We start from the raw sequence: 57,671 nt of genomic DNA, 5'->3' as shown, positions 1-57,671 counted from the left end.
CCAGGTTCGCCGGGTCCACTTCATTGGCCGACACATAAGGAAGTATCCATCTGTACAATCCCGGCAGAGCCGTGCTGCCGATATCCGCCCGAACGACTCTGTAGACGATGGTCCCGATGGGACTTCCATAGAGAAGCGGCGCCGCGGTACGAAAGAGCACCGCATCGTCGGGAACGCCGCCGAGACGCTCCCGGGAGGCAATCCGGAACAACACGTCCCCCGTGGCGGGAAGCATCTCCCGCAGATCCCCCGCGATGGCCGCCGCCGCCATCCGCAAAGCCCGCTTCTGGCCGTACTCTTCCTCCAGTTCGCCCAGGTTGCGCAGCACGTGAAAGAGAGGCGCCCCGGCAAGGGTGAACACGACCGCCACGAGGGCAACCACGGTGAGTACCTCAAAGAGTGTGAACCCCCGCCGCCGGCCCATCTTTCCGTTCACTCCGCTTTGGGAGGCACGAAACGCACGCGGAGTTCCACCACAAGGCTGCGCTGATCGAGTTCGTGCACCTTCCACGTCACGGCGACACCTTTTTTCTTCTGATACTCCACGATTTCGCCCAACTGGCGTAACACCTCTCCTCCGGGACCGGCCGAGGCCGGCTCTCCGGGAAGAGACACCTGCTCCGCCGTCGCGGGCGAGCACGCCGCTTCGCTCTCTCCATCCTCGACATGCCCCGAGAACGAAAGGGGCTCCGGAGAAGCGAAGGATGTCGTCCCCAGAGTTCTTCTGCGCCGTTCCATCTCCCGGGCGGTCACGCTTTCGTTCACCGCCTCTCCGGCAAGGCGGAGTTGGTCCTCCTCGTCAAGCCCCACAAGGGCTCTGGCCTGGCGTTCACCGAGCTTTCCCTCTTCGATCAGTTTCTGCACGGGGAGAGCGAGCTTCAGAAGGCGGAGTTTGTTCGCCACCGCCGCCTGGGAGCGCCCGATGCGCCGGGCAAGCTCCACCTGGGTCATGCCGCTCCGCTCCAGAAGCTCCGCAAGGGAACGGGCTTCCTCCACGGGGGAGAGATCCTGGCGCTGCAGGTTCTCGACCAGGGCGAGCACGTGCTGGTCCTGGGGCGTCACCTCCACCACGCGGGCGGGGATGGTGCTCCTTCCGGCCATTCTCGATGCGCGAAGCCGCCGTTCACCCGCGACAAGCTCGTAGCCTCCCGGTGTCTCCCGGACGAGCACGGGCTGCAGAACCCCCACCTCGCGGATGGAGGCGGCAAGCTCCTCCAATCCGTCGGGATCAAAATGACGACGGGGCTGCCTCGGGTTCGGCAGCACCGCATCGAGTTCGAGAAGAAGCAGACGTTCATCCTGGACGGCACTCCGTTCGGTCTGTTCCGCCTCGGGAGCTGCGGGATCGGGTTCGGAAGGAATTTCGGAGGCGGGAAGGTCAAGGGTCTGATCCACGGGGAGCAGAATGCTCCGGCCTTTGTCGTGACACATCTCCGAGGGAGCCTCGTCCGGTCCCTCGACAACGGTTCCGCCCTGTCTGTTCTTGAGAAAACGGACCACGTCCATGGAGAGCCTCCTTTCCCGCTTCGCAGGCATTCTCCCATTCTGCACGAGTCGGGGTCAACCGTAAAGTGGCCGACCCTCGAAAAGGGCGCCCCTTCCTCAGAAGAGACGCTCCGCGTTGACGAAACGGGCGTACTCCTTGAGGAAGACGAGGTGCACGCTCCCCGTGGGTCCGTTACGTTGTTTGGCCACGATGATCTCCGCCCGGTTGTCCTCGAGATCGGGGTTCGCGACAGCCTCGTAATAGCCGGGACGAAAAAGGAGTACCACGAGATCCGCGTCCTGCTCGATGGCACCGCTGTCCCGAAGGTCCGAAAGCTGGGGGCGCTTGTCCTGGCGCTGCTCCACCGCCCGGGAGAGCTGCGAGAGAGCCACTACGGGCACATCCAGCTCCCGGGCGATGCCCTTGAGCGCTCGGGAGATCTCGGACACTTCCTGCTGCTTGCTCTCCGCCGGACGAGGGGTGCGCATGAGCTGCAGGTAGTCCACGACGACAAGCCCGACCTCCTGGACCATGGCCTTGAAACGGCGGCACCGGGCGCGCAGTTCCAGCGTGGACAGGTCGGAACTGTCGTCGATGTAGATTGGGGCCTGGGCAAGGCGGCCTGCGGCCTCGGCAAGGCTGTCCCATGCGCTCTCGTGAAAGGTTCCCGTGCGAAGATCGTGAATGTTGATCCGCGCCTCGGCACCGAGCATTCGCTGCACGAGCTGCTCCGCTCCCATCTCCAGGCTGAAGAGGAGGACGGGGCGCTTTCCGTTCACGGCGGCTCCCTGGGCGACGTTGAGGGCGAAGGCGGTTTTCCCCATGGAGGGACGGGCCGCGACGATGTTGAGGCTCCCCGGCTGGAGACCGCCGGTAATGCGATCGAAGTCGACAAAGCTCGTGGCCGTCCCCGTGACGGGCTGCCCCCGGTGGAAGTTTTCCTCAATCTGCTGGAAGGTGGTGCTCAGCACATCCCCCACATGCTTGAAGGGTGTACCGCCGCCGCGCTGGGACAGTTCGAAGACGGACCGCTCCGCCTCGTCCAGGATGTCCCCCAGTTCGCGGTCCTCCGCATAAGCCAGGCGCACAATGGCTCCTCCCGCCTGGATGAGGCGACGGCGTACCGCTTTGTCCCGCACGATTTCCGCGTGCCAGGCCACGTTCGCCGTTGTGGGAACACCGTCCACGAGGGCCGCCATGAAAGACTGCCCGCCCAGCTTTTCCGCGAGGTTGCGCCGCCCCACCTCCTCCCAGAACGTGAGGAGATCCACGGGACGATCCTTCCGGGACATGGTTTCCATGATTTCGAAGCCCATGCGGTGATGCAGATCGTAGAAATCCTCGGGAGTGAGCATCTCCGTTGCGGTGAGGAGCGCATCCCTGTCGAGGAGGCACGCGCCGAGCACGGCCCGTTCCGCCTCCAGGCTATGGGGCGGAACACGATCGAAGAGGGAATCCGCCACTTATTCCGCCTCCACCAAGACCGTCATGGCCACGTCGATACCCGCGTGCAGATGGATCGAAAAGGGGAAGGTGCCGCAGGACCGAATGGGCTCGCCGAGACGCACGTCCTTCTTGTCCACCTCCTGGCCGAGCTGAGCGAAAACAGCCTGGGCGATCTGGGCGGAGGTGACACTTCCGAAAAGCTTGCCGCCCTCACCCGCGCTGACCCGCACCGAAACCCGCTTGCCCTGGAGATGGCGCTGACGTTCGAGAGCCTGTTGCTCCTGTTTCTTCGCCTTGTTTTTTCGGTTTTCCTGGCGCTGCTCCCACTCCCTGATCTTTCCCGCGTCGGCTTCCTCCGCGAGTCCCCTGGGAATGAGATAGTTCCTGCCGTAGCCGTCGGCCACGTCGGCCAGGTCTCCCGATTTCCCCACACCGGACACATCCTTGGTAAGTATGACTTTCATCGTTGCGTCACCTCCGAAACCGAGTTCGCACGTCCAGCCACATGTCGGCCATGCCGAGGAGCAAACAGAGCTGTGACAGGAAGGGGACGAAAAGAAGCAACGCGAGAAGCCCGTAACGGAGAATCCCCACTCCCTTGTGGCGCAGCCATGCCATGGCCACCGACGCGCCCTGGACGAAAAAAAGCATGCTCACCAACACCCGCAGGTTGAGCCCCATGCGGAACGCAACCTGCCGCACCCCCTCGGAGGCGAATCCGTTCTGTTCCGCGACCTTTGAAAGAAAGAGCAGCAGCACCGAGGCGAGAAGCGCCCAGAAAATGCTCCGGGGAAACCGCCACTCCGAAAAGGACGGAAGTTCGGGCATGCCGGGCATCCCCAGACGGCGCACCACCAGATTGCTCACCACGTAGCTGAGCCAGCAGTCCATGCCCGCCGCCACGACGAGAAGAGAGGGAAAGACAAGGGGCAGAATGCCCAGGGTCTGTTCCATCTGGGTACGAAACGCGGCGACCGCCTCGGAGGATGCCGCCCACCCCCCGGCGGAGGCGAGCATTCTGTCCAGCACCTGCTGCATCTCCACGGGGTCCACCGAAAAAGGGTTCAGCCCGGTGATCTTCGTGATGAGCAGCATGAGAAGCAACTTGCTGCCCAGGGAGACCAGGATGCCGTAGAGCATGATCTCCACGCCGTTCCGGTAGCGGCGAGCGAGCCATCCGATGCCCACGCCGAGGACACCGAACCCCAGCGCGAAGAAGAGGGCGCTCACCGGGCCCAGAAAGGCCGCGACGAGAAACGCCGCCACTCCCATGCCGGCGAGAGCTCTCCGAAGATTGTGTCGCAATCCGAGAATGACGAGCGGCGCGGGGCAGAGCAGCGTCACCATCACGCCCAGAAAGGGAAGGAGATGGCTCGCCAGAAAGAGCACCACCGCCAGCGCCACGAGAAGTGCCGATTCGACCAGGGCCCGGGTGGGATTCATGGATCACCTCCGGATAGAGAAATGGGGGAGGAGCACATGCCCCTCCCCCATGGGTTCGCGCACGCCGCCTAATCGGCGGTGAAGGGCACGAGAGCCATCATGCGGGCCCGCTTGATAGCCATGGTGAGCTGCCGCTGATGCTTCGCGCAGTTTCCCGTGACTCTCCGGGGAAGGATCTTCCCGCGCTCGGAAATGTATTTCCGCAGCCGTTCCACATCCTTGTAATCCGCGGAGTCAAGCTTGTCCACGCAGAAAAAGCATACCTTGGGACGACGCTTGTTGCGCTTTCTGTTGGCAAAGGCCATGTGCCTTCCCTCCTTCGTTTAAAAGGGGATATCCGCCTCTTCCCCGCCTCCGGTTCCGGACCCGTCGATCTCGGCGAAGTCCATGGGGAAATCCCCCTCCATCTCTCCGCCGAAACCGCTCTCGCGCAGGCTCGCCACCTGTCCGGAACGGAAGGAACCAGAGAGGGCGCCGTGGGACTCCTGCCCTTCCTCGCGGCGGGGGCTTCCGAGAAACTGCACGTTTCGGGCGACGACCTCCGTGAAGGTGCGTTTCTGACCGTCCTTCTCGTAGCTGCTGACGCGAATGCGCCCCTCCACGAGCACGGCACTGCCCTTCCGGAGATATTTCTCACAGTTTTCCGCCTGGGAGCCCCAGGCGCTCACGGGAATGAAATCCACCTCTTCGTGAATTTCCCCGTTCTGCCCCTTCCACTTTCGGTTCACCGCCACCGCGAACTTGGCGACGGCCTGTTTTGAGGCGGTGTAGCGAACTTCCGGATCCCTCGCCACATTGCCCACGATGACCGCCAGGTTGAATCCGCGAGCCATGGGGAACCTCCTATTTTTCCTGGAGTACCACGATGTGACGCATCACCTGGCTCTTGAGCCGGGTAAGGCGCTCCAGCTCCTTCACCTGAACCGGATCGAGAGTAAACGAATAGATCGCGTAGAGTCCCTCGGTCTTCTTTTGGACGGGATAGGCAAGACGCCTCTTTCCCCATCTGTCGATCTTGGAGATCGTTCCTCCAAGGCCACGCACCATTTCCGCAACTTCCTCCACCGACGCGTTGTAATCCTCCACGTCGGGGTGGAGCAGCACCATCATCTCGTAGGGCCGCACCACCACTCACCTCCTCCCTTTGGGCTGACGGCCTCTCCTTCGGGGGAGAGGCAGGGAAACACAGCAAGTCATTATACGTTACGGGGCGGTTCTGGGCAAGACCTTGGGGGGCTCGCCGGAAACCACGACAAATCTGTAGATCCGTTCGTCCGGATAGGCCAGGTTGAACTGTTCCCGGGCAAGTCGCGCCATGCCCTCCGTGGTCTTGTAATAGGCGATGTGATCCCGGAGGCGTCCAAGCTCTCTGTTCATGCGCACGAGCGTGTCCATGCGCTGATCCACCTGCTGGGAGAGCCGGGCGATGCGGGCCGCCTCGAAGGCATAGGCCGTGAGGAGCACCGCCGAGGCAAGTCCGAAGGCAGTGGCCAGGAGAACCCAGCGCAATCGCGGCATGTCACATTTTTTCCGGCGCACCCACGCCCAGGAGCTTCAGGGCGTTTGCCAAAACAAGGCGAACGGCCTGGCCGAGGAGAAGTCGCCCCTCCTGCAGCGGCGACTCCTCGCCGAGAATCCGGTGCGCGTTGTAGAAGGCGTGGAAGGCCGTGGCGAGATCGTGGATGTAGTAGACGATCCGGTGAGGGGCAAACTCACGGGCCGCCTTGTCCACCTCCTCGGGAAAGAGCGCGAGCTTGCGCAGAACCTGGTCCTCTTCGGGGGTCGCGAGGATGTTCACGTCGAACTCCTCCGGCCTCGGCAGAACCACTCCCCTGGACTCGGCTTCCCGAAAGATGCTGCAGATCCGTGCATGGGCGTACTGGGCATAGTAGACGGGATTCTCGGCACGGGCGCTCCGGGCGAGCTGGAGGTCGAAATCCAGGTGACTGTCACTCCGGCGCATGAGGAAGAAATAGCGCGTGGCATCCACGCCGACTTCCTCGAGAATCTCACTGAGCGTGACGAACTGTCCCGAACGCTTGGACATGGTGACCTGCTCGCCTCCGTTCAGGAGGTTCACCATCTGGATAAGCAGTACCTGCAGATCGTCGGGGTCGCGCCCGAGGGCCTCCACGGCGGCGCGCATGCGGGGAATGTATCCGTGATGGTCAGCGCCCCAGACATTGATGACGAGGTCGAATCCACGGTCGTACTTGTCCTTGTGATAGGCCACGTCCGAGGCGAAATACGTGGGTGCGCCGTTGCTCCGGATGAGGACGCGGTCCTTTTCGTCACCGAAGGCCGTGGCACGGAACCACACCGCGCCGTCCGCGTCGTAGGCGAATCCCCGCTCACGAAGACGTTCGATCATGCGGGGCACGGCATCGTTGGTGTAGAGGCTCTTCTCGGAGAACCAAACATCGAAGCGTACCCCGAACTCTTCGAGACAGGTCCGGATGGAGTCGAGAATCACCCGGCAGGCATATTCCCGAAAAAAGTCGAGGCTCTCGTCGAGAGGGACGGAAAGAAAACGCGCTCCCTCTTCCTCGACGATCTTCGCCGAAAGCTCCTTCACGTATTCGCCGTGGTAGCCGTCCTCGGGAAAAGGCGCGAGATCTGTTTTGCCAAGGAGTTCGAAGTATCTGGACTGGGCGGAACGTCCAAGATTGTCCACCTGGAGCCCCGCGTCGTTGATGTAGTATTCGCGCTCCACGGTCCAGCCGGAGAACTCCAGGATGGCCGCCATGGCATCCCCCACGGCGGCGCCGCGTCCGTGCCCCACGTGGAGTGGTCCCGTGGGGTTGGCGCTGACAAATTCCACCTGCACCCTTTTCCCCGCTCCACTTTGATTTCTTCCGTAGTCCTCGTTTTTCCCGAAGATCTCCACCAGGACATCCTTCTGCCACCGCCGATTGAGAAAAAAGTTCACGAAACCGGGACCGGCGACCTCGGCCCGCTCCACGTAGCTGTTCTCGTCCTCGGCCAGAGTGTCCACAAGGCGCTGCGCAAGATCACGAGGCTTTTCACCAAAGAGCTTCGCCGCCTGCATGGCCGCGTTGGTCGCCCAATCCCCCTGCCCTTCCCGTTTCGGACGTTCGAGGGCGACTCGGGGCAAGTCCTCGGGGGAGACCCCCTTTTCGCCGGCGAGCCGACACAGCGCCTCGGTGATCTGTTCCGCAAGTACCTGGGATAGTTCCTTCACGTGTTCGCCACCTCCACAACGCGACATGCGTGTCCGTTCTTTACGGTTTTCGACGTCATCTGGCCCGGACGGGAAGCGTCTTGCTCCCCCACGAGGCCCACGCCGCGATAAGCTGCCTCAATGCCTCGCCCATGGAGGCATCTATCTGCTGCGTCTTCACCACAAGCTTCGTCTCCCCCAGCACGGCATTACGCTTCTCGGAGAAACGGAGCGTTTCCCTCAACGCGATTCGTCCCTCCCCTTCCCGGCTCGGCGGAAGGGAAAGCACCCGGTATCCCTCCGGGAGGGAGAGATCCAGCTTCTGCTCCACCACGAAGGGAAAACGAAGACGCAGGGGAAGCTGCTCCTGCTCCAGGGCACGGAGCCAGGGCAGCTCCACCGCCGGTATGCGGACGAGCACCTGCCCGGGCGCTGGAATTCCCACGGCGGCCTGCACAGGAAAGGAGACGCGGTAGCCGTAGGGATAGGTCTGGAGCACCGGCGCACCGAACACAAAGGCACCCCCCGCAGGACGCGGCAACAGGGAAAGAATCTGTGCGCCGTCAGGAACTCCGCCGGGTGAAAAAAGGTCCACCCATCCTCCCCGGACCGTCACGTCGAAGGTTCCCTGGCCCATGCCGGTCTGATCCATGGAGAGAATCCATTCAAGAGAAAGGCGATGCTCCTCCAGGGCTCCGCCCGGAACAGCCCGGCTCTCCACGCCGAGACCCTCCGCACGGTAAAGGGTCTTTCCCCGGAGGGACGGCGGCACGTTCCCCGCGGCCACGTTCTGGCCCAGATCGCAATAGAAGCTGCCTCCGTTCGGAGGGGTGCATTCCAGAACGGGACGCAACCACGCCCGGGACGTGGCGGGGGCGTCCTCCGCAAGCGGAAGCGCGGGCACCCACCACACCACGGCCTTCCATCCCGCGTTCCGGAGCCAGGACTTGAGCACCAGCACGCGCTCCCAGGGGGTCCAGGGTCCTTCGCCCGGGATCTCCTCCGCGGAGCGGACCCAGTCCCAGGGAACGCCGGAAAGGAGCGTTTTTCCCGTGTTCATCGCGGTCAGAAGAGCTTCCCCCGCCCGCGTCCTGTTGTTCATCGTCGCGGCACGGGCGAAGCCTCCCTCAGGCGAAGGAATGGTGATCGTTTCCAGCTCCGCCAGAGGGCGGAGCGATTCGAAACGTCCCTTGCGGAGGCTGAAGGCCAGGGCGGGACGTTCCTTCGCGAGAAGACTGGTGCCCTTCCAGGCGGTTCTGTTCATGCTGAGCCAGGAATATCGATCCCCCGCCCCAGCTTCGCTTTTGCCCGGTTCGGGCACTCCCTCACCCCCCCAGAGGAACGCGGCGTTCCGGGGCACGTCCACCACGTAGCGCTGCTCCCATTGAGGGAGGTCGAGTTCGAGCCAGATCAGGTCGTCCACGTTGAGCCGTCTCGGGTACACCTGTGTGTAGGCGAGGGCGAGAGCCGTCTGTTCGCTCAGGGGAGGAATACGGACCTCGACGATGCGGACACCCTCCCGGTCCTGTTCCTGAGGCAGCAGCGGCGACACGAGGCGTCCCAGCGGAACGCTGTAGAGCGCGGCCTCGGATACCGACGCGTCGCCCCCCTCGGGAACGGGAATCTGCCAGGTGCGCCATTCCTCGGACACACCAGGTCCGAGGAGCACCACCCAGCGGGATTCGCGCACCATGTCACCGTTGGCCTCCAGGCGATACCGCATTTCCCGGAGCCAGACCATACCGGAGGCATCCCCGAAGGCGCTCGTCGCCGGCGCCTCCCGGGCGAGACGCATCACCTCCAGAGCACCGTTCCAGGCGAAGACCCGCTCTGGAAGAAGCAGCATCCCCAGGAGGAGCACCCCCAGCAAAAACGGTCGGACTCTTTCCAGCGAACGCACACCCGTCGCCGAAAAAGCGGTCGAGGAACTCCCCATGGCGCTGTCGCGCATCTCCCTCGTCATGGACTTCGCCTCCTCCTGTCTCTCTTTTGAAAAACCGCCCCCTCCGGAACGGATGCGTGCCCTCCGCATCACGAGACCCTACCGCAACAGTGCTTGTATTTCTTACCGCTGCCGCAGGGACAGGGATCGTTCCGCCCGACCCGTTCACCCTTCCGGAGCGGCACGCGGTCACCGCCTGGGGCCGAAGCCTCTTCCCGGGGCGCGCCGAGCAAAACCGGAACAGGAGCGACCGCACCGGGGCGGATAGAGCCGGAGCGTCCTGCGCCGGGAACAGCGCCTTCGGCAACGACGGAAACACGGAAGACGAGTTCCGCTACACTCTCCCGCACCCGCCCGAGCATTTCCTGGAACAGATTGTAGGACTCGAACTGGTACTCCAGCAGGGGATCCTTCTGTCCGATGGCGCGGAGGCCGATGCCGCGGCGGAGTTCGTCCATGCCGAGGAGGTGCTCCTTCCAGCGGGCATCCAGCACGTGGAGCACCACGAAACGGAAAAGGTCCGCCGCCATATTCCCGCCGAGCTGCTTCACTTTCTCGTCGAAGCGCTCCCGCAGATGCCGGGCGAGCTTGTCCCGGGCGTCAAGCGCCTCGTCACGGCTTGCGACTCCTTCAATAAAGGTCTCCGCTCCCGGGCCGAAGACGGCCTTGAGACGCACCGCCGCAGCGTTTACGTCGGGTTCCGCATCCCCCTCGGGGAACGTCGTGTCGATGATGTTCGCCAGCGTGTCCTCAACGATCTCCCAGGCGTGGTCGACGATGCCGTCCTCCGCGGCGAGAATGCTGCGACGCTCTCCGTAGACGGCTTCCCGCTGCTGGTTCATGACGTTGTCGTACATGAGGAGCTGGCGCCGGATGTCGAAATGATACTGCTCCACCTTGCGCTGGGCGTTCTCGATGGCCTTGGTGAGGAGAGAGTGTTCGATGGCCTCGCCTTCCTCCATGCCGAGTTTCTCCATGATCCCCTGGATGCGCTCGGAGCCGAAGAGACGAAGCAGATCGTCCTCAAGGGCGAGATAGAAACGGCTGGTGCCGGGATCGCCCTGGCGGCCGCCCCGTCCGCGGAGCTGGTTGTCGATGCGCCGTGATTCGTGCCGCTCCGTGCCCAGAATGTGCAGCCCCCCCGCGGCAAGGACCTTCTCACGCTCCGCTGCGCATTGGGCAACCATCTCCTCCCGGATAACCGCGAAGGACTCCGGGTCGGCGGCGGGATCCACCCCGCGAAGCCTCGCCTCGTCCCGCGCGAGAAAGTCCGGATTGCCTCCAAGTACGATGTCCGTGCCGCGACCCGCCATGTTCGTGGCCACCGTCACCGCACCAAACCGTCCCGCCTGGGCGACGATCTGGGCCTCCTTTTCGTGATATTTCGCGTTCAGCACTTCGTGAGGAACCTTACGAGCCTTGAGCAGCTTGCTCATGACCTCGGAATTCTCGATGGAGGTCGTTCCCACAAGCACCGGTTGCCCCTTGGCGTGACACTCGGCGATCTCCTCCGCCGCGGCGAGGAATTTCTCCCGCTTGGTCCGGAAGATGGCGTCGCTGAAATCCTCGCGCACCAGGGGTTTGTTCGTGGGAAGCACGATCACGGGGAGCCCGTAGATCTCCTTGAATTCCTCCGCTTCGGTCGCGGCGGTGCCAGTCATGCCCGCGAGCTTGCGATACATGCGGAAATAGTTCTGCAGCGTGACCGTGGCGAGAGTCTGGTTCTCGCGGCCGATCCGCACCCGCTCCTTGGCCTCTATGGCCTGGTGCAATCCGTCGGAATAGCGGCGCCCGAACATGAGTCGTCCCGTAAACTCGTCCACGATGACGATCTCCCCGTCTTTGACCACGTAGTGCACGTCCCGCTGAAAGAGATGGATCGCCTTGAGAGCCTGCACCAGCTTGTGAGCCATCTCGGAATGCTGCCAGTCCGAGAAGAGGCCCGCATGGCCGAGAATCTGCTCCGCCCGGGCGATCCCCTCTTCGGTAAGGGCGAGATTGCGCTCCTTCTCGTCGATTTCGAAATCTGCGCCCTTCTGGAGCTTTCGGGCCGCCCTGTCCGCCGCGACATACGGCTCCGTGGCATCCTCAGAAGGGCCGGAAATGATGAGGGGCGTCCTCGCCTCGTCAATGAGGATGGAATCCACCTCGTCCACGATGGCGAAGGCGTGCCCCCGCTGGACAAGCTGCGAAGGATGGACAGCCATGTTATCCCGAAGGTAGTCGAAGCCGAATTCGCTGTTCGTGCCGTAGGTCACGTCGGCCCGGTAAGCTTGAAGGCGCTCTTCCTGGGGCATGTAGGGATAGAGAACACCCACGGAAAGGCCGAGAAAACGATAGATCGGCTCCATCCATTCGGCATCGCGCCTGGCCAGGTAGTCGTTCACGGTGACCACGTGCACGCCTTTGCCGCTCGCCGCACCGAGAACCACCGCAAGGGTCGCCACCAGCGTCTTTCCCTCTCCGGTCTTCATTTCCGCGATCTTGCCCTCGGAAAGCGCCATGCCTCCCATGAGCTGCACGTCGAAGTGCCGCATACCGAGAGTTCGCACCGACACCTCCCGGACGACGGCGAAGACATCCTCCAGGATTTCGTCCTCCGGAGTTCCGTCCAGAACTCGTTTTCGAAGGGCATCATAGCGACCTGCAAGCTCCTCGTCGTTCAGAGAGTGCAGTTCCGCCTCCAGTTCGTTGATACGAACGGCCCTCTGGCGATAGCGCCGGAGAGCACGCTCGTTGGGGTCGAGCCCGAGGGCCCGCTTCAGAGAATCGAGCATTTCCTCACCTCTACTGTTGTAGGAAGCATTCCTCCGACCTTCGAAAATCCCGGCTCTCCTCCGCAGCGCACAGGAGACCCCGGGAAAGGACGGACGGAAAGCACTTCTCCAAGGTTATCCTTCCGGAAGATCCCTCCAGAGGACGAACCATTATATGCTTCTCCGTTCGGACGCGTCAAAAAAAGGAGACACCCGACAAGGGCATCTCCCTGGAAGCAAGCGCCACCGTACACAACGCGCCATCCGCGTTCCCTCTAGCCCCGCTCTTTCCCGGGGCATCTCTTTCCGACACTACAACGTGTAGGGTTTCAGGTGGGCCAGGAAATGATGGAGTCCTTTCACGGGAGGGGCATACTCCACTTTCAGGCCGTAACGAATCTTCTCCCGGCGTTTGTAGACATTGACGATGCTTTCCGCAACGTATTCCATATGGCTGTTCGTGTAAGTGCGACGGTTGATGGCGAGACGGTAGAGTTCGAGCTTGGGGAGAATGAGCTTTCCCGTCTTCTCGTCCTCGATGGCGAAGGCGAGGGCGCCGAGGCCGATGCCGCGAATGGCCCCTTCGCGGTAGATTTCGATGGCGAGAACATCCGCCGGATAGGCCGTCTGCGGCATGTGAGGCAGGAACGCCGCAGCGTCGATGAAGATAGCGTGCCCTCCCGCGGGCTTCACGAAGGGAACGCCTCCCTCTTCGAGCAGATCGCCGAGATAGTTCACCTGCGCCACCCGATGGGCCATGTACTGCTCGTCGGTCATCTCCCGCAACCCCTGAGCGAGCGCTTCGAGGTCCCGTCCGGCGAGGCCGCCGTAGGTGGCGAATCCTTCGAAGAGGATCACCCGGGGAAGCAGCGCCTGGTACAGCGCCTCCGTGCGGCAACAGATCATGCCGCCGATGTTCACGAGGGGGTCCTTCTTGGCGGAACAGGTGATGGCGTCCGCCGTGTCCATGCAGGCTCGCAGGATCGCCGCAAGAGACATGTCCCGGCACGCTTCCTCCCGCATCTTGATGAACCAGGCGTTCTCCGCCATGCGGGCCGCATCGAGAAAGAGAGGAATGCCGTGCTTTTTCGCCACCCCGGAGACAGCGCGGAGGTTTTCGAGACTCACGGGCTGACCGCCTCCGGAATTGTTCGTGACGGTGACCATGATAAGGGGAATACGCTCCCTGCCGTACTCGGCGATGGCGCGCTCAAGCTTCGCCACGTCCACGTTCCCCTTGAAGGGATGCCGCACCTCGGGTTTGAAGGCCTCGTCGATGATGCAATCCACGGGCTCGGCCCCGACGTTGAAGATGTGCGCCCGGGTCGTGTCGAAGGGCATATTGAAGGGAATAATGTCGCCCTTCTTCGCGAGGGTGCCGAAGACCACGTTCTCCGCCGCTCGTCCCTGATGGGTGGGAATCACGTGGTCGAAACCGAGCACGTCCTTCACCGCGTTCTTGAGGGCGAAGAAACTGTCCGCTCCGGCGTAGGCTTCGTCTCCCCGCATGAGTGCGGCCCATTGCTGCTTGCTCATCGCCCCCGTGCCGGAATCGGTGAGGAGATCAATGTAGATGTCCTCGGAGCGCAAACCGAACATGTTGTAATGTCCGATTTCCAGGGCCTTCTCCCGCTGCGCTCCGTCCGGAACGCGGACGGGCTCCACCATTTTGATGCGGAACGGTTCGGGCATAATACGATCTACCATACGACATCCCTCCACAGTGCTGTCTTTCGCTCGACTTTGGAGGCTCATCTATGGAGATGCTTCTCTGCTCGGTCTCGGAACAGCGTGTGTTCCCTCCGCCGATTGTAGGAGGAACCTTCCGTTTTGTCGATGGAGCAAATCCGCCTCCCGGGAAACGAGTTTCTCCCGAGTCACGCCTCCGCCATGAGAAGGGCGAAGACCAGGGCCTCGTCGAGCAAATGGGAGATCTCCGCGTATTCGTCAGGTTGGTGGGCGTTGTCGGCCTCCCGGGCCCAGACGACGGCGGGAATACCCCGAGTCCGAAAGTATGCGGCGCACGTCCCGCCTCCGATACCACCGACCCGAGGTTCCACGTTCAGCACCACCCGCAGGGCATCCTCCAGGCACCGGACGACAGGCGCCTCCCGGGATGTCGGCATCGCGGCCTGTTCTTTTTGAAGAAATTCCGTCCGCACGGACACGCCGTAGCGTTCCTCGATCCTGCGGCGCACCTCATCCACGACGGACAGAACCGACTCGAGTGGAACCGAAGGAAGCACGCGGCAGTCGAAGCAGAACACTTCCCGACCGGGAACGGTGTTCACGTTGGAAACGTTCGCACCCCTTTTCGTGGGTTCGAAGGTCGAGACAGGGGGATCGAAGAGAATGTCCTCCTCGGGAAACGCCGCATGAAGCGCCTCGTCAAGGGCGACGGAAAAGGCATTTGCGGCGCGGCAGGCGTTCCTGCCGAGTTGGGGCATGCCGGCGTGCACCTGGACGCCCTGAACGGTGAACTGCATCCAGAGGATGGACTTCTCGGCGATCTCGATGAAATCGCCCCGCTCGTTGCCTCCGTCGGGAACGACGAGCAGGTCCTCCGGGGAAAAGAGATTCCGGTCGAGAAGGTGTCGAATGCCGTGGACACTTCCCATTTCCTCGTCCGCCACGAAACAGAGGCAGATCTCCCTGCGGGGCGTCAGTCCCAGTCGTTTCAGTGCCACTGCAGCATAGAGGCTCGCCGCCACTTCCTGACCGTTGTCGTTGCTGCCCCTGCCGTAGATCCGCTCTTCCGTGACTCTCGGGACGAAGGGATCTCCGCTCCAGAGCCCCCGATCTCCCTCGGGGACGACGTCGAGATGGGTGACGAACCAGAGCCTCCCCGGCTCGCGTCCGGGAATGCGCACCACCAAATTGGGGCGTACCACCAATGGATTCGCCTCATCGGGAAGATCGTACCGCTCGCAGGGACCGAACCCGAGTTCGACGATTTTCTTCTCGAGCCACGCGGCCTTTTCCATCTCTCCCTTTCCACCATCCCCGGGCGAGACGGCAGGACGGGACACGAGAGCACAGAGGGTCTCCACCATCTCTGCCCGAAGCTTCTGCACTTCTCCACGCAACGGCGCGCACAGGCGCTGCATTTCCTCCACGCGGACACACCTCTCTTTTCCGGAACGGGTTTGTTGTTCAGGCTCGGATGAGAAATTCCTTTCCCTTCACCAGGTAGTCCATGCCGGACCAGACGGTGAGAATCATGGCGATCCACATGGCGGCGAGACCGCCGGGGAGGTTGAAGATCATGAGGCTGATGGCGATGATCTGGCTCACTGTCTTCGCCTTGCCGCCGCCGGAAGCGGCGATGACCACGCCCTCCGCGGCGGCGAGCATGCGCAGTCCGGTGACGATGAATTCCCTGGACACGATGACCACGACGATCCACGAGGGCAGGCGCTGTAGTTCCACGAGAGCCACAAGTGCCGCCGTGACGAGGATTTTGTCCGCCAGAGGGTCGATGAACTTCCCCAGGTTCGTGACAATCCCTTTTTTTCTCGCGATGTATCCGTCCGCCGTGTCGGTGAGCGCCGCGGCGATGAAGACGATGCCCGCGAGAAGATCGCCGTAGCTCACGTCCACGCCGAGGGCGTCGAGAGACGCGACCTGCACGTTGATCTTCATGGTAAGGAAGACCATCACCAGGGGTGCGAGAAACACCCTGGAGAGACTCAGCAGATTCGGCAGATTCAGTGCGTTGCCGGAAGGCGCCATCGTTTTTTCCTCCTCATCCTCCCAGGTAGGCCTCGCGCACCCTGGGATCGGCGATGAGCTGCTCCCCCGTTCCTTCGAGAACGACGCTCCCGACTTCGAGAACATAGGCGTAGTGGGCGATCTTGAGTGCCGCGTAGGCGTTCTGCTCCACCAGGAGCACCGTCTTCCCCTCGCCGTTGATGGCGGCGATGATCTCGAACACTTCGCGAACCAGAAGCGGTGCGAGCCCCAGAGAGGGTTCGTCCATCATGATGAGTTCGGGCCTGCTCATGAGCGCCCGCCCCAGGGCGAGCATCTGCTGTTCGCCTCCGGAGAGCGTCCCGCCCTTCTGCCAGGCGCGCTCACGGAGACGGGGAAACAGTTCGAAGACCCAATCCATGTCGGAGCGGATATTCGCCGCGTCCGTCCTCGCGTAGGCACCCAGTTTCAGGTTCTCCTCCACGCTGAGCTGCGGAAAGATGCGCCGCCCCTCGGGAACCATGGCGATTCCGGCGCGGACGATGTGCTCCGGCGAACGATGGAGAATGTCCTCCTCCTTGTAGAGGATTCTCCCCTTTTTTTGCCGCACGAGCCCCGCAACGGCCCGAAGCGTGCTGCTCTTTCCCGCGCCGTTGGCTCCGATGAGCGTAACGATCTTCCCCTGGGGGACATCGAGGGAAATACCCTTGATGGCGTGAATGCCCCCGTAATGGACGTGCAGCTCCTCTACGCTAAGCATGGACGGGGGCCTCCTCTCCGAGATAGGCTTCGATGACCTTCGGATTGGACCGAATGGCCGTGGGCTCCCCCTCGGCGATGCAGACGCCGTAGTCGAGAACCCAGATGTGCTCGCACACGCCCATGACAACTTTCATGTCATGCTCAATGAGAAGGATCGTGAGGGAAAAACGGTCCCGGATGTTCCGGATGAAAGCCATAAGCGCTTCGGATTCCTGAGGGTTCATGCCCGCCGCAGGTTCGTCGAGGAGAAGGAACCGGGGGTTCGTGGCAAGGGCCCGGGCGATCTCCAGGCGGCGCTGCGCCCCGTAAGGAAGGCTGTCCGCCTGCTCCATGGCGAGTTGGGAAAGCCCCACCGCGTCAAGCAGAGCAAGCGAACGTTCCCGGAGATCCTGCTCTTCCCGAATCGCCGAGGGAAGCCCCATGGCTTTTCCCCACCAGGGCGACGTCTGACGGACATGACCGGCGATCATCACGTTCTGCAGCACCGTCTCGTTCTTGAAAAGGCGGATGTTCTGAAACGTGCGGGCGATCCCCCTGCCGCAGACCTGGTGCGGCGGCAAGCCGGTGATGTCCACCCCCTGAAAGAGCACCTGTCCCTCCGAGGGAACGTAGAATCCCGTGATCATGTTGAAACAGGTAGTCTTGCCCGCACCGTTGGGCCCGATGAGCCCCACGATGCGCCCTTCCTCGACGCAAGCGGAGAACTTCTGGACGGCGGTGAGGCCGCCGAAACGCATGGTGAGATTTTTCGTCTCCAGCACGACGCTGTTGCTCACCGTGCTTCACCTCCCCTGGTTCTGCCGCGGAACAGCATGTCCCAGCTCCATTCCCGCATGCCCATGATGCCTTCTCTGCGGAAAAGAATGATGCAGAGAAGCGCAAGAGAGAAGACCACCATGCGCATTCCCGGCACGCCGGGTATCGTAAAGCCACCGATGGTGACGGAATTTTCCACGAAACGCAACCATTCCAAGAGCACCGTGATGACTGCGCCGGAAAGCACCGAACCGGTAATGGACCCGAGACCACCGGCCACGACGATCATGAGCACGTTGAAGGTGAGCATGAAGGTGAACATCTTCGGGTCGATGGTGGTGAGAAGGCTCGCAAGAAGGGCGCCGCCGATGCCGGCAAAGAATCCCCCCACGGTGAAGGAAATGACCTTGTACTTGAACACATTGATTCCCATCGCCTTGGCGGCTACCTCGTCGTCTCGAATGGCCTTGAGGACGTTCCCTGTATTACTCTGCACGAGACGGGCGATGAAAATCACCGCCAGAGCGCACCAACCGTAGGTCCACCAGAGATTCGCGTAGGAAGGGATACCCTTGAGCCCGAGGGCGCCGTTCGTGATGGGCACGATGTTGTTCGCCACGACTCGGATGATCTCCGCGAATCCGAGTGTGGCGATGCCGAGGTAATCGCCGCCGAGCCGCAGCACGGGAACGGAGATGAGAATGGCGAAGAGGGCCGCCGCAAGTCCTCCCAAGAGAACCGCCACGAAGAAGGGAGCCTGCAGAACCGAGAAGGGCCAGATCAGGGGTTTGAGAATGTAGATCGTCTGTTTCTGCGCCTGGGGAAGGATCAGAAGCGAGCTGACGTAGGCCCCCACGGCCATGAAACCCGCGTGCCCGAGAGAGAACATGCCCGTGAATCCGTAGATCAGGTTCAGGCTCAGCGCGAGAATGGTGTTGATGGCGATGAGATTGAGCACCTGCACCACGTAGCGATCGAACGTGCGATCCACCCACAGAAGCAGTGCCGCTCCAGCAGCAAGGAGCAGGAGGTTGCACAGCGCGTTTCTCGTCGTCCGTTTCATCAGACCTTTTCCTCCAGCTTCTCGCCCATCAGCCCCGTGGGCTTGACGAGCAGGATGATGATGAGCAGCACGAACGCGAAGGCATCCTTGTACCCTGAAAGGGCGGGAAGAAAGGCGACGATCATGATCTCGATGAACCCCAGGAGCAATCCCCCGACCATGGCTCCCTGGATGGAGCCGATGCCCCCCAGCACGGCGGCGATGAACGCTTTGAACCCGGGGAAACTCCCCATGAGAGGGTGTACCTGGGGATAACGGAGGGCCCACATGATGCCCGACGCGGCGGCCAGGGCCGACCCCAACCCGAAGGTGAGGGCGATGATCTTGTCCACGGAGACTCCCATGAGACGGGTGGTTTCGATGTCCTTGGAAATGGCTCGCATGGCGAGTCCCGGTTTCGTCTTGTTGACGATCCAGAGCAGCCCCAGCACGAGAACGAAGGAAATGGCGGGAACGACCAACGTCAGGGGCAGAATGCGCACCGCGCCGAACTGCATGATTCCCGTGAGGATCTTGGGCTGCTGTACGGGACGGGGAATGCCCGTGAACAGCACGATGGCCAGGTTCTGGATGAAGAAGGAGACACCGATGGAACTGATGAGCGCGGAAATGCGTGGCGCGTCACGCAACGGGCGATAGGCGATGCGGTCCACGAGAATTCCGGCGAAGGAGCTGGCTGCGACGGCCAGGAGAACCGCCGGAAGCCAGGGCAGTTTGAACGCGATGGTACCGAAGAAGACAAAATAGGCCCCGAGCATGAAGATGTCCCCGTGGGCAAAGTTGATGAGCCGAAGGATACCGTACACCATGGTGTACCCGATGGCGATGAGAGAGTAGAGACTTCCGAGAGTCAGGGCGTTGAAAAAGTGCTGCACGAACATGGCAAGGCTCATACGCGCTCCCCCTTGTTACAGAAAGAGAGAGGGGGAGGGAACTCCCCCTCTCTTTGCGACCGGGACCTGCTCTCTGTCCGGGCAGGTGCGAAGGAGCGCCTACAGATTGGGCATGACCGTGCCGACGAAGACCTGCTTGCCGCCCTCGATTTTCTTGATGCCCACGGGCTTCTCCGCATCGTGCGTGGCATTCATGGTGGTGCTTCCCGTCACGCCGGGGAAGTCCTTCGTCTCGGCGAGAGCTTTCGTGACCGCCTCGGGGTCGACGGAGCCGGCGCGCTTCATGGCGTCGATGACGAGCATGTAGGAATCATACCCGAGAGCGCTGTTCGCGTTAGAATCCTTGTCGGGATACTTCGCCTTCCAGGCCTCGGTAAACTGGGCCTGAAGCTCGCTCATCTCCGGCATGGAGGGATCGTAGGGGAACGTAGTGAAGGCAAAACCTTCGATGGCCTCTCCGCCGATCTTCACCATCTCGGGATTGTCCATGGCGTCACCGCCCATGATCATGAACTTGGCTCCCAGTTCCTTCGCCTGCTTGATGATGATGGCCCCCTCGGCAAAGTAGGAGGGAATGAAGAGCACGTCAGGATTCTTGCTGATGATCTCCGTGAGTTGAGCCGTGAAATCCTGGTCTCCGGACTGGTAGTTCAGGGTGGCGATGATTTCGCCGCCGAGCTTCTTGAACTGATCCTCGAAGAACTTCCCGAGGCCCACGCAGTAGTCGGAAGCAACGTCCAGGAGCATGGCGGCCTTCCGCGCGCCGTTGTCGAAGACGTACTGGGCAGCGGCGGCACCCTGGAAGGGGTCGATGAAGCAGGCCCGGAAGTAGTACTTCTTGCCCTGAGTCACGAGAGGATTCGTGCAGGAGGTTCCCATGACGGGGATACCCGCCTTCTCGGAGATTTCGCCGCCCGCCATGGCGAGGGAGGAGCCGTAGGTACCGATGACGGCGTGGACCTTTTCCTTCTCGATGAGACGCTGCATCGCGTTGGCCGCTTCCACCTTGTCGGACTTGTTGTCGATGACGATGAGCTCGACCTTCTTTCCGAGCACCTCGGGAACGGCCTCGTGAGCCATTTTCACGCCGTCGAGTTCGAGCTGGCCGCCGAAAGCCATCTGCCCCGTCAGGGGAAGATAGACGCCGATGCGGATCACATCCTCGCTCGCAAATGCCGTTCCAGCCAGAATGCACACGAGCAACACACCAAGAATCAATCTGCCGTACTTCATGAACGCACCCCTCCTCATTCGTTTTGGCCGTCGCCGACCCTTTCCCTGGATTATACGCCATGCGTTCCGTCCTGTGAACGGGAATTACACGCACGAGATTCGACAACTCCGACGGTCACCCACTGATGCTGACGCCGGGAAGGGCTTTCTGAAGACACTCCGGAGACGGCTCCGGAAAGAGCGCAAGGTTCGCGTCAAGGATTTTCGTACGCCGGAAACGCTGCACGATCCAGCGCGGATCATCCTCCAGCTGGTTTCGAACCCCGACCAGATCCTCCAGCGAAAGAAGCGCCGGAACGAAGGTCGTCCGAAACACCACGTCGAGGGCAGATCGCCGCAACAGCTCCCAGGATCGGATCACGGCCCCCTCGTCAACGGAGACACCGCACACGCGGGAATACTTTCCCCAGGGGGCTTTCACGTCCATGGCGACTCCCGCGAGAAGCCCCTCCGCGAGAAGCTCCTCCAGAAGCTCCGGGTTCGATCCGTTCGTATCGAGGCGAACGGGAAGTCCCGTGGCAACCCGCAGTTCCCGGAGAAAGCCTGGAAGTTCGGACTGCATCGTGGGCTCCCCGCCGGAAAGGACGACGCCGTCGAGAAAGGCGCGTCGCTCGGAAAGGCGGGCGAAGACATCCTCCGCAGGAAGCGGCTTCGCCTTTTCCAGCACGAGATCAGGATTGTGGCAATAGGGACAGCGGAACGGACACCCCAGTGTGAAGAGGACGGCCGTCACCCGCCCTTTCCAGTCGAGGAACGAGGCGGGGAGATATCCTCCGATCCGCACGGACCTTTACGCCCCCACGGGGGTCCGGCGACGATCCCGCAGTTCCGCCCGTTTTCCCGCATTCCACGAGGACGTGCGGGTAAAATAGCCGGTGATCCGGGTGATGCCGTCCACGGAAGAAGAACCGCAGGAAGAACAGCACTCCTTCAACCCCCGGACCACTCTCCCGCAGTCGTTACAGACCGTGAACTCCGGACTGAAGGCGAGCTGCGCGCTTTCGGTCCCGTCGAAGGTCTTTCGAACGAAGGAGGCCAATGCCCCGGGATCGGGGCGGTGTTCTCCCATCCAGACGTGGGTGATGGCTCCCGCGTTGATCATGGGGTGAAACCGTCCTTCCTCCAGAACACGAGTGATGGGATCCATCGGGAGTTCGTAGGGAAAATGGGTACTGTTGGTGTAGTACACATCCCCTTTCGCCGGATTTCCCCGTACCGTTCCTGCGGCAAGCTCCGCGAAATCCCGCAGGTCGAGGCGAGCCATGCGGTGGGCGGTACTTTCCGCTGGGGTCTGCTCCAGGACGATCTTCAGTCCGTATCTTTCGGCAAGCTGGTCGCACTTGAGCTGCATGTAGCGGACCACCGCCAGGCCGAGTTCCATGGCCTCGGGAGTCTCGTGAAGCTCCTTGCCCGTGAGAAAACGCACCATCTCGTTCACGCCCAGGATTCCCACGAGGAAAGCGCTCTTGCGCAAGCGCAGGTAGGATTCCCCATCATGGCCGACGCAGAGAACCGCCAGAGGCCCCTTTGCGCCGAGGGCGAGAATCTCCTCGACAAAACGACGCTTCTGGAGGTGTGCCTTGCCCGCGAGCTCCATCACCTCGTCCAGAAGACCGAAGAGGAGCTTCGCGTCTCCGCCGCTCCGATAGGCAAGACGGGGAAGGTTGATCGTCACGTTCTGCATGGCGCAGAAACGCATTTTCCACGGGGTAGCCGCCTCGGCGAGGTCCTCGGAAGTGAGTTCGAAACTGAGACGGCAACACTCGCTCAGTTTCGCCACGCCCCCCCGGTCGAAGACGAAGTAGGTGTTTCCCTTCTCCGCCGCAACGAGACAGGCCAGGTGGAGCATTTCCTCCCATCCGGGCTCCCGGAAGAAAGCATCGGTGATGTGAAAGAGGGGTTTGGGGAAGAAGAAGGGCTGCCCCCGGCTGTCTCCCTCCAGATAGACCGAAAAGAGCGCACGAAGAAAGCGCTTGGAAAGATCCGCGTACTCCCCGTAGGTCTTTCCCGTTGGAATTCCTCCGGGACCGATGGCGGGAACGTTCCGGAAATGCTCAGGAATTTCGTAGTAGAGGTTGATGTCGGTGAAGGCGACCTGTCCTCCCCGCCCCCCCGCAAGCTGATTGAACTCGAAGATCAGCATCTGAGCCAACTGCTTCATTTTCGCGTCGTCGCACTCCTCCAGATACGGAGCGAAGAAGACATTCACCGCGTCCCAACCGATGGCCCCGGCAAAGTTGTTCTGCAGCACCGACGTCATCTTGAGGAGATGGGCGAGCAGGACCTCGGGATGTTTCGCTGGACCGGAGACGCTCGTGATGGAGGGGAGGTCCAGTCCGTATTTCGCCACGTAGGCGAGGCTCTGACCGGAGCAATAGGGTCTGTTCACCATACCCAGGTCGTGGAGATGTATGTCCCCGGCGAGATGCGCCGCCGCCACGTCGGACGAAAAGACTTTGGACAGCGCGTACTCCTTGAGAACCATTTCGGCGATGGTGAGGTTGATGGACTCGGGATTGTGGGTCGTATTGCTGTTCTCTTTGTTGGGGGAGAGCATCATGGTCTCCAGGTCGTAGAGAGGAAGGCCGATGCGGCTGTGGTCCCGCAGCTTCGCCCCGAGTCCGCGCTGGAACAGCTTGACGTTCACCATCTCCCGAATGACCGTGGTGGTGACGCGATCACGCCCCCACCGCTGGAGGTCCTCCTCCACTTCGAGGGCGATCTCTCCCGCCAATCCAGGCTCGACTCCGGCCTCCACCACGAGAGCCTGCTGTATGCGCCCGGCGTTCCAGGGGGACCGCTCCTCCTGAGCCAGAGCATCCACCATGAGCGCAAGGTCGGTGGCCTCCGAAAAAAGGGGCATCTGTCTCCGCTTCGGCGTCTCCGCCTCAAGTACTTTTTCCAAGGGGCTCACGATCACATCATCCCTTCTCGTCGAGTTTTTTCACAAAATCGGCAAAGGCCGAGACATCGGCAAACTCCCGGTAGACCGAGGCAAACCGGACATAGGCCACCTTGTCCAGGCGGCGCAGCTCCTCCATGGCAAGCTCTCCCACGAGAGTACTCGGAATCTCCCCCTGCCCGCGATTTTTCATCGCACGTTCGATACGCGCCGCGACATCCTGAAGTCCCTCCAGGGAAACGGGGCGCTTTTCACAGGCCTTGACAAGCCCTCTCAAAAGTTTCTGGCGGTCGAACGCCTCCCGCCGCCCGTCCTTCTTGACCACGAGAAAAAGGCGGGATTCCTCCACGCGTTCATAGGTGGTGAAACGATTTCCGCAGAAGGGGCATTCCCTTCTGCGCCGAATGACCCGCCCCTCCTCGGTGGTGCGGGTCTCGATGACACGCGTCTCCGAAGCGTCGCAACGCACACAATGCATGCGCACACCTCCATATAGCGTCGTTGATGGAAATTATACATTACATGTGGTGTTTTGCGAAGCTGCAAAGATGAGCCGTTCTTCCCTGTGGCGGGACGACATTCCGGGTCTTGGGACTCAACATGAGAGGGAAGCGGGGGAAAAGAAACGAGGACGGATTCGCGCTCCGTCCTCGTTCATTCGTCGTACGAAGGTGTCATGGAAAAACACGGGGGAAACTGCCCCGAAAACGTTACGCCTTGGGGCTCTTGCGCGTCGCCGCAGCGCGTTTGCGCTTCTTGATCTCGCTCGGCTTCTCATAATGTTCATGCTTACGGGCTTCACGAAGGACTCCGACTTTCTGCACCTCGCGTTTGAAGCGCCTCAGTGCGTCATCAATGGATTCGTTTTCCCGACGAACAACATGTGCTGCCATTCCCGTTCCCCCCCTTCTCCACCGCCACCAACACTCAACCCGGAGGCCAGGAAAAACGACGCCCCGATAAAAGATGAACGTGAAGGTGGGGAATGGTCTGGCACGCCTCTTCGCCGCAATTGACGACGAGACGGTACCCCCTTTCCTCGATTCCGACCGCCCGTGCCGTCTCCACAACGGCAAGCATGAGATGCCCCCACGTTTCGGGATCGTCACACTGTGCAGCGGAAGGAACGTGTTGTCTGGGAACAACGAGAACATGCCCGGGAGCGACAGGATTGATGTCCCGAAAGGAAACGGTCCACTCGTCCTGGCGAATCACCTGCGCCGCAACCGCTCCTCGACAGATGTCGCAGAAGAGGCACATCTCGTCCATTTCTTTTCCCCTCTCCTTCTGTAGCCTGTCCATTCTAACGGCAGAAAGCCCGCTCGACAAGAGCTTTTGCCCAGACCCGAACGGACGATGAGGGATGTTCTCTGAGCAGGCGCCGAAGTGCTGTCAGCACGAGAGGTGAGAGGGGGCGTTCCGCACCGCTTCCGTTCTCTCCGGAACGCTTGAGGAGACGCAGAAGTGGCACGAGCACCTGTTCTTCGGAACGTCGGAGAAGCCTGAGCGTCAAGCCTTCATCGAGACAGGCGGCTTCCCGGGACCACACGGCGAGAGCCTCTCCCACAACCATGGAAGAGGCGTGCGACAGAAAAGCGCACAGGAATTCATTCCGCTCCGGCAGAACGTGCAGCCACTTGAGTGTATAAAGAGCCTGGTTCTCTCCGAGAGAACGCGCCCTGGTCGACAAGACCGAAGCAAAACGCCTTCCCGGAGGCGATTCGGGAGGAATGACGTCGAGCAGGCGTCGCAGCTCTTCATCCGCAAGAGTCGTGTCTGCGAGAAGCGTCTCGAAGGCTTCGCAGACTGCCTTCGTCGCGATTTCCGGAAGAAGTGCATCCACCGCAAGAGCCCGGACAAGAGGATGACGGCTCCGAAGCCGTTCCAAATGGAGCGCGAGAACTGCGCCATCCTCCTCCTCGTGCCTGGCGGCGTAAAACTCGCGCATCCGTTCCTCCGCCTCGGCGATGATTCCTGAGATCCGTTGTTCCCGCTGTTTCTCCCGGAGTTCCTCCCGCCGAAGTCGCTCCTGTTCTTCCGCGACTCGTTCCTCGGCTCGCTTTTTTCTGCTCTTCCGCCAGCTCTCCCAGGACGCCGCAGCTTTGGCCCAAAAAGAGGGATTTCCCGAATGGCTCTGGGAGGACGGCCTTCCCTGGCCCGCTCCGTAGGTTCCCCCGGATCGCCGCCCTCCGCCTCGGGGGGCAGCTGCTCCGTCGCGGGAGGCAATCTGCGTCTTCAAGGTCATGTAGGCGGAGGTGATCTCCTGAAAGCGACGGGCACTTTGAGGCCCCGCAACATCGGGATGACAGGAACGGGCAAGATGTCGGAAAGCGGACTTCACTTCATCCCAGGAAGCATCCGGACGGAGCCCGAGCTTACGAAAACTCGCGTGCAGTTCCATTCCGGAGTTCATTCGTGCACCACCTTTTCCAGATCCTCAACCATATGTCGCAGAATGAGCAGGGCCTCTTCAGAAACAGATCCCTCGTCTTTGAGAATCTGTACCTTTCCAAGAAGCACGGAGATCCGCCCCTGCTGTTCGGGGGAAAGCGCCAGGGAAAGGCGTGCCAGGCGCCTTTCCAACGCGGGCAGGTCCTCCCGGCGACGCGCATCCGCCGCCGCTCCTCCTCCGGTGATGTCGAGCACCTCCGAGGTAATGACCCTCCCGCCCCGGCGACAGACCTCCACCCGGAGAACACCTCCGGAGTCGACCAGAAAATGCACTTCCACCTCCGCGCCCTTGACGTCCGCGTCGACGTGCACGCTTCCGAGAAATCTCCGGGATCCTCCGCGCCGCTCCGTCTGTACCACCGAAACTGTGAATCCTCCCGATCCGAGGGTGGCGAACCTCCTCGATGCAGACGCCGGGAGAGGCATTCCCTGCTCAAGGAGAACCACCACGCTCCCGTCCGCCACTTCGACGCCGAGGTTGCCCGAGAGCACGTCGATGAGAAGACGTTCGCCGCTCTGATAGGCACACAGAGCGGCGCCGATGGCCACGGCTTCGTCGGGACACATGCGGAGATGATCCGGTTCGGCGACACCGGCGGAAAGAGCACGACGTAAAAGCGGAATCCGGCTGCTTCCTCCCACGAGAAGCAGTTTTTCCGGAGCATGACGCCGCCAAAGCTTGCGAACGAGCCCCACCACTTCCGCGATAGGGGGCTGCATGAGCGCTTCGAGCTGCTCCCGATCCACTTCCCGGGAGACAGGCTCTCCGGGGAAAAGCCCTCCCGGAGGATACCAAACGGCACGCAACGCATCGGAAAGGGTGATTTTCATCTGCTCCGCCTCGGCGAGAAGGACCGCCCAGCGGGGATCCTCCCGGTCTGGTTTTTCCCCGGAGACGGAACTCCAGAGCCATTCGGCGAGGAGCACGTCGAGATCGGCACCACCGAGATCACCCCGACCGATGGAATCGATGACCTGCCACACCTGTCCCTCCCGCTCCACAACGGTGACATCCACCGTACCCGCACCGAAATCGAGCACGAGAAATCGTCCCTCACCTCCGACAGCGAGAGCTGCGGCGGTGGGTTCGTTGACGATCTTTACCTCGGAGAATCCGGAGGTTTTGGCGACGCGCATCATGGCCGCCCTCTCGGGAAAGCTGAAATGCGCCGGAACGGCAAGAACGCAGGACGTGACGTACTCGCAGAGAAACGCCTCAGCATCCTCCCGGAGAAGCGTGAGAAGAGGCGCCAGGAGTTCTTCCGCGCCGTACTCCTTGCGTCCGAGGCGAACCCGCCAGGCGGGGTCCCCCACGTGGCGTTTCACGTTCCACCACGCTTTCCGGGGCTCCCGGAGCGCGATCCTCGCGGCATCCTCGCCGGCAATCCAGCCCTGCGAGTCCGTCCGGGCCACGTAGGAGGGCGTACGGACATTACCCCACCTGTTCGGGACGAGCACGGGCGCATTCGGTCTTTCGGGGCGCGCCACCGCCGAAAGCGCGTATCGGGTTCCAAGGTCAATGCCCAGAATCGGCGAACCCATGAGCTCTCGCCTCCTCATTCGCCCCGTCTTGAAGAAAAAACACATTCCAGAACATCATTGTGAAGCAAATCCGCACGGATGGCAATCTCCGAGCCGGGAAGCACTCCGGAAGGGCACGAGGCGGCAAGAAAGTGTTCCGTCAGGCCCGAGGCACGGAGACCGTCGTCCTCCTCCACGAGAACCCGGACATTCCTGCCTACCCATTTCGCCATAATACGCCGCAGGAGATCCTTTCCCAACGCGAGTGTCTCCTCGCACCGCTCCCTCAGGATTCCCGGGGACACTCTGCCGGGAAAGCGAGCCGCTGCGGTCCCTTCCCGGGGGGAAAAGGGAAACACATGCAGGCGGCCAAAGCGCATCTCCTCAAGAAAGCGCAGGGTTCTGCGAAACGCACCTTCGTCCTCTCCGGGAAATCCCACGAGAACATCCGTGCTGATGTGCACATCCTCTCCGAGGATACGACGGATTCTCTCGATGATTCGGGCGAAATCCTCCGGCGCATATCCTCTCGCCATGCGCTGCAGCACCTCTTTATCCCCACTCTGAAGGGGTATGTGCAGATGAGGACAGAACGCGGAAATGTCCGCGAGCATCCGAAGCAATTCTTCGCTCGCGGAGAAGGGCTCCAGGGAGCCGAAACGAATCCTCGAAATCCCCGGAACCCGGGAGAGTTTGCGTACCAGGGTTCCCAATGCGAATGGATCGGCGGCACCTCCGGAAGCACCATATCGTCCGAGATGCACACCAGTGAGAACAACCTCACGGCATCCCGCTTCCGCAACACTCGTGACCTCGCTCACGATGTCCGCTTCAGGGCGGCTCACCGGCTTGCCTCTTACAAAGGGGACGATGCAGTAGCTGCAGAAGTGATCGCATCCGTCCTGAATCTTGACGAATGCCCTGGTGTGCGCGGTGAGAGCGGGGAGAAAGAGGGCATCCCAGGACTCGTCGGTACGAAGATCGTCCACGAGAATCCGTGATGACGCGAACGCCGCGACATCCTTTCCTCCACGTCGCCGGGCAATCTCCTCTTCTACCAGGTCCGGAATGAGGTGCTTACGTCGGTTCCCCACAAGGAGATTCACCCCGAGCGCCTCCGCCCCTTCCGCGTCGCCCACGCGCTGGGCCAGACAGCCGCAGAGAACGAGACACGCTCCGGGATTCTCCCGGCGGAGACGCCGGAGAAGCTGCTTCACCTTTCTGTCCGCCTCGGCGGTGACCGTGCAGGAGACCACGATCGCTGCATCCAGCGGAGCTTTTTCGACCAACAACCATCCCCGGGCGAGGAACGCCGCGGCGAGGGCCTCTCCCTCGTACTGGTTGGTGCGGCAGCCGCGGGAACGCACCAGAATCCTCGGCCGTTCAGAGAGACAGGGCATCATCGGTTCGGTACAGCCCCTCTCTCGTCAGGGAAAACCAGGAACATCCCACGGTCACCGCCGTAGGCGCACGCAGAATTCTCGGGCCGAGCGAAACGGGCACAAAACCCAATTCCCTGAAACGCTCCTTCTCTCGCGGGGAGAAATCGCCCTCGGGGCCCACCGCAAAGGCGACGTCAGCACCGCATCGGACACTTCCCAGAGGGCGGGCGCCTCCGTCGAGAATCGCCGCGTAACATTCGGAAGGAAGCGTGACCGGGTCGATCTCCTCGACATCCAAAGGGGGGAAGAGGTGGGGCGGTGACGACGCGCCGCACTGTTTGGTAGCCTCAAGAAGGATTCGCTGCCACCGCTCCATCCGTCGTGGTGTGGAAAGTATTGCGCCCTTGGGAACACTCCGTTCGCACCGAAGAGGCAGGATCTGTGCCACGCCCACTTCGACGGCGTTTCGCAGAAGGGCGTTCCAGGCATCCTCCTTGAGGATTCCAGCAAGGAGGAGAAGATGGAGCGAGGTCTCCGGAGAGGGGATCCGCTCGCATTCGACACCCTCCCATTGCTCCTGGTTCTTCTCAAGGGAAAGAATCACCCGCCATCCCGGCAGCAATCCCTCCACCCTGTCACCGACGACACACCGGCGAACCCGAACAAGATGGTGTACTTCGTCGGCATCGAGAATCCACCGCCCCTCAGGCGTTCGCAGACTCGTTTCGAGTCGAAGGCGCGGCAACGACACCCCACCAGTCTCCTTTCTCAAGTTCCTGCAGGGGAACGAGTCCGGCCCGTCCGAGCGCGGCGAGGAACTGTTCCCGTTCCCGCACTACAAGACCGGAAAACAGGGCGACCCCCTTTTCTCCCAGAAGAGAACGCACGGACGGGAGCATCTCCAGAAGCGGTTCGAGCACGATGTTCGCCAGCAGGCAATCCACGGGAGAGGTAAATCCACGCAGCAGATCTCCCGTCTCCACCCGGACCTTTCCGGCAGGAAGATCGTTGAGGCGGCAATTCTCCTCGATCTCCGGAATCACCGCAGGATCGAGATCTCTGGCCGTCACGTCCGTCGCGCCGAGTTTGACCGCTGCAATGGAGAGGATGCCCGATCCGGAGCCGATATCCACGGCGGTCATGCCGGGAAATGCGTGGGACTCCAAAAGTTCCAGCATGATCTGAGTACTCTCGTGATAGCCGGTTCCGAAAGCGCTTCCGGGATAGATATACAGAGGAATCCGCCCCACCGGCTCTTTACCGCGGTGCCACGGGGCGAGAACGACGAGACGGCGTCCCACGTCGAGAGGGGGGAAGGCGTCCTTCCATGCGGTGTGCCACTGTCGATTTTCGATTTTTCCCATATCTGCGATGGAAATGTTCGGCCACGGTTCGAGGGCCTCGCCCAAGCGCCCGAGCCAGAATCCCAGATCGTGGGAATTCCGGAAATAAGCCCGGAGTCGAATCCTCTCCGCTCCCTGCTGCTGTTCCGCGCCGATGCTGCCGGAGAGTTCCGCCAGAGAGGCGAGAACGTCCTCATCCCCGTCTTTGCCCTCGAGGATCACGTACCACCAGAAACCGTCTCCGCCCGTCATCGACATGACATCAACCTCCACAAACCGCAAGAGGGAGGCCAAGCCTCCCTCTTGCCTCTTTTTTCAAGTGTACCACAATTTCAACGGTACGCCACCGGGGTGTTGTTTACCTATCCGAAAAAGGATTTCAGCTTGTCCAGAAAACTTTCATTTTCTTTGACAGAAACATCCATTTCCTGGGCAAGAGCCTGGAGGAGTGTTCTCTGGCGCTCCGTCAAATCCCGGGGCACCTCCACCGAGAGGTGAACGACAAGATCACCTCGTCCTTTGCCGCGAAGCCGCGGCATTCCCTTTCCGCGAAGCCGGAAGGTCTCTCCGGGCTGACTCCCCGACGGAACGTCGAGCAATTCTTCCCCATCAAGAGTCTCGATGGGAATTTCACACCCCAGGGCGGCCTGGGGAAACAGGACGGAAACCCGGGTGTGCAGCCTGTCCCCGTCGCGTTCGAAACGGGGATGCTCCCGCACACGCATCAGAAGGTAAAGGTCCCCGGGAGGTCCACCGTTGACTCCCGCCTCTCCCTCTCCGGTAATGCGAAGTCGGAGCCCCGTGTCCGCCCCTGGCGGAATGCGCACGTCCAGCCGGTGGGACTGTCGGAGCATGCCGTTACCGTTACAGGATTTACACGGTGAGGAAATGATTTTTCCCCTTCCCGCACACCGGGCGCAGGGCGTTACGGACGAAAACTGCCCGAAGGGAGTTCTCTGGACATGCTCCACCTGGCCCCGCCCTCCACAGGCGGGACACGCCTCGGGAGAAGTTCCCGGCTCCGCACCAGTCCCTCCGCACCGTTTGCACCCCTCCCACCGGGGAATCGAGACCTCTCTGACCGCACCGGAAAAGGCTTCCTCCAGCGTGCATTCCAATTCCATCTCCAGATCGGAACCCCTCCGGGGAGCGGTGGAGGAGCGGCCCCGCCGCCCTCCGCCGCCGAAGAAGCTGTCGAAGATATCCCCGAAGATGTCGCCAAAGGGACTCGCTCCGTCGAAGGGACTTCCACCCTGGGGAATGTCGCCCACAAAACCGAACTGATCGTACTGAGCCCGTTTCTGGGGGTCGCTCAGGATCTCATAGGCCTCGTTGATTTCCTTGAACCGCTCCTCCGCCTCCCGATTTCCAGGGTTCGCATCGGGGTGAAACTTGCGGACGAGCTTACGGTAGGCCTTCTTGATGTCCTCGGTACTCGCCTCCCGGGGCACGTCCAATATCTTGTAGTAATCCTTAGTCTGTCCAGGCCCCGGCATTTTCCGTCACTCCCTACGCCTCGCCCTTGTCCGAGAACTCCGCGTCCACCGTATCCCCCTGAGACTCGGCGGCACCCTGTTCCGGCGCCGCCTTCGCCGCGTCGCCCTGAGAGGTTTCCTGGGCATACAGCCGCTGCACCAGAGGGTGCACCTCCGCAGTGAGCGCACTCAGGGCTTTCCGGATCGCCTCGGGGTCGCTCTCCGAGGAGGCACGTTTGAGCGCCTCCAAGCCCGTCTGAATCTTGCCCTTCTCCTCGGGCGTCACTTTGTCGCCGAGGTCGCGGAGGAGTTTCTCCGTGTTGTACACGGTGCTGTCCGCTTCGTTTCTGGCTTCGGCAAGTTCCTTCTTTTTCTTGTCCGCATCCTCGTTGCTCTCGGCCTCGTTCTTCATCCGCTCGATCTCCGCCTCGGAGAGCCTGGAGGATTGGATGGTGATGTGCTGGCTCTTACTCGTGGCCTTATCCTTGGCGGTCACATTGAGGATGCCGTTCACGTCGATGTTGAAGGTCACCTCGATCTGGGGAATGCCCCTGGGCGCGGCGGGAATGCCGTCGAGGAAAAAGCGACCGAGGCTCACGTTGTCCGCGGCCATGGCGCGTTCGCCCTGCAGGACATGCACTTCCACCTGAGTCTGGTTGTCCCCGGCGGTGGTGAAGATCTGACTTTTGGAGGCAGGAATGGCCGTGTTCCTGTCGATGATTTTCGTAAAAACTCCACCCAGTGTCTCAAGCCCCAGCGAAAGGGGTGTCACATCCACGAGAACGATGTCCTTGTGCTCCCCCGCCAAAATCGCCGCCTGAATCGCGGCGCCCACGGCAACACATTCGTCGGGGTTGATTCCCTTCGTGGGGTCCTTGCCGAGGAGTTCTCGAATCTTCTTCTGCACCATGGGCATGCGCGTGGCCCCCCCCACGAGGAGCACCTTGTCGATCTCCTGCGCGGTGAGCCCCGCATCGGAGAGTGCTCTGCGGGTAGGCTCCACAACTCGCTCCAGAAGACCCGCGGTCATCTCCTCGAAACGAGCCCGGGTGAGCGTGAGTTCCAGGTGCTTTGGACCGTTCTGATCCGCCGTGATGAAGGGAAGAGAGACCGAGGTCTCGGGCATGGAGGACAGTTCCACCTTCGCTTTTTCGGCAGCCTCCCGAAGGCGCTGCATGGCCATCTTGTCCTTGCGGAGATCGATGCCGTCGCTTTTGCGGAACTCCTCCACCATCCAGTCCACGATCTTCATGTCCCAGTCGTCGCCGCCGAGGAGATTGTCCCCCGATGTGGCGAGGACTTCGAAGACGCCCTCTCCCACGTCGAGAACGGACACGTCGAAGGTACCGCCGCCGAGATCGAAAACCAGGAGTTTGTGCTCCCCCTCTTTGTTGGCACCGTAGGCAAGGGCTGCCGCCGTGGGCTCATTGATGATGCGGAGCACTTCGAGCCCGGCGATGGCACCGGCGTCCTTCGTCGCCTGGCGCTGCGCGTCCGTGAAATAGGCGGGAACGGTGATGACCGCCTTCGTGACGGGTTCGCCCAGATACTCCTCGGCGTCGCGCTTCATCTTCTGGAGAATCATGGAGGAGATCTCCTGCGGCGTGTAGTGCTTGTCATCGATGCGCACCTTGTGATCGGTACCCATTTTCCGCTTAATGGAGATCACCGTGCGCTCGGGGTTGACGATGGCCTGCCGCTTGGCAAGCTGTCCGACAAGCCGTTCCCCTTCTTTCGTGAACGCCACAACGGAAGGAGTGGTACGCATGCCCTCCGCATTGGCGATCACCGTGATGGCATCGCCTTCCTTAACTGCAATACAGCTGTTCGTGGTTCCCAGGTCTATTCCTACAACCTTTGCCATTTCGGATCACCTCGTCGTCCTTTGAAATGAACTTCCAAGAGAACGCAGCCGTTCCGGGCCGGCGTTCCCGTCTTTCTCGTTTTGCTCATGCACCCTCCGGAGCGGATTCCGCCTGGAGGCGCCCCACCCGGACCTGCGCAGCCCGCAGGACTTTTCCGCCGAGAATATACCCCATCTGGAGTTCCTGTACGATCTGTCCATCCATCGCAGGATCCTGCACGGGGACGAGCGCGACGGCTTCGTGCACGGCCGGGTCGAATGCACCGTCGCAGGGGATGGAGCTCACTCCCAATTCCTGGAGAGCGCCGAAAAACTGCTTCCGCACCATGGAAACACCTTTCAAAAGAGGGTCATCCGCCTGAGCGGCGGCAATCGCCCTGTCAAGATTGTCGAGCACCGGGACGAGAAGCAGGACCGCACGCTCCCCTGCAAGTTCCCGAAGGCGCGCCGCGTCACGTTCCACCCGTTGCCGAAAATTGTGGAAATCAGCGCGGAGCCGTGCACTTTCCTCGTTTTTCTCGGCAAGTTCCTTTTCCATCTCCTCCAGGACACTCTTTCGCGATTCCGCAAGGGCCTCCGCCTCATCGAGACGTCGCCGTAACACCTCCGCTTCTTCCTGCAGCCCAGCCACGCAGGCCGCCAATTCCGCCCTGGTGGGACCTCCGCCCCGCCTTCCGTGGACATCCGTTCCTTCTCTGGGCTTCCCTTCCCCCCGCTCCTCCCCGGGAGAACGACATTCCCGCAAAAGAGCCTCGTCGCGCATTTTCGCGTCAGTGAACATGCCGTTGTTCCTCCTCACTTCCATCGTCCTCGCGCAGTCCTTCGAGAACCGTTTCGAGCACGGCGATGGAGCTTTCGTAATTCATCCGCACCGGACCGATGAGACCGAGGATTGCCTTCCGCCCCCCCGCGTTTGCCGTGGCGAGAACCACCGAACAGTCGTGCATGCGCTCCTCAGGATTCTCCTCGCCGATGGTGACCGTAAGCGTTCCGTTCAGCGTGCAGTTATCCACAAGTTCCACGAGGGCCGACTCTTCTTCGAGAAGAGAAAATACCGCATGGAGTCGTCCCAGATCCTTGAAATCAGGCATTGCGAGCAAATGGTGAGCGCCTCCGCGGTAGAAACGAAAGGGTTGAACCGAGAGAAGCCCGTCCATCTCGGAAATGGCAGCGCGGCAGTTTCCTTCTTTTTCCCGAAGTTCGCTCATCACATACTGAAGAAGGTCGTTCCTGGCCTCGTTCCATGTCCGTCCCACCATGACCGCATTGATTCTCCGCGAAAGCGTTTCGAGTTCCTCCTGCCGAACTTCGCAAGGAAAGGCAATCATCTTGTGGTGCACGAGTCCTCCCTCGACGACGACGATGGCAAGTGCATGCGTACTGTCCATGCGCAAGAAATCCACACGGAGCAGACGAATCTCCTGAAAAGGCGCGAGGGTGGCGACGCTCACATATTGCGTCACTCTGGTCAGGAGTTGGGAAATGTATGCGAGAGCGCCCTCCACGTCGCGTCGTTGCTCCCGGAGGTCCGAGATCCACCGCTCCGCCTCGGGATGTGGTGCACGACGACGCTGAAGGATGGTGTCCACATACAGCCTGTAGGCTCTGGATGTGGGGATTCTTCCCGCCGACGTATGGGGTTGGACCAGATAACCCAGCTCCTCGAGATCGGACATTTCATTTCTGATCGTCGCCGCGCTCCGTCCCGTGAGATACTTTTTCGAAAGCGTTCGGGAACCGACAGGCTCTCCCGTCTGGATATAATCGTAGACGACAGCGAGGACAACCTCCAGTTGGCGTTCGGACAACATTTCCCCACCCCCCTTTCCATTGAACTGCTAGCACTCATTGGCGACGAGTGCCAATTCTCCATCGTCATCCGCACCGTAGCGTACCAACGCAACTCGGGATTGTCAAGACTGGTCAAACACTCTTGCAGAAAAACACACCGTTTCACATACTCTTTCGTGCCTCTCGATGAGCGAAGCCCTCCGTACTCACCCTTGTGGCGCCCCTCCGCCGGATCCCGTGATAGAATGCAGGAAACACTCGGAAGGATCCGCTCGCCGAGCGACAACGGATCGACCGGCAAAAAGGCGAATCATCCACGTATCCGTCATAATTCCACCAGGTTCGGGAGGCTGAACGCTCGTGAAAGAACAGAAAGGGCACACGACAATTATTCTGATCCGCCACGGAGAATGTGCCGGAAACCGGGAGGGGCTCTTCCGGGGAAGAAGGGATTTCCCTCTGAACGAAACGGGGCAGGCGCAGGCAAAAGCGCTTGCCCGGGAGATGATGTCCTTCGCTCCAAAGTACGTCTACACCAGCCCACTCTCTCGAGCGACGGAAACCGCCGAAGCCGTGGCTCACTCCTGCGGGGCTCTCGTGGACGTGCGGGAGGGGTTCAATAACATGGCTCTCGGACCGTGGGAGGGTGCCCCCAAGGAAACCATCCGCGAGAACTTTCCTGTCGAATGGGAATTGTGGCTGACAAACCCCGAACGCCTTCGTATCACCGGCGCGGAACGTCTTGCGGACGTCCAGAGGAGAGCCTTTTCCAACCTGGAACACCTGGTGCACCTGCACAAGGAAGACACCATCGCCGTCGTCACCCACAGGGCGGTCCTTAAACCACTTCTCGCCGCAGCGCTTGGAATCGCCGAGCCTTATTTCTGGAGGATTCATACGGATACCGCCTCGTACAGCATCCTCACCCACGACCCTCAGCGGGGATATTGCTGCACCCTGCTCAACCAAACCAGACATCTCGCGGAGTACATCTCCGAATGGGTGTGAGCGCGAACGCGTCATTGATGCATCCAAAGCCACCCGTCCCCCGTAAAAGCCCCGTTTCCGGCCCGATCGACCCTGTTCCGCGGTCCCTGGCGTTTTGGGTCGATGCTTCACGCTTGACCTTGCTCAGCGCACCGACTAAGATGAACCGGGCGCGCCGCTGCCCCTCATCTTTCGACAGAAATCCTGTCGCCCGGGAGTTTTGGCCATGATCCGTAGGACAGTAGTTTCGCGCTTCCGGCGCCGTTTTGTGCCGTGTTAGAGTGGGTCGTGTTTTTGGAAGCGACTGCGGGTAACCGTCTCGGCTCGCTGAGAAGCGCTCGAGATCTCCTGGTGGCCTCGGGTTTTGATATTCAAAAGACGAGCGGTGTCTACGAGGTAGACATCTCTGAAACACCCCGCCTTTTGGCGTTGGGTGTATGTCTTCTCGTAACCGCCCCGGAGGACGCAGAAGCGCGTTTTTCCGCTCTCGACCGGGCAGTCCGCAGTTTGCCCTGCGCCCCGAAATGTTCCGTTTTGGCCTCGTCGGACAGAGAAGGATTCTTGATCCATTTCGCCTCTGGAAAGGACTCTTTCCCACGTATCCCCTTCCTTGAGGTCCTTCCCGAATGGTTTCCGACAGCGGACGTTCCGGAACGAAGTCCCGGAAATCCCCCCGAACCGGAAGACTCCGTTTTCATCTCATTTCTCTGACGGCGACAAAAGCCTGCGATCCTTCAGGGGGTATGTCATGCAGCAGTGTATCCGTCGTTTCACCACGGCACTTCTCGTTTTTCTCGGGACATTCCTCTTCGCGTTTCCCGCATATGCCGCGGGAAGCACGACACGAGTTCTCTCAATTCCGGAGTATCCCTTCAGGATCGTCTTCACCGAGAAGGACGGACGCATTGTAAAAGCCTTTTTCCGAGCACCGGGCTACCTCAGGAGTCTTCCTGAGGTGGAAGGACTTCGTTATTCCGCCCAACATCTGACCGTGTGGCACGCAGATCTGGACTGGAGACGGGATGTCTTGTGGCGTTTGAGCTTTGTCGATCCGGAACACCAGGAGAAAGGACAGTTCCTGTGGTTCGGCGCGCTTTCCGGCGCCTCTCAATTCTGGCTCGTCGCGAGCCCCGCAGGAACAAGCCTGTGGGACAGCATTCCATTGAAAATCACGGCACCACTGGGAACGTCCCTCTACGTCTCTCCCTCCATTCCGGCCTATCAGGCCGCCGGCGAAGGCACGGAAGGCACATCCCTCTCCTTCATCTACACGATCTCACTTACCGAGAACGGCCCCTGTTTCGTCAACGTACCCGATGTGTACCAGCAACTCCTTCCCGTGACAACCCTCGTCGCATCTCATGAGACCGACAAAGGCAAACGGAAGGCCTATTCGCTTCTACTCCAGGATTTCGAGGCACTGGCAAAGAGCGAACAAGTCTCTTTGGAAAGCATCATGAACCTCTCCTGGAAGCAGCTTCTCACCGGACGATGGAATCCTTGAATCACACCTGCCCCTGCCCGATCCTGCAACGGGTAGGGGCACCCTGCTTCCATGTCGGTTGCGTTTGAACCGACAATCCAGGCCGTAAAAGACAAGAACTCACGCGTTTCGCTCGTTGCGTCTCCGACTCGGACGTCCGTTCTCCCGGGAAGTGCGTTTCGATGTTTCCGAGCCGCGGGAAACGTTTCTTTTCGATTCACCCGCCGCCATGCGCCCCCGATCCTGACGCCGCTCCCCACTTTCGGAAGGTCTCGGTCCGCTTTTTCGGATACCCCCTGACTCGAAACGACTGTGCTCTCCCGGGGCACGCTTCTCATTCTTCCGGGAAACCCCCTCCTCGTTCCGTCTCGTCCCTCTCGGTTTAAATTTAGAAGGACCACGGTTTTCTTTTCGCTCCGACAGACCGTTTCCCGAGTCGGCATGAGGCGCACGCGAAGAAACACCCTTCCGCGGGGGCCTCTCCGCACCGCTTCGCTCTTTTGCAAAGCCCTCGCTCTCGCGGGTCTGCTTTCCGAATCGGGACGAAGGCCTTTCTTCCCGTGCCTCTTTTTCAACGGAAGACGTTCCTCCGGATCGCCCGCCCGGACGATTCCGCTGGGAGAACCGACCGGACATCCCCGACCTTTCCCGCTCCGCCTTTCCGAATTTGCCCGATTCACCGCGGAAACGTCCCTCACTCGCATGTCTTTCGCCTTTTCCGGACGTCTCTTCCGTACTCCGCCGCCTCCCCTGCGATGTTTCAACGGAACCCTGCACTTCCCGCCATCCCGGGCGCCGATCTCCCACGCCATCAAGGGGAACACGGAGAGCACCACCGTACCGTTTCACGGGTGGAACCTCGCGGGAAGTCCCTGCCGGAGGCGGAGTGCTTTCCCGGCTTCGCAGCTGGCCACATGCACCGCGGACGTCTCCTCCGCGTTCACGGCGCAGTTCCGCATTGACTCCCCAAGCGCGCAGGTGATCCCTGAAACGCTCCGCCCGCTCGCGAGGAGGGCGTTCGAAATTGCCCGCTCCGGCATTGTAGGGAATGAGGTTCACATAGGCCTTGAGATCACCGATCCACGCCGCCAGCTCCTCCGCGTGGGAGGGAGAATCGTTCACGTCCCGGAGCAACATGTATTCGAGAGTGATGCGATCCCCTAAAACTCGTTGATAACGGAGCAATGCCTTTCGCAGCGATGCAAGGGGATACTTCCGGTTCAGCGGCATCAGGCGGGAACGAAGGGAATCGTTCGCCGCATGGAGAGACACGGAGAGTCCGACTCCGAGCGATTCCGCCGCAAGGGCGTCGATACCCGGAACAACACCGGCGGTGGAAATGGTGATGTGCCGCTGCCCCAGTCCTCGCATATGAGGGTCCCGGAGCATGCGAACACTTCGAAATACCTGCTCTGCGTTGAGAAGCGGCTCACCCATGCCCATGTACACCACGTTTTGAATCGGCCCTTTCTGGTGTGCCTCGATGGCAAGAAACTGGGCGAGCATTTCTCCTGCGGAAAGGTTCCGCACGAATCCTCCCTGGCCGGTAACACAAAAGGTACAGGCCAAAGGACATCCCACCTGGGAGGAAAGGCAGGCCGTAGTGTGTTGAGGATGCCGAAGAAAGACCGACTCGATCCGCTCTCCATCCTCAAGCTGCCACAGATATTTCAGGGTCCCGTCAAGAGGGGACATCTCCGCTTTTTCCAGCGCGGGCATGGTGAAACGAACGAGGGCATTCAGCTTTCCCCGCAATTCTTTCGAGAGATTCGTCATTCCCTCAAAGGTGAACACACGCTTTTTGTAGATCCAGTCGCAAATTTGCCCCGCCCGATAGTCGGGCTCGCCCATTTCGTCCCGCAGGAGCGAAACCCATTCCTCGAAATCCAGTTCCAGGGCATGCAGACGGTCCATAACGCACTCCTCCCTCATTTTCGACGAAAGAAGGACCCTCTGGGGGTCCCTCTTCCATCCGCTGTCGTTCCGCGTTTCGAAAGATTCTTCCCGTATCAGGGTTTTTGCGCCAGAGGCGATGAAGCAGCACGAACCCCCGAAGGTGCCTGCAAAAGCTCCGGATACAACGGAAACGCCTCGCTCAGTTCCTTAATCTCTTTCCGGGCGGCGAGCCGCGACGTTGCATCTTCGGGGGCGGAAAGCACCTTGTCGATGATCTCCGCGATCCGTTCCATCTCCGCCTCACCCATACCACGAGTAGTCACCGCAGCCGTTCCGAGACGAACGCCACTCGTCACGAAGGGTTTTTCCTTATCGAAGGGGATCATGTTCTTGTTCACCGTGATGCCTGCATCTTCCAAAAGCTTCTCCGCATCCTTTCCCGTGACATTCCGGGAACCTTTGACATCTACGAGGATGAGGTGATTGTCGGTTCCGCCGGAGACGATACGGAACCCTCGCTCGGCGAGAGCGGCGCAAAGCTTCTTCGCGTTTGCCACGACAGAGGCCGCATACGTTCGAAATTCGTCGGTGGCTGCCATTTTGAAGCAAAGGGCTTTCGCAGCAATGGCGTGCATGAAAGGACCGCCCTGCGTCCCCGGAAAGACGGAACGATCCAGCTCTTGAGCGTATTTTGTCTTACAGAGAATGAGCGCTCCCCGGGGCCCCCTGAGCGTCTTGTGGGTCGTCGTGGTGACGAAATCCGCGTGGGGCACCGGACTCGGATGGACTCGTCCCGCGACAAGACCTGCGATGTGAGCCATGTCAACCAGAAAGACCGCTCCGACTTCGGCGGCAATGGCTGCAAAGCGGGCAAAATCGATGAAACGGGGATAGGCACTCGCTCCAGCGACGATCACCCGAGGGCGATGCTCCTTCGCGAGACGTTCCACCGCTTCGTAGTCGATGGTCTCCGTCTCCGGCGTCACGCCATATCCGACGATACGATAGAGCTTCCCCGTGAAGTTCAACGGGTGACCATGAGACAGATGTCCACCCTGGTCCAGACTCATAGCCAACATGGTGTCTCCAGGGGCCATGAAGGTGAAAAAGGCGGACATGTTCGCCTGTGTCCCCGAATGGGGTTGCACGTTCGCATGTTCGGCGCCGAAGAGATCACAGGCCCGGCGTATGGCCACCTCTTCGACGGTTTCCACGAACTCGCAGCCGCCGTAATATTTCTTGTGCGGATACCCTTCTGCATATTTGTTCGTCAGTATCGATCCCTGGGCTTCGAGGATCGCCAACGGAACAAAATTCTCCGACGCAATGAGCTCGATACCATCCCGCTGTCGAGCGAATTCCGATGACACCAGACCATAAATCTCAGGGTCCAGCTCCGCCATACCGGCTCTCATGAACCACTCCACGTCGTTCCCTCCCTCATGTTTCCCGACATTTTTTCGGTCCGATTTCTCCCCTTAAATCATACCCTAAAATGAACCAAAGGGAGTAGATCAGGACAGTCTTCTCCGAAAACACACGCGCCTCGAAACATCCCTCCGGAGAACCCGAAGAACTGAGAGCACGAAGACGAAAATCGCCCTTCGTGAGCGCTTCCCCACAAAAAAAGAGCTCCGGCTGGAATCGCCGAAGCTCCTTGTGTACCAAGTGGTGGAGCTGAGGGGAATTGAACCCCTGACCTCTTCCATGCCAAGGAAGCGCGCTCCCGCTGCGCCACAGCCCCACTCGCAGAACGAAGCACATTATAGGGAGCCTGAGGAATTCTGTCAACCGGCACTTGCTTTGAAAAACCGCCGGGCCAACGCCGAGAAAGAAAACGTCTCGCCAGACCCGGATCACCCCTCTCACCTCTCCCCGGGAGGGAAAAGACACGCTATACTCGCAGCAGGAACGATTTTCTTTTTGAATGGGGGCAAGGATCATGACACGGCGACAGACGCGGAAAACCGTGTACTTCTTTTTTCTTGCGCTGACCGGTGTTTTTCTTTCCCCGACATGCTGTGTCGCAATCACGAGAGGTGACGTGGTACAGATTGTCGTGGATGCCTTGGGGCTCCCCCTCTGGGGAGGGAAAGAACGTTTCGCCGATGTCCCCTCTACTCACCCCCGGGCGAAGGCCATCGAAACAGCGTCGGCCTTGGGTATTCTTTTACCGGGGGACCGATTCCACCCCGACATCGAAGCGACACGAGCGGAAGCGCTGGGCTTCGCCTTTCTTGCCATGGGGTGGCGCCGGGAGGGTGAACTCGTCCGCACTTTCGCCACCGATCTCGACGCCGAACTTCCTCCGCACTTTGCCGCCTTCATCAAGATCGGCCGCTCCATGACCGTTCCTCCACCGGAGGAGTTCCTTTCCGAAGCAAAGAAAAACTGTTCTCCCGGCGACGCGGACCGTCTCGCCGCATGGCTCCGGGAGTGCAAACGCCGTCGCGTCATCTGGGAAGAGACCTTCCCCGGAGAAACGGGGGATCTTGTCGTGCATCGGGAAAACGTGGGGACACCTCCCGGCGCGTGGACTGTTGCCGTGGAAGAGTTTCCGGAAAAAAACGCCGCCGAGGCGTGCGCCAGAGAGCTTCGTTCCGCAGGCCACACCGTTCTGATCGTGGAGAACGCCTCGTCCTGGTCGGTTAGGACCGGTCCCTACAACCATTATCTTCAGGCATGGAAGGCCGCCGTCTCCCTGCCGAAACGATTCAATCCCACGGTGATCCCCCACGGCGGCAGCGCAAGCAATGCCCTGTTCTGGGCAGCCATCGTCGGATCTCCGGAACGTCTCGCCCCTCGCATTGTTCCGGCTTCGCTTCTCGGGGGAAAACGACTCCCCCTTTCGCGCCTCGCCGATGGTTTCGGCGGTGAGGGCGGCATCAACGGAGGCTATTTCGACGGCGCCGTTCCCATAGGGAGCCTCTTCGTGGAAGGCGTCCCCGTCGCACTTGCCCACGGAAACAGGTCCGCCGTGGGATGGAACCGTTCCGGTGATGTGCACTTCGGCAACGGGGCCTACCGGGCATGGGTCCTCGCGGGAACACAGTCTCTTCCAGTGAGCAAGCTCAACGGCGAGGTGCCGCCGGAAAGTGCCGGTCTTTTCACGACACCTTCAGGCGCTTTCGTGAAAATCGGGGACGGGCTGAAGATCCACGTGCGAAACGGAGTCATGACGTGGCGTTCCTTCGCCCAGGGAATGCACCCCGTTCCGGGGGACGGTTTTCTTCTTGTGGTGCGGGGGGAACTTCAAAAACGCATGATGGAGTTTCCTCTCCAAACACCGACAGAACTCCAGATCACATGGCAGGATGGTACGATGGGGAGAATGGAGTTCGTCCTCCAGGCCGGACCACTGTTGCTCCATGATGGGCAACCGTCCCTCGGCAATGAAGGGCTTTCTCCCTCTCTCACCGCGCTCCGCCATCCCAGAACCCTCGTGGGTTACGACGGCAAACGCATGTGGTGGATGGTCGTGGATGGAAGAAACTCCTGGAGAAGCACCGGAGTAACTCTCGAAGAGGCAAAACGCCTGGCTGCCGCCGCCGGTCTGACCCACGCGTTGAATCTGGACGGAGGCGGCTCAAGCACCCTCTGGTGGCGGGGTAAGCTCATCAACACGCCTTCGGATGGACAGGAACGTTCTCTGCCTTACGCTGTGGTCCTTGGATCGGACATGCCCTATCACTAGGACAGGGTGTTCACTTCCACCGCCGGGCAGTATGTCGAAAGGATATTCCGAATTGCGCCTTCCTGGTCACGATCGAAGAGAACCTTGATGCCCGTTACACTCTCCCTGCGCTCAAAGAAACACATCATCTGGTTTCTCCGGAACGCCAATGTGACATGGGCCACATCCTTCCAGGCGAGAACCTGGGAATTGCTTCCCATCCAGGATGTGCTTTCCCGTACAAGCCCCTCGGGAGAGAGGAAAATCCTCTTTCTAAAACCGCTGAAATAAAGAAGCGCTCCACCTACGATAAGGTAGGGGAAAAAACGATTGAATCCCGTTTCCAGTGTGGCGCTGAGATAGAGACGCAACCCGTCGGCGAGCAGAAAAAGCCCGACCGCGAAGGAAACCACACGCATCCATCTGGGGTGTTGCCCCGTCTTCGAAAGACAGAGAATTTCCATTCCATCCACACCTCCGGCGAAACGACAGGGAGGAGCGAACGTGCTTCGCTCCTCCCACTTTTCGATCTGTCCGCCCGGTTCCGTTATGACGCGGTTTTCTCTCCCTCTTTTTTCCAGAACACACCGATGCCCATATAGGTCATGGCGATCGCCACGAGGGGATTGATGTAGTTCAGGAACGCATAGGGAGCGTACTCGAGGGTGGGAACGCCAAGCACCCCGCTGTTGTAGGCACCGCAGGTATTCCACGGAATGAGGACCGACACGAGGGTCCCCGCATCCTCCAGGGAACGGGAGAGCATACGCGGATGCAGTCCTTTTTCCTCGAAGGCTGTCTTGAACATCCGTCCCGGCATGACGATGGAAAGATACTGGTCACCAAGGAAGAGGTTCGAGATGAAACAGGAGACGATGACGGAGGTAACCAATCCCCCCACACTCTTGACACTCTTCAGGATGGCGTGGAGAAGAACCTCGAGGAAACCGCAACGTTCCATGATGCCACCGAAGGAGAGCGCCGCGAGAATGAGGGAGATGGTCCACATCATGGAATCCAGCCCACCCCGGGTGAGCAGCTCCGAGAGCATGGTCCCCGCATCTTTGACGAGATCCGGCGCTGTCCCCGCTATGCCGTGATCCGCCATGAGCTGCGCCACCGCGTCGAGAGCCTCCGTTCCGGCGATTTCCGCAGAGAGCGTCGCTTCGTAACCATAGTGCAGCGCACCGACGATGTCGGCAAGACCGAATCCCTGAGAGAGAGACATGCCGCAGGCAAAGATGATGCCGGCGAAGAGGCCCGGAAGAGCGGGAATCTTGGCGACGGCCATACCGATAACGATGAGAGGCGGAACGAGACCGAGAAGACTGATGGAGAACTCGCTCTTCATGACCGCCTGGATGGCGTCGATCTTGCCCGCATCGAGACTTCCACCTGCATATTTCATGCCGAGGAAGACGGTGATGACCGTGACGATGAGGTAAGTGGGACCGGTGGTCCAGATCATGGCCCGGATGTGACTGAACAAGTCCGTTCCGGCGACTGCGGGTGCGAGATTGGTCGTATCCGAAAGAGGAGACATTTTGTCCCCGAAATAAGCACCGGAGATAACCACGCCGGCAGTAAGAGGGGCGGGAATGCCAAGTCCTGCGCCGACTCCCATGAGGGCGATACCCACGGTGCCGGACGTTCCCCAGGAGGTTCCAGTGGCAAGACTTACCACGGAACAGATGAGCAGCGTAGCGAAGAGAAAGATTTTCGGAGAGAGGATGTCGAGCCCGTAATAAATGAGGCTCGGTACAACGCCGCTTTGAATCCAGGAACCGATGACGAGACCCACCATCATGAGGATCACAATTGCCTGAAGGGCCATGGTGATACCCTGAAGCATTCCTTCTTCAATGGTCTTCCAGGGATATTTGAGCCCGAAGCAGCCCCAGAGAGCGACGAGAACACCGGACGTGATGATGGGAATATGCGCATCCACACCGAGCTTCAGAACACCGTAACTGATGATGCCCGCACAAACGAGAAGAATGATCAGTGCTTCTGCAAACGTGGGTTTGCGACCTTCCTGAGATTTCATTGGAGCAGATTCCCCCTTCCGTCTCAAGAACTACACCCAAAGAACGCCCGTCTTTCCGTTTCTTTTCAACTTCACCCCCACCCCGAAGACCACCTCCATTCCGTCTTTTCTGACATTTCAATCAAAAGTATACGCGGTTCTTCGAACCTGTCCAGCAATTTCTGGTTCCATTTCATACTTATGTCTTTACTTAAGTACAAAAAAGGGAGCCTTTTCGGCTCCCCGACTTATTTTTCACCGTGCTGGAACATTGCCTAAGTCCATAAGCACCATCTCATCCATGGAAATATCCGCCTTCAGGCGAACACGTTCCATTTCTCTCTGAAGATAGATGTCCCGGAGATCCTGTCGCACTCGATCCCCCGCTTCCTCGAAAGAGAGACGGCGCCCTTCCCTTCGCTGGAGAAGACGAAAAACCACATATCCTTCTTCGGTGGGAATCGGTCCACCGGTTGTTCCAGGAGAGGCACGAAAAATCTCTTCGACGACACCCTGCGGCAACGCATCCCTTCGGAGCCAGTCGGTGTCTACACAGCGCACTCCACCAGCATTTTCTTCACCTCGCGGAAGAGGCGGAAGCGGCTCACCGAGGAGATCCAGGAGCATCCGTTTCGCCCTGTTTTCGTCGGGAACGACACACCAGCGGAGTCGCACGGCCTCTTCGTCCGCATAACGCTCCGCGTGCGCTTCGTACTGGGCTCGGAGCGCCGCTTCGGAGAAATCCCACTCTTTCTGGAGTTCCGCAAGATACGCCTGACCGAGAATACCGATGGCATTCCACTTGAGGAACACCGCCACATCGGGACGCAAACGCAACCCCCGGAGTGTCGCCTCCCGGGCCAACAAAAACCAGTCCGCGAGACTTTCGATGTACGTCCTTCGTTCTTCCGCGGACATGCGAGAGAGAAGAACTCCCGCGAGGGCATCGCTTCCCTCGGTGTACTGACGGAGAAGGGAAAGGACCTCCTCTTCCTCAATGGCCTCGTCCCCGATCACGGCAACGGTCCGACCCCATGCCATCCCTGCGAAGACAAGACACCCGACCAACAGGACGAATCCCAACGACAGCCGAACCTTTCCCCCCACGCGAGTTCCCCCTTCTGCTTCGGACATGAAGCAAGGCCGCTTCCGGAAACAGGCGGAAACGAACTGTGCCGCGGTCATGCTAACAGAACTCGGAAGAAAAGTCACGGCATTCCCATCCTTTCCGCGAACCGGACCGCCTCCCGCTCCGTGTCACCTCCGGAGTTCCGCCGCCTCCTGATCCGAAGGGAAAAACACGTCGTTTTCCTCTCCGAAGGAAAAATGAAGTTCCTTTTCGTGAATGTGTATGGAGATCTCGCTTCCGCGCCCGATCCGTCCCTCCAGGAGTAAGTCCGCCAAGTGATCCTCCACCATGCGCTGAATGGTTCTGCGCAGAGGGCGAGCGCCGAACTTGGGGTCGAATCCCTTTTCCAGGAGGAGAGACTTCGCCTCTTCGGAAACGGTGAGCGCCACACCCTGTTCTCTGAGCCGGCTGTGGAGATCCTGGAGCATGATTCCCACGATCTGCAGGAGCTCCTCCTTCTCGAGGGGGCGAAAGACCACCATCTCGTCCACGCGATTGAGGAATTCGGGCCGGAAGGTTCGTTTCACCGCATCGAGAATCTGCCCTCGGGTTCGAGTCCAGTCCGCAGCAGCCTCCATGTCCGGAGCGGCAAAACCGAGCCCTTTCCCTTTGACGACGTTTTCGGCGCCCACATTGCTGGTCATGATGACCACAGCGTTACGAAAATCCACGCTGTGTCCCTGACCATCCGTGAGCCGTCCGTCCTCCATGATCTGGAGCAGAATGTTGAACACGTCGTGATGCGCCTTTTCGATCTCGTCGAAGAGGACCACCGAATAGGGACGACGCCGGATGGCCTCGCTGAGCTTGCCCCCTTCCTCGAAACCCACGTATCCGGGGGGAGCTCCGATGAGTTTCGCCACCTCGTGACGTTCCATGAACTCGCTCATGTCGAGGCGGATCATGGCATCCTCGCTGCCGAAGAGGAATTCCGCCAAAGCCCGGGCCAGTTCGGTCTTTCCCACTCCCGTGGGGCCGAGAAAAAGAAAACTGCCTACGGGACGCCGTGGATCCTTCAGACCGCTCCGAGCCCTGCGGATCGCCCGTGCAATGGCACTCACGGCCTCGCTCTGGTTGATGAGACGTCGGTGGATTTCTTCCTCCATGCGGAGCAGCCGGGCCGCCTCTTCCTCGGTCATCTGCACGACGGGGATTCCCGTCCACTCCGAGACGATCTGGGCGATCTCGTTTGCATCGACCACGGGCTCCTCCTGGTTTCGGGAGACCTGCCAGTTCTTCCGGGCGGTCTCGAGTTCTTCCGAGAGCATCCGCTCCTCGTCCCGCAGCCGGGCAGCCTTTTCGAATTCCTGGCCGACCACGGCGGCTTCCTTTTCTTTTCGGATCGTTTCAAAACGGCGCTCCAGTTCTTTGATCGCCTCGGGAGCTTCCATGGTCTTCAGACGCGCCTTCGCCGCAGCTTCGTCGATGCAGTCGATGGCCTTGTCTGGAAGAAACCGATCCGTGATGTACCGTGCGGAGAGCCTGGCCGCCGCCTCGATGGCCCCATCGGTGATCTTCGCCCGATGATGTGCCTCGTAGCGATCCCGAAGTCCCTTGAGGATGGCGATGGCATCCTCAAGACCGGGCTCGTCGACGAGAACCGACTGGAAACGGCGTTCCAGGGCGGCATCCTTCTCGATGTGCTTTCGATATTCGTTGAGCGTCGTAGCACCGATGACCTGAAATTCCCCCCGGGCGAGACTCGGCTTGAGGATGTTCGCCGCATCCACCGCACCTTCCGCCCCTCCCGCACCGACGAGGGTGTGCACCTCGTCGATGAAGAGGATCACATCCTTGACCTCCCGGAGTTCCTTCACGAGCTTGCGCATGCGCTCCTCGAACTCTCCCCGATACTTCGTTCCCGCCACCAGGTTGGCCACGTTGAGGAGAACCACGCGTTTGTCCCGCAGCACTTCGGGAACGTCTCCGGAGGCGATCTTCTGGGCAAGCCCCTCCACGATGGCGGTCTTGCCCACTCCGGGATCGCCTATGAGAACGGGGTTGTTCTTCGTCCGGCGTGAGAGGATCTGGATAACCCGTCGAATCTCCTTGCTTCTGCCGATGACTGGATCAAGTTCACCACGGACGGCCATTTCGCTGAGATCGATCCCCAACTGATCGAGCGTAGGCGCCTTCGAGCGGCCGCGTTTCTGGCCGGTCGTCTGCCCCTCGCCGCCCCCCTCCTGGACCGTGTCGTTTCCGGAAACGGCACCGATCACCTCCTGCTGGAGCTTCGTGAGATCGGCTCCCATGCTCGTCAGAACCTGGGCGGCAATCCCCTCGCCTTCGGAGATGAGTCCCAAAAGAATGTGCTCGGTTCCGACATAGTTCACGCCCATGTTCCGGGCCTCACGCATGGCGAGGTCAAGCACCCTCTTCCCCCGAGGGCTCAGCGGCAGATCCACCGGCCTGTTTTTGGGAATGCCTCTCCCCACTACGTCCTCGATGCGTCTACGCACCTCATCGAGTTCAACTCCGAAAGCGTGCAGCACCTGGGCCGCGACTCCTTCTCCCTCCACAAGCAATCCGAGCAGAACATGTTCCGTACCGATGACGTCATGCCCCATGCTCAGTGCCTCGCGGTGGGCCAATTGCACAACCTTTTTCCCACGTTCCGTGAAGAACTGCCACATGGATGGTTTCCTCCTCTGTCCCCGCAATGGCTGCACTTCCTGCGCCATATTCCGCAACCGAACGGTCACTTCGATCCGGGGAACGCTTCCCGCAGACATGTCCAGGATAAACTCCGGGAGCAATTCACCCTCGACCATACGCCGGACGCACTCCCTACAAAAATGATGCTCCCGGACTTCCTTCCCCCGCACTTCGCGGAGATGGATTTCCGCCTCGTTTCCGCCGCAATGTTCGCACAACACAGGACAACTCTCCCCACTTTCAGGCCAAAACGAGACCTCGGATCATCCGCTTGAGTAGTTCCGCCTGCATCACGTCGCGCTTGTAGGGGGACACATCAAAAGGGGTTCGACAAATTTCGTCGAGGTAACGAAGTGAAACTTCGATAAGAAGCCGTTCTCTTGGGGTGAGGAGACCGCGCTCCTGAAGGCTTGTGAGCAACCTTCGGGCGTCCTGCTCGCCGATGGCGTTTCCCACGAGATCGTCCAGATGGGAGATGCGCTCTTCCGCGTTTGCGAAACGGATCTTCATGATGCGGATGTACCCGTGTCCGCCTCTCTGACTCTCCACAAGGTATCCTCGCTCCGGCGTGAACCGGCTGGCGAGAACATAATTGATCTGGCTGGGAACACAACCGAAACGTTCCGCCAGCTCTTTCCGCCTCAAGGACAACTGATGCTCCTGGGCTTCCTCGAACAATTCCCGGATGTAGCTTTCGATGTCGCGCGTCAGACTCGACACAGGAGGCCCTCCTTTGACCATTATTGATTCCGGGCCATTATATCCATATGGTCAAAATACGTCAAGAAACAGCGCCCTCTGCCGGCGCTTCGCTTCCCTCATGCTCAAGGCTTACGCCCCACCTTGTTCTCCGTTCCTGCAAGGAGTCTGCCGATGTTGGCGCGATGGCGGAAGACCGTAAGGAGTCCCAGGGCACCTCCGAGAAACATCGTCGCTGGAGATGTGCCGAAAAGAAACCGTGCTGTTTCGGGGGAGAGCGTTCCTGCCCGGACAAGGGCACTTCCGGCGGCATCAACGAGCCACATGGTCAGAGGCATGGTACAGAGGGAGACCATGGACGCCACGGAGACATACCCGGTTCCTTTCATGAGTGCGAACCAAAGAGCGCCTCCTGCGGGCGCGGCAACAGGGGTGAGAAAGAACACCACGCCGAAGGACGTGGCGACCCCCTTACCTCCCTTGAACCCGAGCCAGACGGGAAAGTTGTGCCCACACACGCCGCAGAAGGCGATGCCCGCAAGCAACCAGGGATCGTGCACTCCTGCGAAACGGGCGGCGACGACGGCCACACCGCCTTTGACCATGTCCAGAAGAGCCACGGCGACAGCCCAGGATTTCCCGAGAACGCGCCCTACATTGGTGGCCCCTATATTTCCGGAGCCGTACGTCCGTATGTCCACTCCCTTCACCATGCGCACCACGAGAAGCCCCGTGGGAACAGATCCGCAGAAGTACCCCGCCAGGAGCCACATCGGATTCATGATATCCCTCCTCTCCGAAGCACCAGCGCATCCGCCGCAACGACGCCCTCCCCCTCCACGCGCACGAAGACCGGATTTACATCAAGTTCGAGGAGATCGGGCTCCGCACAGGCGAACTCGGAGACGATTCGGAGAAGGCTTGCCAGCGCAGCGATATCACGCTTTTTCTGCCCCCTCGCTCCCGCGAGGAGTGGGTAGCCCTTGAGCTGCTCGATCATGTTCAGCGCGGTGGCCTCGTCCACCGGAGCCTTCCGGAGCACGAGATCCCTGAGCACCTCCACGTAGATTCCACCGAGTCCCACCGCAACGATAGGCCCGAAAAGGGGGTCCCGCTTCACGCCCACGAGACATTCGAGCCCCTCCTCGACCATTTCCTGTACGAGGACACCCTGGATGTGTGCATGGGGCGCAAAGGTGCGTGCACGCTCCAGGAGCCTTCCGTAGGCATTCCGGAGTTCTTCCTCGCTGTGTAGATGAAGGGCGACCACCCCGGCTTCGGTTTTGTGAAGAATATCGCCTGACATGACCTTGAGCGCAACGGGATACCCCATGGTTTCCGCGGCATCTCTGGCTTCGCTCAGGGACGCGCAGAGCACCTCTCTCGTGATGGGAACCCCGTAGGTTTTCAGGAGCCTCTTGGCATCGTACTCGGTGAGCGTTCCGGAGAACGAGGGCAGGAGAGGCAAGGGGCATGCGCTTTCTCCTGCCCCGTCAGGATTATTCTCCAGGAAAATCTTTCCCGGCACGGTACTTTCCCATTTGGCCAACGCAGCCAGGGAACGAACGCATTCCCGGGGACTCTGAAAGAGTGGAACACCCTGTTCGCGGAGAAACTCCCGGAAGGGGCCACCGTGCGCCTCGTCGATGAGCCAGCAGCACGCGAGAGGTTTGGTGCTCTTTCTCCAGGCTTCTGCGAGGCTTCGGGCCATGCTCCATCCTGCCTCGCCCGTGATCATGGAGTGCACGGAGACGACCATGTCCACCTCCGGGGAATCGAGGACGGCCCGCAGACATTTTGGGAATCCCTCGGGATCGTTGATGACCTGAGCTGTCATGTCCACAGGATTGAGCGAGGAGCCGAAGGGGGGGATGTGGCGTCGCACCTCCTCTTGGGTCGTTCCGGAGAGAGGGGGTACGACAAGCCCCATGTCGTCGCAGCGATCCGCAGTAACGATTCCGGCGCCTCCGGAGGTAGTGAGAATGGCCACCCTGTTTCCATTCGGGCGCTGGGGCGCGTTGAAAGCGAGCCCCAGATTCACGATATCCTCTGCGTCCTCCATGGAAATGATGCTGTATTGCCGAAACACCGCGTCCCATACCGCATCGTCCCCGGTCAGCGCCGCCGTGTGGCTCCGCACCGCAGCCCTGGACGAAGGACTTTTTCCCACCTTGAGAACCCCCACGGGAACGTGCCGCTCGTGCGCTTCCCGGATCATGCGAAGGAAGCGCTCGCCATCGTTCACTCCCTCCAGATACATGAGGAGCAGTCGCACCTCGGGATCCTGCAGGACATAGCACCCCACGTCGATGGCGTCGAGATCGGCCTGATTTCCCGTTGTGACCACGTAACGGAACCGGACACCTCGGTCATTCCCCATGGCAAAAGTTGCGAAGCCGAAGGCCCCGCTTTGGGAAACGTAGGCCACATGCCCCGGGAGTATGCACCCGCCTTCCAAAGATGCAGAAAAGGAAAGAGGAACCCTGGACACGAGATTCACCATGCCCTGACAGTTCGGTCCCAGGATACGCACTCCGCCCTCACGGGCGATGGCAAGGATCCGCTCCTGAGCACCACGGTCCTCGCTTTCGGCGAATCCGGAACTGAAAATGACGGCGAAGGGAACACGCCGTGCGGCACAACTTTCCATCACCGAGGGAACCAGCGACGCCCGGACTCCGACAAGCACCACATCCGGGGTCTCCGGAAGAGAGGCCACATCGGGGTAGCATGGGTACTCCGCCACCGTTCGATATTTCGGATTGACAGGGAAAACATGCCCGGGAAAACCGAACTCTCTCAGAAGTTTGAGGGGTCTTCCCGAAATGGTGTCCGACGCGGGAGACGCCCCGACCACAGCCACGGAACGCGGAACGAAGAGTTTTTCGAGTTGCGGCATAGTCTCTCTCATATTCGCACCTCGCCTGTACAGTTCAATTGTGCCGAGACACCATTCGCACCGCCAACGCACGTCGCCAGAGCGCAGGGATCGCACAGCGCGTTATGCCCATCACCCAGTCGGCGGAGCCTCCTCCCTTTGCCATCACGCTCTCGTCCCGTATCAGTTCGCGGCAATCGACGGGACACGCACTTCCCCGGGCAAGAACAAAAGGAAAGGGAACCTCGCTCCCCGAAGGAAGCAGCGCAAGAACGAGACTGTCCGGACGCTCCGTCACCAAACGCTTCACGGGCGCAGTGGCGAGATCCCTTGGAAGTGCGGGAACAGTGGCATGACAGAAGGGAATTCCCTGAAGCGGCTCCTCTTCCCAGGGAAAATCCAGATAGGGTTTGACTTTGTCGAGCACCTTCGCCAAAGTTCCCCGTTCCTCCTGGACTCTGTCATACACCTTCTCAATTTCACCGACAGGACAACCGATCCGACGGGAGAGTCTCCGAAGAACCTTTCCGCACTCGGCCAGTCTGGACTCTCCGTGAACGGTGAAGGTAAACTCCCATTCGGGCACACTTCCTCCGTATCCGGTGACAAAGAGCCGCCCCACCTGATCCGTGCGCTCCACGTGCGTACCCGAACAGGCAATGACGTCCACATCAGGGATGGAGACGACCCGGATACGATCATCCTCCAGCCGATCCCAGTTCGCCTTGAGTCTCGGAAGAGAACGGGCCTCCTCCCTCGTCAGTTCGGAAATTTCGACGGCAAGTCCCGACGCGACAAGCCCATTCGCCCGTTCCTCCGCCGCAAAGAGCATCTCCCAGTCCACAATCCCGTCGTAGCGCACATAGACGGTGGACTCTTCCTCACCGATGGCGACTTTGTAGATTTGAAGCCCCTCCCGGGAATCCTCGAGCACTCTGGAAAGGAGATGTTCCCCCGTGTGCATTCTCGAAAGGAGATGCCGTCGCTCCATGTCGATTTCGGTTTCAACGGACATTCCTTCCCGCGGGATTCCCGCTTCGACACACACAGGGGCGACGAGAAGTCCGTTCTCGCGGTGGCAATCGACAACGCGAGCGAGAAAATCCTCCCCCCGAAGCGCCCCGGAATCTCCCGGCTGTCCGCCTCCGGAAGGTCGAAACGGGGCTCCTTCGAGGACAAGAACTGCTTTCTCCTTGCGTATCTCACGCACCGCAATAACACGTGCGGTTTTTCCGGAAGTCGCCGGGTTTCCGCGCTCCATAAAAACCCCTCCCCACATTCGGACGATTCGTAAAAAAAAACGAGGGAGAGAAGATTCTCACCCTCGATATACACCTTTGCGTTCCTCCTCCCGGAGGCAGGTTACTCTGCGCCTTTGATCCGATCCGTAGCACCCTTGATACCGAGCTGCACGAGGTCTTTCTTCTGCAGCACATCCCATTTGGCGTTGAGAACCAAAAGGAAGAACAAGGAATAGGTATCGATTCTCCATTGAGGGATTTCTTTCTCGAAGGAACGAAAAATCGTGCGCAGGTGTTGCCGTCCGATTCCGCCGTCTTCCATCTCTCCCAGAAAGGCTTCAAAATCCTCCATGGAAGCGATGTCCGCCGCCGAAAGGATCGCGACGAGGTTTTCCAGACTTTTTCCCTCGTATTCCTCGGAGCGCGCACTTACCGGATAACCGATTTCCGCAGCGGCGGCAGTCCATTCCCGAAGCTTCTGCGCATGGGTCTCAAAATAAAGCCGAAGCGTCTGTACGGAAATTCCATCCCCTCCGGAACGACTCTGCGTGAACCGGGGAGAAGCTCCGGTACCGTGGGACGTTTCTCCCCCCACCCCTCCGGAAGGTTTCGGCCCTTTGGGAGGCTGGGACAGGCCTGCGCCTCCCGAATCGGGAGGAAGAGGTCCCTGGCGAACGAAATCCCACACGGAGAGAAAACCTTCGTCGGCCTCTTCGAGAAGGGCACTCATGCGGAGCAGTTTACGTTTCAGCAGGCTCTTCGATTGAACGACCTCATCGTAAGGAAGTTTTTTCGTGATGGCAGACCAGGCATTCTGGAGAATCGTCCGGATCTGGATCTCCGCCTTCATCTCTCCGTAACGGCGCCATTCCCGCAGTGTCGCCCGATGCGGAGCGAGGGACACCGCATAGTGAATCGATCGGTATCCGTAGGCATCGGGATCCTGGAGGGCATCGTAGGGAACGGAGAAGTCCTTGTGGACGGTGAATTCCTCCTCCACCATGCGAGCGATCTTCTCCAGGTCCTCCGCGAAATACAAGACCACCCGGACACCGGAGAGGTCGTACATTTCGTTGACGGGATCCCGAAAAGACGCCGAAGGGTTCGCAATGCGCTGCATGAATCTCTCGATGCTCTTGGTTCGGCTCTCCACATGAAACAGTTCGATCCCCACCTGTTCCAGGAGATCCTGTACAAGATGCTCCAATCGCTCGGTAAAACCCTGGTAGAGGCTGTGCTCTCGAATATAGAGATCTTTCCATTCCTCGACGCTTCGGACATCCATGCACGAATCACCACCCGTGATCGAGTTTGGCCCTCCATTCCTCCATGACCCCACGCACACCCCACCAAGAGGTAAGTGTACCCAAAAATGCGCGCACCATCAACTGGGCGTAAATATCCGCCGGCGCCCGCGAAACCTCGAAAGAAGTTTGCTTCAGCGGGACAGTCCGGAAAGAGCGCGCTTCGCCTGGTCATTTTCGGGGTCGAAGAGAAGAGCGTTTTTGTATGCTTCCAGCGCCAGAGCTTTCTGTCCCTTTCGGAGTGCCGCGTGCCCCAGAAGGGTATAGGCGGTGCTGTCGAAAGGATCGATTCTCAGCGCTTCCTCAAGTTGTTCCATCGCGGAATCGACCATGCCCCTGCGAAGAAGGGCGTGCCCGAGGAGGACACGGGAAAATCCGTCTTCCCGCGTAACTCCGACGACGGGAGCAATACGGTTCGCGGGGTTCGCTCTCCCGCGCCCCACATACGAAGAAGCCACCGCGGCGTTTCCGTAGAGCGCTCTCATTTGCGGAGCAAGGCGAATGGCCCGCTGCAGCATCTCCGAAAAAGGTTCCTCGGGAAGACTTTCCCGAGGCAAGGAGAGGTGCCAGAGACCGGAGGATCCGGCAGAAGAGACGCCCGCTCCCGCCGGGGACGGAAGCCAGAAGGGAATTCCCTGAGGGAGGGGCTCCCCCCCTTCCATCATCATCGCATTTTCTCCGAGGGAAGATCCGCTCGACTCCCACAGGGTCCCCATCTCCCGATATTCCATCGGGCGAGCGGCTTCAGGCTGACGCAGAGAACTCTCGAAAGCGCGAAGCGCTTGGTCGAATTCCCCCCTACGGAAACGGAGATATCCCTCGTTCTCCAGGAGAACCACATTCTCCGGCGCCTTGTTTCGAGCCGAAAGCAGAACCTGCAACGCCTCGTCATACCGCCCGAGTTTAGCATAGGACCACGCGAGGCTGTTCAGCACGTCCGTCCGTTCCGGGCTTTTCCGAAGCACGTAGGAATATTCCCCCGCGGCCTCTCCATACATACCAAGATCACTCAACGCCTCGGCGAAGCGAAAGCGGAGATCCGGCTCTTCCGGAACCAGCAACACCGCCTCTCGCAACTGAACAGCTCCCTCGTACGCCCGTCCGGAAGCGACGAGGTTTTTCCCCTTTTCGGCCAACACCGCCGCTTCTCTTCGCTTCCGCTGAGCTTCGAGACGAGAGCGCACTCCGGAGAGAAGCCGCCGGGCTTCGGTATCTCTGTCGGGAGCCGTTCGGATCGCCTCGACAAGAATGTTCTCCGCCTCCTGCAGTAAACCGGAAGCAGCGAGCACCCTTCCCAGCCCGGTCAAAATCTCCCCGTGCTCAATGCCGGATTCCGTCCCGGCCTCTCTCGAAAGAGCAAGAGCAGCTCGATAGGTCTTCACTGCATCCCGGGAACGACCCTGGCGTTCTTCCTCTCCGGCTTTCCGGAGCAACTGTTCCACCCGTCGCTTCCTTTCGGCCTTTTCCAGAGCTTTCCGAGCCGTCTCCACGCGCCGGGCTATCTCCCGATCTCCCGGCGCGGATTTCAGTGCCCGTTCATACGCATGTAAAGCCTCCGCCTCTTTTCCAGCGGCAGAGAACAACTCCCCCTGGCGGACGAAAAGAAGCGGGTCCGAGCGCCCTTCCGCGACCTCTCCGTAAAGGGTGGCCGCTTGAAGGTTCTCCCCGGCGGCAGCCAAGGCATCGGCTCGCCCGAGCTTCTCCCGGAGAACCAGCTCTTTCTTCTGTGCCTCTTCCGATGCGCTTCTCGCGGTCAGACATCGTTCAAGTGCCGCCCTTGCCTCCATGTCACCCGAAGAAAGAGAGAGCAGCTCTTCATAGACACGAACAGCCTCGTCCAGCCTCCCCAGAGCCGCATAGGAATCCCCCAGTCCCCTCAGAGAGGGAAGATGTCCAGCATCAAGAGCGAGAGCCCGGCGAAACGCCACAGAAGCTTCCTCGTGTCTGCCCTGATCCTGTAGTGACTTTCCCTCTGCCAGAAGTGCCTTCGTCTCTTCGGTGACGTGGCGTTCCCGCTCCAGGGAAACCAAACGCTCCTCCTCTTTTCGAGCCTCATCCAAGGCGGAAAGCAGTCGGGAATCATCGGGGTTCAAAGCCAATGCCCGTTCGTAAAGGACGACGGCCTTCGCCGGTTCCTCCGAACGACGGTACACATCTGCGAGCATAGCGAGAATCGCGAGATCCTCCTGATCGGTTTCGAGCGTTTTTTCCAGAACGCTTTTCGCCTCCTCGTCGCGCCCCAGACGCAAAAGCGCGGCACCCAATCCCTTCTGCGCATCGGGAAGAACCGCAACCCTGGAGAGAGCTTTCTCGAAAGCAT

At 60.4% G+C, this 57,671-nt stretch carries 49 protein-coding genes and 1 tRNA gene (1 of these 50 running past the window's edge); 3 read left to right on the top strand and 47 right to left on the bottom strand.

Annotated features, from left to right (window positions below):
• From Q1K49_RS10790 to hrcA, 34 genes are all read right to left on the bottom strand, one after another.
• On the bottom strand, positions 1-424 hold the 5' portion of the coding sequence (locus Q1K49_RS10790) for a prepilin-type N-terminal cleavage/methylation domain-containing protein (RefSeq protein WP_300525901.1). 173 nt of this gene lie to the left of the window's left edge; only the first 424 of its 597 coding nucleotides appear in the window; its start codon is at positions 422-424; its stop codon lies off the left edge, out of view.
• 8 nt (positions 425-432) lie between these two features.
• Positions 433-1,506, bottom strand: a complete 1,074-nt coding sequence (locus Q1K49_RS10785; protein WP_300525900.1) for a ParB/RepB/Spo0J family partition protein — start codon at positions 1,504-1,506, stop codon at positions 433-435.
• Between the two features lie 96 nt (positions 1,507-1,602).
• Positions 1,603-2,949 carry a replicative DNA helicase gene (gene dnaB, locus Q1K49_RS10780; protein WP_300525899.1) on the bottom strand — a complete coding sequence of 449 codons (1,347 nt, stop codon included), beginning with the start codon at positions 2,947-2,949 and terminating at the stop codon, positions 1,603-1,605.
• A complete protein-coding gene (gene rplI, locus Q1K49_RS10775) occupies positions 2,950-3,396 on the bottom strand; it encodes a 50S ribosomal protein L9 (RefSeq protein ID WP_300525898.1) in 447 nt (148 codons plus the stop codon).
• A gap of 7 nt (positions 3,397-3,403) precedes the next feature.
• Positions 3,404-4,375 carry a DUF2232 domain-containing protein gene (locus Q1K49_RS10770; protein WP_300525897.1) on the bottom strand — a complete coding sequence of 324 codons (972 nt, stop codon included), beginning with the start codon at positions 4,373-4,375 and terminating at the stop codon, positions 3,404-3,406.
• A gap of 68 nt (positions 4,376-4,443) precedes the next feature.
• Positions 4,444-4,680, bottom strand: a complete 237-nt coding sequence (gene rpsR / locus Q1K49_RS10765) for a 30S ribosomal protein S18 (RefSeq protein ID WP_029165326.1) — start codon at positions 4,678-4,680, stop codon at positions 4,444-4,446.
• A gap of 18 nt (positions 4,681-4,698) precedes the next feature.
• Positions 4,699-5,208: a single-stranded DNA-binding protein gene (gene ssb, locus Q1K49_RS10760; protein ID WP_300525896.1), complete on the bottom strand. Its 510-nt coding sequence runs from the start codon at positions 5,206-5,208 to the stop codon at positions 4,699-4,701.
• 10 nt (positions 5,209-5,218) lie between these two features.
• A complete protein-coding gene (rpsF, locus tag Q1K49_RS10755) occupies positions 5,219-5,500 on the bottom strand; it encodes a 30S ribosomal protein S6 (protein WP_300525895.1) in 282 nt (93 codons plus the stop codon).
• Positions 5,501-5,578: 78 nt separating this feature from the next.
• On the bottom strand, positions 5,579-5,893 hold the full coding sequence (locus Q1K49_RS10750; RefSeq protein WP_300525893.1) for a septum formation initiator: 315 nt from the start codon (positions 5,891-5,893) through the stop codon (positions 5,579-5,581).
• A gap of 1 nt (position 5,894) precedes the next feature.
• Complete coding sequence (argS, locus tag Q1K49_RS10745; RefSeq protein WP_300525892.1) at positions 5,895-7,577, bottom strand: arginine--tRNA ligase; 1,683 nt, start codon at positions 7,575-7,577, stop codon at positions 5,895-5,897.
• Between the two features lie 55 nt (positions 7,578-7,632).
• Positions 7,633-9,519 carry a hypothetical protein gene (locus tag Q1K49_RS10740; protein WP_300525890.1) on the bottom strand — a complete coding sequence of 629 codons (1,887 nt, stop codon included), beginning with the start codon at positions 9,517-9,519 and terminating at the stop codon, positions 7,633-7,635.
• 68 nt (positions 9,520-9,587) lie between these two features.
• Entirely contained in the window at positions 9,588-12,275 is a 2,688-nt protein-coding gene (gene secA, locus Q1K49_RS10735; RefSeq protein WP_300525888.1) for a preprotein translocase subunit SecA, read from the bottom strand.
• Positions 12,276-12,566: 291 nt separating this feature from the next.
• Positions 12,567-13,961, bottom strand: a complete 1,395-nt coding sequence (locus Q1K49_RS10730; protein ID WP_300525886.1) for a tryptophanase — start codon at positions 13,959-13,961, stop codon at positions 12,567-12,569.
• Positions 13,962-14,131: 170 nt separating this feature from the next.
• Positions 14,132-15,361, bottom strand: coding sequence for a M20 family metallo-hydrolase (locus Q1K49_RS10725; RefSeq protein ID WP_300525929.1), 1,230 nt, complete (start codon positions 15,359-15,361; stop codon positions 14,132-14,134).
• A gap of 46 nt (positions 15,362-15,407) precedes the next feature.
• Positions 15,408-15,986: a CDP-diacylglycerol--glycerol-3-phosphate 3-phosphatidyltransferase gene (gene pgsA / locus Q1K49_RS10720; RefSeq protein ID WP_300525884.1), complete on the bottom strand. Its 579-nt coding sequence runs from the start codon at positions 15,984-15,986 to the stop codon at positions 15,408-15,410.
• Between the two features lie 13 nt (positions 15,987-15,999).
• Positions 16,000-16,704 (bottom strand): ABC transporter ATP-binding protein, encoded by a 705-nt coding sequence (locus tag Q1K49_RS10715; RefSeq protein WP_300525882.1) that lies wholly within the window; start codon positions 16,702-16,704, stop codon positions 16,000-16,002.
• Positions 16,697-17,443, bottom strand: a complete 747-nt coding sequence (locus Q1K49_RS10710) for an ABC transporter ATP-binding protein (RefSeq protein WP_300525928.1) — start codon at positions 17,441-17,443, stop codon at positions 16,697-16,699. The genes Q1K49_RS10715 and Q1K49_RS10710 overlap by 8 nt, the downstream gene beginning before the upstream one ends.
• A 35-nt stretch (positions 17,444-17,478) precedes the next feature.
• Positions 17,479-18,525 (bottom strand): branched-chain amino acid ABC transporter permease, encoded by a 1,047-nt coding sequence (locus tag Q1K49_RS10705; protein ID WP_300525880.1) that lies wholly within the window; start codon positions 18,523-18,525, stop codon positions 17,479-17,481.
• Positions 18,525-19,418, bottom strand: a complete 894-nt coding sequence (locus Q1K49_RS10700; RefSeq protein ID WP_300525878.1) for a branched-chain amino acid ABC transporter permease — start codon at positions 19,416-19,418, stop codon at positions 18,525-18,527. Before Q1K49_RS10700 ends, Q1K49_RS10705 begins: the two co-directional genes overlap by 1 nt.
• A gap of 99 nt (positions 19,419-19,517) precedes the next feature.
• Positions 19,518-20,651 (bottom strand): ABC transporter substrate-binding protein, encoded by a 1,134-nt coding sequence (locus Q1K49_RS10695; protein WP_300525877.1) that lies wholly within the window; start codon positions 20,649-20,651, stop codon positions 19,518-19,520.
• Between the two features lie 115 nt (positions 20,652-20,766).
• Positions 20,767-21,435, bottom strand: coding sequence for an anaerobic ribonucleoside-triphosphate reductase activating protein (locus Q1K49_RS10690; protein ID WP_300525876.1), 669 nt, complete (start codon positions 21,433-21,435; stop codon positions 20,767-20,769).
• A gap of 6 nt (positions 21,436-21,441) precedes the next feature.
• Positions 21,442-23,514 carry an anaerobic ribonucleoside-triphosphate reductase gene (gene nrdD / locus Q1K49_RS10685; protein WP_300525926.1) on the bottom strand — a complete coding sequence of 691 codons (2,073 nt, stop codon included), beginning with the start codon at positions 23,512-23,514 and terminating at the stop codon, positions 21,442-21,444.
• Positions 23,515-23,572: 58 nt separating this feature from the next.
• A complete protein-coding gene (gene nrdR, locus Q1K49_RS10680; RefSeq protein ID WP_213692300.1) occupies positions 23,573-24,031 on the bottom strand; it encodes a transcriptional regulator NrdR in 459 nt (152 codons plus the stop codon).
• A 232-nt stretch (positions 24,032-24,263) separates the two neighbouring features.
• The gene (gene rpsU / locus Q1K49_RS10675; protein WP_029165344.1) at positions 24,264-24,446 is read right to left on the bottom strand and encodes a 30S ribosomal protein S21; all 183 of its coding nucleotides are present in this window, start codon (positions 24,444-24,446) and stop codon (positions 24,264-24,266) included.
• A gap of 34 nt (positions 24,447-24,480) precedes the next feature.
• Entirely contained in the window at positions 24,481-24,822 is a 342-nt protein-coding gene (locus tag Q1K49_RS10670; RefSeq protein ID WP_300525875.1) for a histidine triad nucleotide-binding protein, read from the bottom strand.
• A gap of 34 nt (positions 24,823-24,856) precedes the next feature.
• Entirely contained in the window at positions 24,857-25,966 is a 1,110-nt protein-coding gene (locus Q1K49_RS10665) for a DnaJ domain-containing protein (RefSeq protein WP_300525874.1), read from the bottom strand.
• On the bottom strand, positions 25,963-27,546 hold the full coding sequence (locus Q1K49_RS10660; RefSeq protein ID WP_300525873.1) for an Hsp70 family protein: 1,584 nt from the start codon (positions 27,544-27,546) through the stop codon (positions 25,963-25,965). Before Q1K49_RS10660 ends, Q1K49_RS10665 begins: the two co-directional genes overlap by 4 nt.
• 14 nt (positions 27,547-27,560) lie before the next feature.
• Positions 27,561-28,892, bottom strand: coding sequence for a tRNA (N(6)-L-threonylcarbamoyladenosine(37)-C(2))-methylthiotransferase MtaB (mtaB, locus tag Q1K49_RS10655; protein ID WP_300525872.1), 1,332 nt, complete (start codon positions 28,890-28,892; stop codon positions 27,561-27,563).
• A 16-nt stretch (positions 28,893-28,908) separates the two neighbouring features.
• The gene (locus Q1K49_RS10650; protein WP_300525871.1) at positions 28,909-29,658 is read right to left on the bottom strand and encodes an RsmE family RNA methyltransferase; all 750 of its coding nucleotides are present in this window, start codon (positions 29,656-29,658) and stop codon (positions 28,909-28,911) included.
• Entirely contained in the window at positions 29,612-30,508 is an 897-nt protein-coding gene (locus Q1K49_RS10645; protein ID WP_366146065.1) for a 50S ribosomal protein L11 methyltransferase, read from the bottom strand. The genes Q1K49_RS10650 and Q1K49_RS10645 overlap by 47 nt, the downstream gene beginning before the upstream one ends.
• Before the next feature lie 104 nt (positions 30,509-30,612).
• On the bottom strand, positions 30,613-31,746 hold the full coding sequence (dnaJ, locus tag Q1K49_RS10640; RefSeq protein ID WP_300525870.1) for a molecular chaperone DnaJ: 1,134 nt from the start codon (positions 31,744-31,746) through the stop codon (positions 30,613-30,615).
• Between the two features lie 13 nt (positions 31,747-31,759).
• A complete protein-coding gene (gene dnaK / locus Q1K49_RS10635) occupies positions 31,760-33,589 on the bottom strand; it encodes a molecular chaperone DnaK (protein WP_300525869.1) in 1,830 nt (609 codons plus the stop codon).
• A gap of 85 nt (positions 33,590-33,674) precedes the next feature.
• Entirely contained in the window at positions 33,675-34,370 is a 696-nt protein-coding gene (locus Q1K49_RS10630; RefSeq protein WP_300525868.1) for a nucleotide exchange factor GrpE, read from the bottom strand.
• Positions 34,360-35,400: a heat-inducible transcriptional repressor HrcA gene (gene hrcA / locus Q1K49_RS10625; RefSeq protein ID WP_300525867.1), complete on the bottom strand. Its 1,041-nt coding sequence runs from the start codon at positions 35,398-35,400 to the stop codon at positions 34,360-34,362. The genes Q1K49_RS10630 and hrcA overlap by 11 nt, the downstream gene beginning before the upstream one ends.
• Positions 35,401-35,740: 340 nt before the next feature.
• Here hrcA and Q1K49_RS10620 point away from each other — a divergent pair, with 340 nt between their 5' ends.
• Positions 35,741-36,388: a histidine phosphatase family protein gene (locus tag Q1K49_RS10620; RefSeq protein WP_300525865.1), complete on the top strand. Its 648-nt coding sequence runs from the start codon at positions 35,741-35,743 to the stop codon at positions 36,386-36,388.
• Between the two features lie 727 nt (positions 36,389-37,115).
• Complete coding sequence (locus tag Q1K49_RS10615; RefSeq protein WP_300525863.1) at positions 37,116-37,871, top strand: hypothetical protein; 756 nt, start codon at positions 37,116-37,118, stop codon at positions 37,869-37,871.
• A gap of 99 nt (positions 37,872-37,970) precedes the next feature.
• On the opposite strand, the gene rlmN is transcribed toward Q1K49_RS10615, so the two are convergent.
• From rlmN to Q1K49_RS10600, 3 genes are all read right to left on the bottom strand, one after another.
• Positions 37,971-39,764, bottom strand: a complete 1,794-nt coding sequence (rlmN, locus tag Q1K49_RS10610) for a 23S rRNA (adenine(2503)-C(2))-methyltransferase RlmN (RefSeq protein WP_300525861.1) — start codon at positions 39,762-39,764, stop codon at positions 37,971-37,973.
• Between the two features lie 95 nt (positions 39,765-39,859).
• Positions 39,860-41,149 carry a serine hydroxymethyltransferase gene (gene glyA / locus Q1K49_RS10605; RefSeq protein WP_300525922.1) on the bottom strand — a complete coding sequence of 430 codons (1,290 nt, stop codon included), beginning with the start codon at positions 41,147-41,149 and terminating at the stop codon, positions 39,860-39,862.
• Positions 41,150-41,415: 266 nt separating this feature from the next.
• Positions 41,416-41,490, bottom strand: a tRNA-Ala gene (locus Q1K49_RS10600).
• A 198-nt stretch (positions 41,491-41,688) separates the two neighbouring features.
• Between Q1K49_RS10600 and Q1K49_RS10595 the strand changes: the two genes are divergently transcribed.
• Positions 41,689-43,440 carry a phosphodiester glycosidase family protein gene (locus Q1K49_RS10595; RefSeq protein WP_300525859.1) on the top strand — a complete coding sequence of 584 codons (1,752 nt, stop codon included), beginning with the start codon at positions 41,689-41,691 and terminating at the stop codon, positions 43,438-43,440.
• Here Q1K49_RS10595 and Q1K49_RS10590 read toward each other — a convergent pair.
• The 10 genes from Q1K49_RS10590 to Q1K49_RS10545 all read right to left on the bottom strand — a co-directional run.
• Entirely contained in the window at positions 43,437-43,883 is a 447-nt protein-coding gene (locus tag Q1K49_RS10590; protein WP_300525857.1) for a hypothetical protein, read from the bottom strand. The two genes, Q1K49_RS10595 and Q1K49_RS10590, sit on opposite strands and share 4 nt — an antisense overlap.
• A gap of 83 nt (positions 43,884-43,966) precedes the next feature.
• Entirely contained in the window at positions 43,967-45,466 is a 1,500-nt protein-coding gene (gene nhaC, locus Q1K49_RS10585; protein ID WP_300525855.1) for a Na+/H+ antiporter NhaC, read from the bottom strand.
• A gap of 234 nt (positions 45,467-45,700) precedes the next feature.
• The gene (locus tag Q1K49_RS10580) at positions 45,701-46,552 is read right to left on the bottom strand and encodes a peptidylprolyl isomerase (protein WP_300525853.1); all 852 of its coding nucleotides are present in this window, start codon (positions 46,550-46,552) and stop codon (positions 45,701-45,703) included.
• 150 nt (positions 46,553-46,702) lie between these two features.
• Entirely contained in the window at positions 46,703-49,207 is a 2,505-nt protein-coding gene (locus Q1K49_RS10575; RefSeq protein WP_300525920.1) for an ATP-dependent Clp protease ATP-binding subunit, read from the bottom strand.
• A gap of 262 nt (positions 49,208-49,469) precedes the next feature.
• Entirely contained in the window at positions 49,470-49,949 is a 480-nt protein-coding gene (locus tag Q1K49_RS10570) for a CtsR family transcriptional regulator (protein WP_213693997.1), read from the bottom strand.
• Between the two features lie 104 nt (positions 49,950-50,053).
• Positions 50,054-50,710 carry a glycerol-3-phosphate 1-O-acyltransferase PlsY gene (gene plsY / locus Q1K49_RS10565; RefSeq protein WP_300525850.1) on the bottom strand — a complete coding sequence of 219 codons (657 nt, stop codon included), beginning with the start codon at positions 50,708-50,710 and terminating at the stop codon, positions 50,054-50,056.
• Positions 50,707-52,839: an acetate--CoA ligase family protein gene (locus Q1K49_RS10560; RefSeq protein ID WP_300525848.1), complete on the bottom strand. Its 2,133-nt coding sequence runs from the start codon at positions 52,837-52,839 to the stop codon at positions 50,707-50,709. Before Q1K49_RS10560 ends, plsY begins: the two co-directional genes overlap by 4 nt.
• A gap of 22 nt (positions 52,840-52,861) precedes the next feature.
• On the bottom strand, positions 52,862-54,067 hold the full coding sequence (locus Q1K49_RS10555) for an alanyl-tRNA editing protein (protein ID WP_300525846.1): 1,206 nt from the start codon (positions 54,065-54,067) through the stop codon (positions 52,862-52,864).
• A gap of 101 nt (positions 54,068-54,168) precedes the next feature.
• Positions 54,169-55,332 carry a RelA/SpoT domain-containing protein gene (locus Q1K49_RS10550; RefSeq protein WP_300525844.1) on the bottom strand — a complete coding sequence of 388 codons (1,164 nt, stop codon included), beginning with the start codon at positions 55,330-55,332 and terminating at the stop codon, positions 54,169-54,171.
• Between the two features lie 153 nt (positions 55,333-55,485).
• The coding region (locus tag Q1K49_RS10545) for a tetratricopeptide repeat protein (RefSeq protein WP_300525842.1) at positions 55,486-57,671 on the bottom strand (2,186 nt) is incomplete at its 5' end.

Origin of the sequence: Aminiphilus sp., assembly GCF_029975095.1 — a bacterium.
Taxonomy (GTDB): domain Bacteria; phylum Synergistota; class Synergistia; order Synergistales; family Aminiphilaceae; genus Aminiphilus.
Note: the sequence above shows the minus strand (reverse complement) of the source record. Positions and strands in the feature narration are given on the sequence as shown.

Excerpts from the sequence above, each read along its gene's own strand:
- Q1K49_RS10785 (WP_300525900.1), bottom strand. The coding sequence starts at position 1,506 with ATGGACGTGGTCCGTTTTCTCAAGAACAGACAGGGCGGAACCGTTGTC.
- rplI (WP_300525898.1), bottom strand. The coding sequence starts at position 3,396 with ATGAAAGTCATACTTACCAAGGATGTGTCCGGTGTGGGGAAATCGGGA.
- Q1K49_RS10770 (WP_300525897.1), bottom strand. The coding sequence starts at position 4,375 with ATGAATCCCACCCGGGCCCTGGTCGAATCGGCACTTCTCGTGGCGCTG.
- rpsR (WP_029165326.1), bottom strand. The coding sequence starts at position 4,680 with ATGGCCTTTGCCAACAGAAAGCGCAACAAGCGTCGTCCCAAGGTATGC.
- ssb (WP_300525896.1), bottom strand. The coding sequence starts at position 5,208 with ATGGCTCGCGGATTCAACCTGGCGGTCATCGTGGGCAATGTGGCGAGG.
- Q1K49_RS10750 (WP_300525893.1), bottom strand. The coding sequence starts at position 5,893 with ATGCCGCGATTGCGCTGGGTTCTCCTGGCCACTGCCTTCGGACTTGCC.
- Q1K49_RS10740 (WP_300525890.1), bottom strand. The coding sequence starts at position 9,519 with ATGACGAGGGAGATGCGCGACAGCGCCATGGGGAGTTCCTCGACCGCT.
- secA (WP_300525888.1), bottom strand. The coding sequence starts at position 12,275 with ATGCTCGATTCTCTGAAGCGGGCCCTCGGGCTCGACCCCAACGAGCGT.
- Q1K49_RS10730 (WP_300525886.1), bottom strand. The coding sequence starts at position 13,961 with ATGGTAGATCGTATTATGCCCGAACCGTTCCGCATCAAAATGGTGGAG.
- Q1K49_RS10725 (WP_300525929.1), bottom strand. The coding sequence starts at position 15,361 with ATGCAGCGCCTGTGCGCGCCGTTGCGTGGAGAAGTGCAGAAGCTTCGG.
- pgsA (WP_300525884.1), bottom strand. The coding sequence starts at position 15,986 with ATGGCGCCTTCCGGCAACGCACTGAATCTGCCGAATCTGCTGAGTCTC.
- Q1K49_RS10715 (WP_300525882.1), bottom strand. The coding sequence starts at position 16,704 with ATGCTTAGCGTAGAGGAGCTGCACGTCCATTACGGGGGCATTCACGCC.
- Q1K49_RS10710 (WP_300525928.1), bottom strand. The coding sequence starts at position 17,443 with ATGCGTTTCGGCGGCCTCACCGCCGTCCAGAAGTTCTCCGCTTGCGTC.
- Q1K49_RS10705 (WP_300525880.1), bottom strand. The coding sequence starts at position 18,525 with ATGAAACGGACGACGAGAAACGCGCTGTGCAACCTCCTGCTCCTTGCT.
- Q1K49_RS10700 (WP_300525878.1), bottom strand. The coding sequence starts at position 19,418 with ATGAGCCTTGCCATGTTCGTGCAGCACTTTTTCAACGCCCTGACTCTC.
- Q1K49_RS10695 (WP_300525877.1), bottom strand. The coding sequence starts at position 20,651 with ATGAAGTACGGCAGATTGATTCTTGGTGTGTTGCTCGTGTGCATTCTG.
- nrdD (WP_300525926.1), bottom strand. The coding sequence starts at position 23,514 with ATGCCCCTTTTTTCGGAGGCCACCGACCTTGCGCTCATGGTGGATGCT.
- nrdR (WP_213692300.1), bottom strand. The coding sequence starts at position 24,031 with ATGCATTGTGTGCGTTGCGACGCTTCGGAGACGCGTGTCATCGAGACC.
- rpsU (WP_029165344.1), bottom strand. The coding sequence starts at position 24,446 with ATGGCAGCACATGTTGTTCGTCGGGAAAACGAATCCATTGATGACGCA.
- Q1K49_RS10670 (WP_300525875.1), bottom strand. The coding sequence starts at position 24,822 with ATGGACGAGATGTGCCTCTTCTGCGACATCTGTCGAGGAGCGGTTGCG.
- Q1K49_RS10665 (WP_300525874.1), bottom strand. The coding sequence starts at position 25,966 with ATGAACTCCGGAATGGAACTGCACGCGAGTTTTCGTAAGCTCGGGCTC.
- Q1K49_RS10660 (WP_300525873.1), bottom strand. The coding sequence starts at position 27,546 with ATGGGTTCGCCGATTCTGGGCATTGACCTTGGAACCCGATACGCGCTT.
- Q1K49_RS10645 (WP_366146065.1), bottom strand. The coding sequence starts at position 30,508 with ATGTCGATGACGGGCGGAGACGGTTTCTGGTGGTACGTGATCCTCGAG.
- dnaJ (WP_300525870.1), bottom strand. The coding sequence starts at position 31,746 with ATGCCGGGGCCTGGACAGACTAAGGATTACTACAAGATATTGGACGTG.
- dnaK (WP_300525869.1), bottom strand. The coding sequence starts at position 33,589 with ATGGCAAAGGTTGTAGGAATAGACCTGGGAACCACGAACAGCTGTATT.
- Q1K49_RS10630 (WP_300525868.1), bottom strand. The coding sequence starts at position 34,370 with ATGTTCACTGACGCGAAAATGCGCGACGAGGCTCTTTTGCGGGAATGT.
- hrcA (WP_300525867.1), bottom strand. The coding sequence starts at position 35,400 with ATGTTGTCCGAACGCCAACTGGAGGTTGTCCTCGCTGTCGTCTACGAT.
- Q1K49_RS10615 (WP_300525863.1), top strand. The coding sequence starts at position 37,116 with ATGCAGCAGTGTATCCGTCGTTTCACCACGGCACTTCTCGTTTTTCTC.
- rlmN (WP_300525861.1), bottom strand. The coding sequence starts at position 39,764 with ATGGACCGTCTGCATGCCCTGGAACTGGATTTCGAGGAATGGGTTTCG.
- glyA (WP_300525922.1), bottom strand. The coding sequence starts at position 41,149 with ATGGCGGAGCTGGACCCTGAGATTTATGGTCTGGTGTCATCGGAATTC.
- Q1K49_RS10595 (WP_300525859.1), top strand. The coding sequence starts at position 41,689 with ATGACACGGCGACAGACGCGGAAAACCGTGTACTTCTTTTTTCTTGCG.
- Q1K49_RS10590 (WP_300525857.1), bottom strand. The coding sequence starts at position 43,883 with ATGGAAATTCTCTGTCTTTCGAAGACGGGGCAACACCCCAGATGGATG.
- nhaC (WP_300525855.1), bottom strand. The coding sequence starts at position 45,466 with ATGAAATCTCAGGAAGGTCGCAAACCCACGTTTGCAGAAGCACTGATC.
- Q1K49_RS10575 (WP_300525920.1), bottom strand. The coding sequence starts at position 49,207 with ATGTGGCAGTTCTTCACGGAACGTGGGAAAAAGGTTGTGCAATTGGCC.
- plsY (WP_300525850.1), bottom strand. The coding sequence starts at position 50,710 with ATGAATCCGATGTGGCTCCTGGCGGGGTACTTCTGCGGATCTGTTCCC.
- Q1K49_RS10560 (WP_300525848.1), bottom strand. The coding sequence starts at position 52,839 with ATGAGAGAGACTATGCCGCAACTCGAAAAACTCTTCGTTCCGCGTTCC.
- Q1K49_RS10555 (WP_300525846.1), bottom strand. The coding sequence starts at position 54,067 with ATGGAGCGCGGAAACCCGGCGACTTCCGGAAAAACCGCACGTGTTATT.
- Q1K49_RS10550 (WP_300525844.1), bottom strand. The coding sequence starts at position 55,332 with ATGGATGTCCGAAGCGTCGAGGAATGGAAAGATCTCTATATTCGAGAG.